Genomic DNA, 55,568 nt, shown 5'->3' with positions numbered 1-55,568 from the left:
CTGCACGCTGGTGTTCAGGCCCTGGCCGCCGGCCGGGGAGTGGAGGTGGGCGGCGTCGCCGGCGAGCAGGACCCGGCCCGCCCGGAAGCGGTCCGCGAGGGCGGCGCGGGGGCGGAAGCCGGAGGACCAGCGCAGCTCGGTGACGTCCCCGGCGTCCAAGTGGGTGCAGGCGGCGACCAGCTCGCGGATGCCGTCCAGGGTCAGGTCGGGTTCCGTGCCCTCCGCGAGGCGTGCCTGCAGCTGGAAGTCGTCCGTGCCGGCCAGCGGGCACAGGCCGACGGCGGTGCCGTCGTCCTTGGGGAAGACGTGCCAGGAGTCCCGGTCCAGGCCCGTCAGCCGTACGTCCGCCACCAGGAACGGCGCCGGGTCGACCGTCTCCCCGGCCATGCCCACGCCCACCGCGCGCCGGACCACCGAGCGTCCGCCGTCGGCCGCGACGACGTACGCCGAGCGCACGGCCCCACCGTCGGCGAACCGCACGGTCACGCCCTCGGCGTCCTGCTCCAGGTCCGTCACCTCGCGCCCGAAGTCCACCGCGCCGCCCAGCTCCAGCAGCCGCGCGTACAGGATCTCCTGCGTCCGCCACTGCGCGACCATCCACGGCTCGGTGTACGGCGTGCCCTCGTCCGCCTCGATCCTCTCGAACATCGCCTGCTCGCCGACCCGTTCGCCGTCCTTCCAGGTCAGGCGGTTCGGGTAGGGGCGGCCCGCCGCCCGGATGGCGTCCGCTACGCCCAGGTCGTCGAAGACCTCCAGGGTGCGCGGCTGGAGCCCCTTGCCGCGCGAGCCGGGGAACAGCCCCTCCGCCCGCTCCACCACCAGCGCGTCCACGCCCCGCCGGACCAGGTCGATGCCGAGGGTCAGGCCGGTGGGACCCGCGCCCACGATCAGGACATCCATCCCGAATCTCCTTAACGTCGTTAAGTGTCGTCGCCCCCGAGAGTGCCCTTAACGCTGTTAAGCTGTCAAGTGTGAGCCCCGAGAAACGCGCCCCCCTGGACCGCCGACGCGTCGCCGGCACCGCCCTGCGGCTGCTCAACGAGGTCGGCCTGGACGGCCTGACCCTGCGCGCCATCGCCAAGGAACTGGACGTCAAGGCGCCCGCGCTGTACTGGCACTTCAAGGACAAGCAGGCGCTGCTGGACGAGATGGCGACGGAGATGTACCGGCGGATGGCCGCCGGCACCACGCTCGATCCCGCCGACAGCTGGCAGGAGCGGCTGTGCAAGGCCGGCCGCGGACTGCGGACCGCCCTGCTCGGCTACCGCGACGGCGCCAAGGTCTTCAGCGGCTCACGCTTCACGGGCACGGAGCACGCCCCCCAGCAGGAGGCCCTTCTGCGGCTGCTGACGGAGGCCGGATTCAGCCTCGCCCAGGCCGTCCACGCGGGCCGCACGGTGAACGCCTACACCATCGGCTTCGTCACCGAGGAGCAGGGCGTACAGCCCCTCCCGGGCGAGCGCCGGGAGGGGTACGACATCGAGGAACGCGCCCGGCGGTTGGCCGGCCACCCGCTCGCCGCCGAGGCCGGCAAGCTGCTCTTCGACGGTTACGACGAGCAGTTCGAGGAGGGGCTGGCGATCGTGATCGCGGGGATCGGGGCGCGGTACGGGATCGGCTGAGCGGCGGTCAGCGCCGGGCGGCGCGTGCCCGGCGGATCGCCCGGGTGACCATCGGCGGGAGCAGGTCCACGGCGATCCGGCGGCCCCGGCCCGGGCCGCGCCGCGGCGTGCGCCCGACCGGCGTCTGCGCGGGAGAGGGAGAGGGCGCCGAGGCCTCCTGGGGCACCGGTGCCGGCTCCGGCTCCGCGTCCGCGTGCTTGGAGGGCGGGAACTCCGGCGCCCGCATCCCCTTCGACTTCAGCCGGACGATCCGGTGCCCGGCGGCCTCCTGGACGCTCAGGTGGCAGTCGGACCGCTCCCGCACCATGGCCAGCAGTTCCTCCTGGACCGGCTCCGGGTCGCCCCAGGTGCCGTAGAGCTTCTGGGTGCTCAGGCATATCGGGCGCAGGCCGCGGTTGAGCACGGCCTCCCAGGTGGCGATGGAGACTCCGGGGGTGTGCTCGGAGCGGAAGTCGTCCAGGACCACGATCCCGTCCGGGAGCAGCAGATCGCGGGCGGTTCCGATGTCGCCGTGCACATGCTCGTACAGGTGGGAGGCGTCGATGTGCACGAACCGGCAGGAGTCCGGCTCGACCTCGCCGGGCACCAGCGAGCTGGGGCCCTGCAGCACACGGGGCAGTTCGTCGTGGAAGGAGAGGTAGTTGTCCTCGAAGGCGCGGCGGGTCAGCGCGCTGTACGACTTCGACGACTCCGCCTGGTTGGCGTCGTCCGGCGCGTCGCCCTCGAAGAGGTCGCACACCGTGTACCGCTCGCCCGGCTGCTGGTGCCGGCCGGTGAAGATCGCGCTCTTGCCCATGTAGACCCCGACTTCGAGCAGATCACCCCGTATGTCGGTGGTCTCCTGCCGGTTCAGGAACCAGTCGAAGAGCAGCTGGTCGAGCACCGGGAACCAGCCGGGGACGTCGTCGAGACGGCGGGGCGGTCGGGTCGCTTCCTGGATGGTGGCCATGCGGGGTGGGCACTCCCTCGGTACGGCGGCTGTGGGTTCCCTGCGGGGGGCCTGTGCGGCAAGGGCTTTACGGTGCCTGCCCGAGGAGCAGGTTCAAAACCCAAGACCAGGTGAACGGCTGCCCAACTTCCGTTCCTTCAGCGCCCGCTTCAGCCGCGGCCCGAACGGCTTCTCCACGAACCGGTGGATCAGCCAGGCCAGCACCAGCATGCCGAACACGGTCACCGCGAGCGTCGGCCACGCGGGCAGGCCGAGCCCCCGGTGCAGCACCCTTATGACGAACCAGCCGAGGTGCTCGTGGACCAGGTAGAACGGGTACGTCAGCGCGCCCGCCGTGACCAGCCAGGACCAGGAGGCCCAGCGCGTCCAGCCCAGTGCCACGGCGGCGACGGCCGCGAAGGCGACGGTGACGATCAGGACGACGACGTAGGGGTCGCGGTGCGGGTGCGGACCCCACAGGCCACGGGTGGCCTCGCTCTGGGCGAGCAGCCAGGACATCGCGACTATGCCCCACGCGAGCAGGTCACTGCCGAAGCGGTGTATCAGGTACAGCGCCAGACCGCCTATGAAGAAGGGGGCGTACTCGGGCATGACGACCTGGTTCAGCAGCTCGTTGCCGGACGAGTGGCACAGCACGGCCGCCACGGTCCACACGCACGCGAACAGCACCACCCGGCGGTAGGTCACCCCGCGCAGGACGACGAGCAGCGCGAACAGCACGTAGAAGCGCACCTCGACCCAGAGCGTCCAGCACACGCCCAGCACCCGGGTCGCGCCCATCGGCTGCTGGAGCATCGTCAGGTTCACCAGGAACTCGTCGAGCCGGACCGGGTGGACGACGACGGGCAGGGCCAGGGACGCCCCCGTGACCAGGACCAGGGCCACCCAGTACGCGGGGTACAGGCGGGACACCCTGGAGCGGAAGAAGTCACCGAGGGTGCGGCCCCAGCTGCTCATGCAGATCACGAAACCGCTGATGACGAAGAAGAGCTCGACGCCGAAATTGCCGTAGACGGCGGCGCGGGACAGGCCCGGGAAGAGGTGGCCCGGGCTCCCGTGCCAGGAGGCGGAGACCGTGCCGCCGCGGCCGGTGTAGTGGTAGAGGCAGACCATCAGCGCGGCGACGAGCCGCAGACCGTCCAGGGCGAGCAGACGGCTCCTGGGCCTGGAGGCGGGGGCCGTTCCGGGGGCGGCGGGAACGGGAGCGGCGGTGAGGGCGGGGGATGAAGCAACCATGGTGTGGGGCGCCTTGCCAGGGTCTCGGCGCCTCACACCCACGACCGGGCCGTTCGGCACACTGTTCGTCAACTGGTCGGTGAACGTTCACTCGGTGCTGTCAGCGGCGCACCGAATTGCGCAGACTGCGCGCCTTCTTCGCCATCCGGCGGACCGTCGGGTTGCGCGGGATGAACGCCAGCTGGGCGGGCACCCCGCCGGGCAGGGCCAGCGAGGACAGGCGCCGGCGCTTGAAGTAGCGCATGGTGCGCTGGTTCAGGTTCCGCGCCAGCCAGGCCTCGGCCTCCGGGCGCAGGCTCGGGTAGATCTTCGGCTGCATCGCGAAGCCCACCGCGCGGATCAGCGCGCCGAGCGTGTCCACGTCCATGCCGGTGCGCTGCTCGGTCACCGCGCCGCGGTCGCCCAGGGCGGGCAGCAGCGCGTCGACGATGGTCACCGGGACGCGGTTGCTGTTCTCGTACGGCGTCAGCTGCTCCAGCAGCACCTCGGTGCCGATCCGGGCGACCGGCAGGCCGTACAGGGCCTTGGCCGTGAGCAGGGCGGTGGAGAAGCACCCGACGACCAGCGCCGGACGCATGCGCTGGTACAGCACCTCGGCCAGGACCGGGGTGTCGAGCACGGTCAGCTCCACCTTCAGCCGCTCCGCCTCCTGCTCCAGCAGGCGGGTGAAGCGGGCCGGGGCGGACGGGTGCGGCTTGAACACCACCTTGGTGTGACCGAGCGCGGCCGCGCCCTTCAGCATCCGCACATGCAGGTTCTCCTCCTGCTCGGCGGTGAGGATGTCCAGCGCGGACAGGTACTGGCCGAGCAGCAGCGCGGGCTCCTCGATGTCCGGCAGCTCGGCGCCGGCCGGCGCCAGTTCGGCGAGGACCTTGGTGAAGGCGGCCGTCTGCACGAGCTCGCCCTCGACACCGAACTCGGTCAGCAGCAGCGGCTTCAGGCCCGGCACGAGGTCCAGGTGCAGCACCCGGTCCACGCGGGTGCCGACCAGCGGGTCGATCTTGTTGCGGGTGGGGCCGTAGCTCATCAGGCCGTCGGCGTAGACCGTCACCGGCGCGCCGGTGAAGATCTGCGCGAGCGCCAGGGAGGGGTTGACCTGGATCGACTCGACGGCCAGCTCCACCTCCTCGTCGCCGAGTTGCCACTCGTGGCGCAGGAAGCGTTCCCACAGCGGCATGTCGTCCACACGGGGTGCCCAGCCGCCCGGGTGGAACGGGAAGATGGTCTCGTTGTACAGGATCACGTCGTCGAAGCGGTCGCGCAGCTTCTCGAAGCCCGGCGCCTCGTCCAGCGCGGGCGTCGTCTCGGGCGTGGCCGCGTTGTTGCAGACCAGCAGGATCCGCCGGTCGGCCGGGCGGAAGCAGCCGGAGTCCAGGGCGGCGGCGAGCGTGGCCGTGCCGTAGAGCGTCGACGCCTGGAAGATCTGGGTGGTCACGCGGCGGCCCCCGCGGAGGCGGGACGGCGGCGCATCCGGCGCAGCTTGGTGGCGCGCTGGAGGTCCATGGAGTTCAGTGCGTCGTCCAGCACGTCCTGCGGCATGCGCCGCAGGGCCGCGGCACTCATGGATTTCAGTTTCTTCGCCACCGCGGGCTCGAACCTTTCGATGGATCCCAGATGATGGGAAATGATGGCGCAATAGGTGCGGACCGCCTTCGGCAGCAGCTCATCGGCGTCCCGGTCCTGGGCGGTTTCCGAAATGACCTGATCGAACGCGCGAATGAAATCGAGCTGCCGGACATCGCCGATCTGGGTGAGCGACGAGGCCACTCCGCGCCGGTAGAACACGCCGAGCATGCTCACCGCTGCGAAGGATTCCGCCTCCCGGTGCAGCTTCCAGATCCACGGCCGGTCCTCGGCCGTGCGCAGACCGTCGGTGAAGTGCAGCAGCCCTTTGTCCACCAGCCGGCGGTGGTAGACGCCCGCCCACGCGTACGCGTAGTCGACGGAGGTGGACCGGTCGGCGGGCAGGATCGCCTCCCGCGGGCTGAGCACCACGTTCCGCCGGCCGACGGGCACCCGGTTCACCGTGCGCGACCGCGCGGTGCACTGCACATGGTCGGTGCGGATGAAGTCGCAGCCGAGTTCCTCCATGGCCGTGACCAGCTGCGGGTAGTAGCCGGGGGCGAGCCAGTCGTCGCCGTCCAGGAAGGTCAGGTACTCGCCGCGCGCCCGGTCGATACCGGTGTTGCGGGCGGTCGCCAGCCCTCCGTTCTGCTCGTGCCGGACGTAGACCGCTCCGGGCAGCTCGCGCTCCGCGCGCGCGAGAATCTCTGGTGTCCCGTCGCGCGAACAGTCGTCGACGAGAATGAATTCGAAGTCCTCACGCGCGTTCGCCTTCAGGCTCCTGAGCGTGTCGGGCGCGTATTGCTGCACGTTGTAGAACGGCACGATGACGGAGAGCTTGACCACGGCTTGAACGTTAGGACGAACCCCGTCATTCGTCTTGACCGCCCGCTTGATGCTGAGTGAACGGCATGTGGCGAAGCCGTGAACCAGGCTCTTTTCCCGTGCCCCGACGGCCCGATTCGCCATTCGGCGATGTGCTGTTAACCGTTTGTTGCATTCAGGTTGGGCGGAACCTCGGAATGGCTTCCTAGCGTCTTCGGCGTGCCAGCAAGTGCTACGAAGTCCCTGCGGGTCGCCGTCCTCGCCGATTCCGACACCCGGTGGAAGTGGGGTGCGCTCACCGCGCAGCGCCTCGCCCCCGCGGACGCCGAGATCCGGCTCGACGGCTACCTCCTGCGGGGGCGCGCCACCCCGACGGCCCGCCAGCTGAAGGAGGTCGGTGTCCGGGCGGACTCCCTCCGCGAGGTCACCGGCGTCGAGTTCCTGCGCGGAATGGGTGCAGCCGCCGAAGACCAGTACGACGTCCTCATCCTCGCGCTCGTCGGCGGCGGCGTCCAGGCCATGCTGCACGGACTGCGCGCCGCCTGGGTGGGCGCCGGCCGGCGCCCCGTCGTCGTCACCGGATACGTCGGTGTCGTCTACGAGAAGCTCGCCGACGGCCTGCTGCTGCGGCACGGCGCCGACCTGGTCCTCGCCAACTCCCGCCACGACGCGGACCGGTTCCGGGCCGTGTACGAGGGTGTGGGCGCCGACGCCTCCTCGGTCACCGAGGTCGCGCTGCCCTTCCTCGGCGGGGCGCCGTACTCCGGTGAACACGAGCCGTACACCGTGGTGTTCGCCGCCCAGCCGTCCGTCCCGGACAGCCGCAAGGACCGTACGTACCTGCTGAACCGGCTGATCGAGCACGCCCGGAAGCACCCCGAGCGCGAGGTGCTGCTGAAGCTGCGCTCCAGGCCGGGCGAACACACCACCCACATCGAGGAACTGCCCTACCAGAAGCTGGCGCAGGGCAACGACCTGCCCGCCAACTTCCGCCTGGTGTACGGCCACATGGGCGAGGTGCTGGACCGCACCGACCTGCTGGTCACGGTCAGCTCCACGGCCGCCCTGGAGGCCCTGCACCGCCGCATCCCCACGGTGATCCTGACCGACCTGGGCGTGCGCGAGGTGCTCGGCAACCACCACTTCACCGGCTCCGGGTGCCTCGCCTCCTGGGACCAGCTCGACGCCGGGCACCGTCCGGTGCCGGACGCGGAGTGGGTGGCCCGGCAGGGCGTGGCCGCCGACGGCTCGTACGGGACGGCCTTCGACATCGCCCGTGAACGCATCGCCAAGCTGCTCGACCGCCCCGGCGGCCTGCCGCCCCTGAACCCCTACTACACCCCCGAGACCGCGCCCGGCTATCTGCCCGGCATCCTCGCCCGCCACCACCTCGGCCCCGACGGCGTTCCGCTCCCCGGTGCGCCCGCCGCCGACAAGGAGCCCGGACCGGTCCGCCAGATCGTGCGCCGCGCCGCGCGTGGCGCCTACCGCCACGGCGTGCAGCGGGTCGCCCCGGTGATCCGCCGGATGGGGGAGCTGTGACCTCTCAAGGAGATCGGATGACCAACTCGGAAGCGGGACAGGGCGCGACCGTGCCCCGGGTGCTCGCGGTGATCCCCGCCCGCGGCGGCTCGAAAGGCGTGCCCGCGAAGAACCTCGCCCCCGTCGGCGGAGTCCCGCTGGTGGCGCGCGCGGTGCGCGAGTGCCGGGCGACCCGGCTGGTGACCGACGTCGTCGTCTCCACCGACGACCAGGCCATCGCCGCCGCCGCCCGTGAGGCCGGCGCCGAGGTCGTGCTGCGGCCCGCCGCCATCGCCGGGGACACGGCGACCTCCGAGGCCGCGGTCCTGCACGCCATGGACGCCCACGAGGCGCTGCACGGCGCGACGGTCGACGTGGTCCTGCTCGTGCAGTGCACCAGCCCGTTCATCGTCCGCGAGGACATAGACGGGGTGGCCGGCGCGGTCGTCGAGAACGGCGCCGATACGGCCGTCACCGTGGCCCCCTTCCACGGCTTCATCTGGCGCGAGGCCGACGCGGAGTCCGAGGGCGGCGTGGGCGTCAACCACGACAAGGCCTACCGCCCGCGCCGCCAGGACCGCCCCCAGGACTTCCTGGAGACCGGCGCCGCCTACGCGATGGACGCGGCCGGCTTCCGCAAGCACCAGCACCGCTTCTTCGGCCGTACGGAACTCGTCCGCACCGACCCCGCCCGGGTCCTGGAGATCGACGACCCGCACGACCTGGCCCGCGCCCGCGCGCTGGCCCCCCTGTTCGACGCGGACCGCCCCGGTTCGCTCCCCACCTACGACGACATCGACGCCGTAGTCCTCGACTTCGACGGCACCCAGACCGACGACCGGGTGCTGATCGACTCCGAGGGACGGGAGTTCGTCTCCGTGCACCGCGGCGACGGACTCGGCATCGCGGCCCTGCGCAGAAGCGGCCTGAAGATGCTGATCCTGTCCACGGAACAGAACCCTGTGGTCGCCGCCCGCGCCCGGAAGCTCAAGCTCCCGGTGCTGCACGGCATCGACCGCAAGGACCTCGCGCTGAAGCAGTGGTGCGAGGAGCAGGGCATCGCGCCGGAGCGCGTGCTCTACGTCGGCAACGACGTCAACGACCTGCCGTGCTTCGCCCTCGTCGGCTGGCCCGTGGCGGTCGCGAGCGCCCACGACGTCGTACGCGGCGCCGCACGCGCGGTCACCACCCTCCCCGGCGGTGACGGCGCGATCCGAGAGATCGCCAGCTGGATCCTCGGCCCCTCTCTCGATTCCCTCCCCAAGTAAGGACATCCCTCTGATGAGCACCAACTCCCGTCTGCGCACGTTCGGTTCGCGTGAGGTCGGCCCCGGCCGTCCCGTCTACATCTGCGGCGAGATCGGCATCAACCACAACGGTGAGCTGGAGAACGCCTTCAAGCTGATCGACGTGGCCGCCGAGGCCGGCTGCGACGCGGTCAAGTTCCAGAAGCGCACCCCGGAGATCTGCACCCCGCGCGACCAGTGGGACATCGAGCGCGACACCCCCTGGGGCCGGATGACCTACATCGACTACCGCCACCGCGTGGAGTTCGGTGAGGACGAGTACCGCCAGATCGACGAGTACTGCAAGGAGAAGGGGATCGACTGGTTCGCCTCCCCGTGGGACACCGAGGCCGTCGCCTTCCTGGAGAAGTTCGACGTCCCCGCCCACAAGGTGGCCTCCGCCTCCCTGACCGACGACGAGCTGCTGCGCGCCCTGCGCGCCACGGGCCGCTCGGTCATCCTCTCCACCGGCATGTCCACCCCGAAGCAGATCCGCCACGCGGTCGAGGTCCTCGGCTCGGACAACATCCTCATGTGCCACGCCACCTCCACCTACCCGGCGAAGGCCGAGGAGCTGAACCTCCGCGTGATCAACACGCTGGAGAAGGAGTACCCGAACGTCCCGATCGGCTACTCCGGCCACGAGACCGGCCTGCAGACCACCCTCGCCGCGGTCGCGCTCGGGGCGACCTTCGTCGAGCGTCACATCACCCTCGACCGCGCCATGTGGGGCTCCGACCAGGCCGCGTCGGTGGAGCCGCAGGGCCTGGAGCGCCTGGTCCGCGACATCCGTGTGATCGAGGCGTCCCTGGGTGACGGCGTCAAGAAGGTCTACGACTCCGAGCTCGGCCCGATGAAGAAGCTGCGCCGCGTCGCCGGTGTCGTCGCCGAGGCGGAGATCGCGGACGCGGCCGGCGAGCCGGTCACGGTCTGACCCTGACCTCTTGAGCCCCTTACGACGGGACGGTCGTACGCCGATGAGCCCCCGCGCCGGTCACGCCGGCCACCCTCCCCGCACGCTCGCCTTCGTGGAGAGCCCCGTCCAGCTGCTCAACGTACTGGAGTGGGCGCATCTGCACGGACTGCGCGGCGCGGACCCGGACCGGCTGCCGGGTGCGGAGCCGCTGCCGGGCACGGACCCGCTTCCGTCCGTGCCCGCGCAGGTGCGGCGGACGGTGGCCGGCGACCCGCCGCAGACCGGCGCGGACCTCACGGTCGTCGTCCTGTCCCCGACCGACCCCATGACCCGGGGCCAGCTGCGCCGCATGGCGGACCTGGCGCGGGACGAGGGGTACCGGGTGCGCTGGGAGGAGGCGCGGGGCGGCACGACCGCGCCCTTCTCGACCATCGGCGCCCTGGCCGGCTCGCTCCGCCGGGCCGACCGGGTCGTCATGGGCGACCCGTTCTCGCGGTATGTGCAGTTGCTGCTGACGATCACGCGGGCCAAGGACCTGGTCGTGGTCGACGACGGCACGGCGACGATGGAGTTCGTCGCCCAGCTGGCCCGGGGCGAGCGGCTGGTCCGCTGGCACCGCAAAGGCGGCCGCCCGGGGGCCAGGGACCTGCTGTTCGCCCCGGTGTCCTCCTCGGCCCGCCGCCGGCTGACGCCGAGCGCCCGCCGCAGGGTCGAGGTCTTCTCCTCCATGCCGGTGACGGAGACCCCGCAGGGCGTCACGGTCACCGCGAACGACTTCTCCTGGACCCGGGCCCGCTTCGGGCCGCCGCGCATCACCAAGGGCGCGGACATGGTGGGAACGTCCTTGGTGGAAACGGGAGTCGTGGACGGGGCGGCCTATCTGGAGGCGGTCCGCCACCTGGCCAAGACCCACGGCGCGACCCGCTACTTCGCGCACCGCCGCGAAAGCGCCGAGAAACTCCACCGCCTGGCCGCCGAGACCGGCCTGGAGATAGTCCGCCCGGACCTCCCCCTCGAGGTGATCGCCCGCCGGGGCCCGATCGGCCGTACGATCCTCAGCTTCCCCTCGACGGTCGTCCACACCCTGCCGCTGGCCCTCGTGGGCACCGGCGTGAGGGTGGCGGTCTTCGACATCGACCCGGCCTGGCTGACACAGACCGCGTCCCCGCGAGCACAGGGTTTCCTGTCGGGGGTCACCGGCACGGCCCGGGACGTGCACCGACTGGCGGCGGTGAGCCCGGCCTAGCCCTCGGAAGGCGGACCGGAAGGCGGACCAGGTTCGGGCCGGGCGCGAGGCCGGGTTCCGGGACGTGCCCCGCGCCCCACGACTGAACGCCGACCGGGTGTCACGTTCCGTCGTCCGGCCTGCGGGCCAGGACGAACGCCCGAGCCCGCTTCTCCTCCCCGGCCGGTTCCCGGCGTACCGTCGCCACCAGCTCCAGCCCGGCCTCCTCCAGCACCGCCGTGATCTGCTCCGGCGTGCGCCAGTAGTAGTCGAGATCGATCTCGTGGCCGAAGCGTTCCGGGAGGTGCATCTGGCCGGGCGCCTCGGAGGTCTGGAAGGCGAGGAGGGCGTGGCCGCCGGGCTGGAGGGTGCGCTGGAACTCCGCGCAGACCGTCGGCAGGTGGGCGTCGGGGACGTGGATGGTCGAGTACAGGGCGAGAATCCCGCCCAGGGTGGCGTCCGGCAGGTCCAGAGACGTCATCGAGCCGACATGGAAACGCAGTTGAGGATAGGTATCGCGGGCCAGAGCCACCATGGCGGGGGAGAGGTCGACACCGAAGGCCGGGACGCCCAGCCCGTCGAGGAGCCCGGTGACATGGCCGGGCCCGCTGCCCAGGTCGGCCACGGGGGCCTTGCCGCGCTCGGTGACCAGCTCGGCAAAGGCGCTGATCAGGGTGCGGTCCAGGGGATGCCAGCCGCCGGCCGGGAACTGGGCGGCGTAGTCCTTGGCGATCGCGTCGTAGGAGGTCCGGGTGGTCTGCAGGAAGGTCTCGGCACCGTCGGTGCGGGAGCTCTCGGTCGCGTCCGTCACGGGTGCGGACCCTACCCGCCGGAGGGGCGGGGCGTGGTCCGGTTCGTGGACATGGCGCGCGGGAGTGCCGGGAGCCGTGGTATGCGTGGAAGGAGAAAGAAGGGTTTTGTTTTACCCATCACAGTCCGCCGCCATGCGTCCGCCGGTCAGATTTTCTTCCCCTAACGGGCTGAAGTTTTGTTGATCGAGGGGTAGTTGACCAGCCGGGCGTCCTACCCTTCAGAGGGTGAAGCAATTGATGTCCCTAGAGTCCGAGGCCGGCCTCGCGGGGGATGTGCTCCCCGGCGTGCTGAGCGAAGCCCTGCACGCCGAACTCGTCGCCTTCCGTCGCGACTTGCACATGCACCCTGAGCTGGGCAATCAGGAGTTCCGTACGACCGCCGCGATCAAGGAGCGGCTGGAGCTGGCCGGGCTTCGGCCCCGGGTGCTCGCCAAGGGAACCGGACTCGTGTGTGACATCGGTGTGGCGGAGGGTGAGCGGCCGGCCGTACCGATGCTCGCGCTGCGCGCGGACATCGACGCCCTGCCCATCCCGGACACCAAGACCGACTGCCCGTACCGGTCCACCGTGCCCGATCGGGCGCACGCCTGCGGTCATGACGTGCACACGACCATCGTGCTCGGGACCGGGCTCGTGCTGGCCGACCTGCACGCCAAGGGCCTCCTGCCCCGTCCCGTGCGGCTGATCTTCCAGCCCGCCGAGGAGGTGCTGCCCGGCGGCGCGCTGGACGCCATCGAGGAGGGGGTGCTGAAGGGGGTCGAGCGGATCCTCGCCGTGCACTGCGACCCCCGCGTCGACGCCGGGAAGATCGGGCTGCGGCACGGCGCGATCACCAGCGCCTGCGACCGGCTGGAGATCGCGCTCGACGGCCCCGGCGGCCACACCGCCCGCCCGCACCTGACCACCGACCTGGTCACCGCCGCCGCCCGCGTCGCCGTCGACGTGCCCGCGCTGATCGCCCGCCGCGTCGACACCCGGGCCGGGCTGGCGCTGACCTGGGGGCGGATCGAGTCGGGACACGCCCCGAACGTCATCCCGCAGCACGCCGAGCTCTCCGGGACCGTGCGCTGCCTGGACCTGGACGCCTGGCGGCAGGCCCCCGACATCGTGCACGCGGCCATCGACGAGGTCGCCACCCTGCACCGCGCCAAGTCCGAGATCACCTACGTGCGCGGGGTGCCGCCCGTCGTCAACGACCGGGAGTCCACCGAACTGCTGCGCCGGGCGATGGCGGCGCGCCGCGGCCGGGACGCCGTCGAGAGCACCGAGCAGAGCCTCGGCGGCGAGGACTTCTCCTGGTACTTGGAGCACGTCCCCGGCGCCATGGCCCGGCTCGGCGTCCGGAGTCCCGGCGAGCGCACCGTGCGCGATCTCCACCAGGGCGACTTCGACGCCGACGAGCACGCGATCACGGTCGGCGTGGAGATGTTCACGGCAGCGGCCTTCCTGGAGCCGAACGAGGTACAGGGCTGAGCCTGCGGTCCCGGGGGAGGGAGCCTGGGGCCTCGGGGTTGTTCGCCTGACCGGCCCAACACACTCGGAAGCGATTCGTACACGCTGCGCAATGGCACCAATGAGAGGACCGGGAGGCTGAGTCTCGCATCCTCGTGGTGGCGCCGCGGTATCGCTGGCGCCTCCTTGGCCGCGAAGCGGCCGGATGCTCTCTCGTGCGGAGCCGGTGTCGCGTGGTGTTGTCACCCGGTCGGGTGATGGGAGTAGAACGTGCAACGCTGAGTCGCACGGATATGTACCTTCGGTGATCGTGAAACTGGTGGTGCAGGTCAAATTGCTGCCGACGCCCGAGCAGGCGACGGCACTTGAGGCGACCCTGCGCGCCTGTAACGAGGCCGCCGACTGGGTCAGCGAGGTCGCCTTCGAGAAGGACGTGAAGAGGAGCTTCGCGCTGCGCAAGCACACGTACGCCGAGATCAGGGCCCGGTGGAACCTGGGCGCGCAGGCCGCCCAGCATGTGATCAAGAAGACGTGTGACGCGTACGCTACGTTGAAGGCAAGCCTGAGGGCCGGAAACCTGGGCAAGGCCGGCTCGAAGCGGCACCGGAAGGCCACGGGGAAGCCGGTCTCTTTCCGGCCCGAGGCCGCCCAGCCGTACGACGACCGGATGCTGTCCTGGCAGATCGCCGAGCGGCGTCTCTCCGTCTGGACCGTGCAGGGGCGGGTGAAGGACGTGGCCTTCACCGGCTCACCGGAGCAGCTGGCCACCCTGGCCCTGTACCGCAAGGGCGAGTCGGACCTGGTCTGCCGGGACGGCATGTGGTTCCTGAATGCCACCTGTGAGATTCCCGAGGCACCGGCGAACACCGGTCCGGTGGACTTCCTCGGGGTCGACCTGGGCATCGCGAACATTGCCACTACCAGTGACGGCAGAATCATGGCCGGGCGGGAGCTCAACCGCATCCGAACCCGGGAACGCAAGCTGCGGGCCAAGCTGCAGAAGAAGAACACTCCGTCCGCCAAGCGTCGGCTGAAGCGGCGACGCCGCAAGGAGGCGCGGCGGGCGAAGGACATCAACCACAAGATCGCGAAGCATGTGGTGGCCGAGGCAGAACGCACCGGTCGCGGGATCGCCCTGGAAGACCTGACGGGCATCCGCGAGCGGGTACGGCTTCGCAAGCCCCAACGGGCCACCCACTCCAGCTGGGCCTTCGCCCAGCTGGGGGCGTTCATTGCGTACAAGGCCCGCAAGGCGGGGGTGCCAGTGGTGTACGTCGATCCGGCGTACACGTCGCGCACCTGCGCCGAGTGCGGGCACATCGACAGGGCGAACCGGGTCTCGCAGGCCTGGTTCGCGTGCCGGTCCTGCGGATTCGTTGATCACGCGGACCGGAACGGCTCCCGCAACATCCGCGCCCGTGCGTGGGAGTTGTGGCGACGCGGGGTCCAGTCAACGGCCCCTGCTCCACCCCTGAATCTCAAGGGTGGGCTGGACGCAAACGCAGCATCACCGCCAGTGATGCCCGTTGTGCAAGCACGAGAACTTTAAGTCTCGGGCAGTTGACACGCTGTTTGCCTCGAATCGATAACAGCCGGAGAAACCCCGTTCCTCTCCCCTTCTACGCGCGTTACTGTGCGCCAAATCGCCACCGGTGGCGGCACATTGGGGACAGCGGCCCGTGACGGCGCTGTGGGGATGAAGGAGTGCTTGCTGTGCGTCTGCTCTCTCGGAAGACCTCCCGGAGAACGAAGTTCTCCCAAGCTGCGGTGACTGTCGCGGTCGTCGCCCTCGCGGCCGCCGGCTGCGGCAAGTCCAGCACCGACTCCACCAGCACGTCCTCCAAGGACGGCAAGTACACCGCCAAGGGCATCGGCCTCGCCTACGACATCGGTGGCAAGGGCGACCAGTCGTTCAACGACGCCGCTTACTCCGGCTTCAAGAAGGCCCAGGGCGAGTTCAAAATCGGCGGTCGGGACATCGAGCCGCAGGACGGCGAGTCGGACGCGGACAAGATCCAGCGTCTGGAGACCCTGGCGAAGGCCGGCTATAACCCGATCATCGGCGTGGGCTTCTCCTATGCGCCGGCTGTGAAGCAGGTCGCCGTCAAGTATCAGAAGATCACCTTCGGTATCATCGACGACGACACCATTCAGGCAAAGAACGTCGCCGACATGGTGTTCCATGAGGAGCAGTCCTCGTACCTGGCGGGTGTCGCCGCGGCCAAGGCGACCAAGAAGAACCATATCGGCTTCATCGGCGGCGTGGACATCCCGCTGATCCACAAGTTCGAGGCGGGCTTCAAGCAGGGCGCGCAGTCGGTCAACCCGAAGATCAAGATCGAGTCGCAGTATCTGACTCAGACGCCGCAGGAGGGTGGTTTCTCCAGCCCCGACAAGGGCGAGAACGCGGCCAACGGCCAGATCGAGGCTGGCGCCGACGTGATCTACGCTGCCGCCGGCCTCTCCGGCCAGGGCGTGATCAAGTCTGCTGCCGCGCACAAGGTGTGGGTCATCGGTGTGGACTCCGACCAGTACAAGCAGGCCGCGCTGGCCAAATACAAGGCCTACATCCTCGGCTCGGCTCTGAAGAACGTCGGCGGCGCCGTGTACGAACTGGCCAATTCTGTCTACGAGGGCAAGCCGCTCAGCGGCGAGGTCCGCGGTGACCTGAAGTCCGGCGGCGTCGGCTTCGCCGACTCCAACCCCAAGTATCAGGCCATGAAGGACGTCGTTGCAGCCGTCGACAAGGCCAAGCAGGACATCGTGAATGGCAAGGTCACCGTGAACACCAAATGACGTGGCGGTCCTTGGTTGCGCCAACGGGGACGCCCCTGCCACCGGTGGCAGGGGCGTCCCCGTTGGCGTCCCAGGCTGTGGGCCCGTGGCCGGGCCCACAGCTAATGTTCTTCTGGTCAGACCGGCTCGTCCGTCTCGACCTGCATCGAGAGCACTCCGGAGCCGGAGGAGGCGTTACCGCACACCACTTTCGACGTCTCGCCGTTACGGGTGTTGGCCCAATTGCCTACCATGTTCCACTTCATGCCGCGGTAGTCGATGCACACGGCCTTCACCCGGTGGACGCTGAAGCGGGTGTCGCCGCCTGTGCACTTGGCGTAGCCAATCGTGGCGTCCTTGGATTTCCACGTGGAGCAGGTCTGCGAAGCCATGGCGGGCGACGCGAGGCCGACGACGGTGGCCGACAGCGCGACGCCGGCACCGGCGGTTGCGGCAGCGAGCTTCGAGAACTTCATGATCCTCCCCTGGATCACAGGACCCGTCAGGCTGGTCGGGCCTGCGGGAAACGTCTGTTTCGATCAAGAAGGACATTGTCATGTGATCGACGGATGAAGATCACCCTTGAGGAGGATTCAGTCGGATGTCCGGCATCGGTATAGGGCTAGTCCGGCGTGCGATGGAGGGAGTTCGCGAGTGGGGACCGGTCGGGTGGTCGGAGCGTCCCCCTCAGTGATACGAAACGGTCCCATAACACTCTGGCAAGTCGGGGTTCTCTGTTCTGTCTACGCGCGTTACGCTGCGGCGGAACCAGCGCCTGGTATGGGCGCTTGCACAAAGGAGTCACGTTCCATGCGCCGGGTGTCCCGTATCACGATTGCAGGCGTCGCGACCGCAGCGCTCGCCGTCACCGTTTCTGCTTGTGGCAGCTCGTCCACGTCCTCCTCCAGTGAGGGCAAGTCCAAGGGCATCGGCCTGGCGTATGACGTCGGCGGCAAGGGCGACCAGTCCTTCAACGACGCTGCCTACGCTGGCTTCGAGAAGGCTCAGAAGGACCTCGGTGTCGGTGGGCGGGACGTCGAGCCGCAGGACAACGAGTCGGACGCGGACAAGGTCCAGCGTCTGGAGACCCTGGCGAAGGCCGGCTACAACCCGATCATCGGTGTCGGCTACTCCTACGCCCCCGCCGTGAAGGAAGCCGCCGCCAAGTACCCGAAGATCACCTTCGGCATCATTGACGACAACACCATTCAGGCGAAGAACGTCGCCGACATGGTGTTCCACGAGGAGCAGTCCTCGTACCTCGCCGGTGTCGCCGCGGCCAAGGCGACCAAGAAGAACCACATCGGCTTCATCGGCGGCGTGGACATCCCGCTGATCCACAAGTTCGAGGCGGGCTTCAAGCAGGGCGCGCAGTCGGTCAACCCGAAGATCAAGATCGAGTCGCAGTATCTGACCCAGACGGCCCAGGAGGGTGGTTTCTCCAGCCCCGACAAGGGTGAGAACGCGGCCAACGGCCAGATCGAGGCAGGTGCCGACGTGGTCTACGCTGCCGCCGGCCTCTCCGGCCAGGGCGTGATCAAGGCCGCCGCCGACCACAAGGTGTGGGCCATCGGCGTGGACTCCGACCAGTACAAGCAGGACGCGCTGGCAAAGTACAAGTCTTACATCCTGACCTCGGCCCTCAAGAACGTCGAGGGCGCGGTCTACGACCTCTCCCAGTCCGTCATCAAGGACAAGAAGCCGCTGTCCGGCGAGATCCGCGGCGACCTGAAGTCGGGTGGCGTGGGCATCTCCGAGTCCAACCCCGCCTTCAAGAACAACGCCGACATCCAGGCCGTGATCAAGAAGGCCGAGGAAGGCATCAAGAACGGCACCATCACGGTGAAGACCTCCTGACGATCAGGTCAGAAGCCTTGGCTAACAGAACGCTGTAATGGCAGCGTTACGGCCACGGAACGGGGTGCGGAGAGGGTGACCTGCCCGCACCTCGTTCGCGCGGCAGAATGCTCGGAACGGATCGGGCTCTTGCTTGGACGCATGTCTGAACAAGGCCGGTCAGGTCCGGGCACTATTTAAAGCAGGGGCGCTACGCGCGTAGAGCGGCCCCTTTCCCGAGGAGAGTGCGCCATCGACGCGTCCAGCAGCCCTCCGCTCACCGCTCAGTCGACAGTCGCGGTAGAGCTCGCGGGCATCACCAAGCGATTCCCGGGTGTCGTCGCCAACCACGACATCCACCTGACGGTGCGCAAGGGCACCGTCCACGCCCTCGTCGGCGAGAACGGCGCCGGCAAGTCGACCCTTATGAAGATCCTCTACGGTATGCAGAAGCCGGACGAGGGCACCATCGAGGTCGATGGCGAGCTGGTGAGCTTCTCCAGCCCCGCCGACGCCATCGTCCGCGGCATCGGCATGGTCCACCAGCACTTCATGCTGGCCGACAACCTGACCGTGCTGGAGAACGTGGTGCTCGGCAGCGAGAAGCTGTATGGCATCGGTGGCAGCGCACGGAAGAAGATCAAGGAGATCTCCGACCGCTACGGCCTCGGCATCCGTCCGGACGTCCTCGTGGAGGACCTCGGCGTCGCCGACCGTCAGCGCGTGGAGATCCTCAAGGTCCTCTACCGCGGTGCGCGCACCCTGATCCTTGACGAGCCGACCGCGGTGCTCGTCCCGCAGGAGGTCGATGCGCTCTTCGACAACCTGCGCGAGCTGAAGTCCGAGGGCCTGTCCGTCATTTTCATCTCCCACAAGCTGGGCGAGGTGCTGTCCGTAGCCGACGACATCACCGTCATCCGGCGCGGTACGACCGTCGGCACCGCGATCCCGTCCCGGACCACCCCGCGCCAGCTGGCCGAGATGATGGTCGGCAGCGAGCTGCCCACCCCGGAGACCGCCGAGTCCACCGTCACCGACCGGCCGGTGCTGGAGGTCAGCAACCTCACCGTCCACGCCCGCGGCGCCGTCTCCCTCGGCACGGAGGATGAGCCCACAGGCGAGGGACTCACCGAGTTCGCGCCAGCGGGCGCGGTCAAGAAGGTCCTCGACGACGTCACCTTCACCATCCACGCCGGTGAGGTCATGGGCATCGCCGGTGTCGAGGGCAACGGCCAGACCGAGCTGATCGACGCGCTGATCGGCACCAAGCATGCCGACTCCGGCTCGATCAGCTTCCTGGGCGAGGACATCACCCCCTGGCCCACCCGCAAGCGCCGTGAGTCCGGCGTCGGCTACATCCCCGAGGACCGTCACCGCCAGGGCTTGCTCCTGGAGTCCCCGCTGTGGGAGAACCGCATCCTCGGCCACGTCACCGAGAAGCCCAACGCCAAGGGCTTCTGGCTCAACCCCAAGGGCGCCCAGGCCGACACCCGCCGCATCGTCGAGGAGTACGACGTCCGCACCCCCGGCATCGACGTCACCGCGGCCTCCCTGTCCGGCGGCAACCAGCAGAAGCTGATCGTCGGCCGCGAGATGAGCCACGACCCGAAGTTCCTGATCGCCGCCCACCCCACCCGTGGTGTGGACGTCGGCGCCCAGGCGCAGATCTGGGACCGCATCCGCGAGGCCCGCCGCGAGGGCCTGGCCGTGCTGCTGATCTCCGCCGACCTGGACGAGCTGATCGGCCTGTCGGACACCCTGCGCGTCATCTACGACGGCAAGCTGGTCGCCGACGCCGACCCGGCCACCATCACGCCGGAGGAGCTGGGCTCAGCCATGACGGGTGCCGCGACCGGTCACCTGGAGCACGAAGAGACCGCGCCCGAGGGCGACGACAACGCCGGTCCGGAGGACGAGGCCCGATGAAGAAGTTCGACAAGGAGCGGGTGCTCGTCGCGGTGGCCGGTCCGGTCATCGCGCTCGTCCTGGCGATCCTGCTGACCTCGGTGGTCCTGATCGCCTCGGGCAAGAACCCGATCGAGCCTTACCGCCTGATGCTGGAGCAGCTGCCCTACTCCGACATCCAGGTCCTGATCATCAACCAGGCGTCGCTGTACTACATCGCCGCCATCGCGGTCGCCCTCGGCTTCCGCATGAACCTGTTCAACATCGGCGTCGACGGCCAGTACCGCCTCGCCGCGGTGATGACCGCCGTCGTCGGCGCGAACGTCGCTCTGCCAGGCTTCCTGCAGATTCCGCTGCTACTGCTCGTGGCCATGTGTACGGGCGCCTTCTGGGCCGGTATCGCCGGCATCCTGAAGGTCACCCGCGGCGTCAGCGAGGTCGTCGCCACGATCATGCTGAACGCCATCGCCACCAGCATCATCGGCTACGTCACCCTCGCCAACGTGTGGGGCGTGCAGGTCGGCAACAACATGACAACCGGCATCATGAAGAAGTCCGGCTGGTTCCCGGGCATCAACCTGGGCTCGGACGTCGGCGAGATCTACGGCCTGGTTTTCCTCGCGGTCGTGCTCGGCATCGGCTACTGGCTGGTCCTCAACCGCACCCGCTTCGGCTTCGACCTGCGCGCCACCGGCGCCTCGGAGACCGCTGCCGCGGCCTCCGGCGTCGACGCCAAGCGCATGGTGCTGATCTCGATGCTGATCTCTGGCGCCATTGCGGGCCTCTCCGGTCTGCCGCTGCTGCTCGGCGACACCCATACCTATAGCCTGAGCTTCCCCGCGGGCCTCGGCTTCACCGCCATCGGCATCGCGCTGCTCGGCCGCAACAACCCGGGCGGCATCGCGCTCGCCGCCCTTCTATGGGCCTTTCTCGACAAGGCCTCGCCCGCCCTCGACTACGCGAGCCCGGTGGCGTACGACAAGGAGATCGCCACGATCATGCAGGGCCTGATCGTCTTCGCGGTCGTCATCTCGTACGAGGCCGTACGGCAGTGGGGTCTGCGCCGCCAGCAGCAGCAGGTCGGCGCCGAGCTGGCCGCCGCCGCTCAGAACACCAATAAGGAGGTGGCAGCCTGATGTCCACCGCGACCATCATCAAGCCGCAGGCGAAGCAGCCCGGCAAGGGCGGCCGCCGAATGTCGCTGCCGGTGCTTCTGCTCGTCATCGCGGGTGTGCTGGTGCTGACCTCGATCGTTCGCCTGATCACCGGCGCGGACGGCATCACCTCGGTCGGGCAGATGTCCACCGCGCTGCAGCTCGCAGTGCCGATCGGCCTCGCCGGCCTTGGCGGCCTGTGGGCCGAGCGCGCGGGCGTCGTCAACATCGGTCTCGAGGGCATGATGATCCTCGGCACCTGGTTCGGCGCCTGGGCCGGCTACCAGTGGGGCCCGTGGACCGGTGTCGTCTTCGGCATCATCGGCGGCGCGCTCGGCGCCGTCCTGCACGCCATCGCCACCGTCACCTTCAACGTCAACCACATCGTCTCCGGTGTGGCGCTGAACATCCTGGCCCTCGGCACCACCCGCTACCTGTCGAAGTTCACCTTCGCCAACGCGCCCCAGGGCTCCACCAAGCAGTCCCCGCCGATCGACTCCCTCGGCAGCTTCAGCATCCCGGGCCTGTCGGACTGGCTGGACACGCTCAACGGGAAGCACTGGTTCCTGGTCTCCGACATCGCCGGCCTGGTCGGCGGTCTGGTCACCGACCTTTCGCCGCTGACCGTGATCGCGGTCGCCCTGGTCCCTGGGACCTGGTGGGTGCTGTGGCGAACCTCCTTCGGTCTGCGCCTGCGCTCCTGCGGCGAGAACCCGGTGGCGGCCGAGTCCCTCGGCGTCAACGTGTACAAGTACAAGTACATCGCTGTGATCATCTCGGGTGCCTTCGCCGGCCTCGGCGGCGCGTTCCTGTCCATCGTCGCCTCGAACGTGTACCTCGACGGCCAGACGGCCGGCCGTGGCTACATCGGTCTCGCCGCGATGATCTTCGGCAACTGGATGCCAGGCGGCCTCGCTCTCGGCGCGGGCCTCTTCGGTTACACCGACAGCCTCAACCTGCGCGGCGGCACGGTGAACGTCCACGCGCTGATCCTGCTGCTGGCGATCCTGCTGGTGTTCGGCGCCGCTTATCTGGCGTGGAGGAAGAAGTACGTCTCCGCTGCGGTCACGGTCGTCGTCGCGGCCCTGATGCTCGTCTGGTACGCCTCTACGAACGAGGTTCCGCGTCAGTTGGTGACGGCCACCCCGTACATCGTCACGCTGCTCGTCCTGTCGCTGTCCGCGCAGAAGTTGCGTATGCCGAAGGCGGACGGTCTGCCGTACCGGAAGGGTCAGGGCAAGTGACCGAGGAAACCGCCGGGTTCGACTGGGAGGCGCTGCGAGAGGTGGCGCGTGAGGCGATGTCCCACGCGTACGCCCCCTACTCCGGCTTCCCGGTCGGCGTGGCGGCCCGGGTCGACGACGGCCGCACGGTCACCGGCTGCAACGTGGAGAACGCCTCCTACGGCCTCGGCCTGTGCGCCGAGTGCGGCCTGGTCTCGGACCTGCAGCGCACGGGCGGCGGCCGCCTCACGCACTTCTCCTGCGTGGACGGCAAGGGCGGCCTGCTCGTGCCGTGCGGCCGCTGCCGACAGCTGCTGTACGAGTTCGGCGGCCCGGACCTCCTCCTGGACACCCCGGCGGGCGTCCTCCCGCTCTCCGAGATGCTGCCCCAGGCCTTCGGGCCCGGGCACCTCTCCTCGTAAGTCCCGTACGGCCCCCCTGCCCCGCTCGCAGGGGGGCCGCACACTTCGCACCTCCCGGAAGGAACCACACCCGCCATGGCCATGGACGCCATCTCCGTGATCCGCACCAAGCGGGACCGCGGCGAGCTGACCGACGAGCAGATCGACTGGGTCATCGACGCGTACACCCGCGGCGAGGTCGCCGACGAGCAGATGTCCGCGCTCGCCATGGCGATCCTGCTCAACGGCATGCACCGCCGCGAGATCGCCCGCTGGACGGCCGCCATGATCGCCTCCGGCGAGCGCATGGACTTCTCCGCCCTGTCCCGCCCGACGGCCGACAAGCACTCGACGGGCGGCGTCGGCGACAAGATCACCCTCCCCCTGGCCCCGCTCGTGGCCGCGTGCGGAGCCGCCGTCCCGCAGCTCTCGGGCCGGGGTCTGGGCCACACCGGCGGCACCCTGGACAAGCTGGAGTCCATCCCGGGTTGGCGCGCGCTGCTCTCGAACGAGGAGATGCTGTCCGTGCTGGAGGGGACCGGCGCGGTGATCTGCGCGGCGGGCGACGGCCTGGCCCCGGCGGACAAGAAGCTGTACGCGCTGCGGGACGTGACGGGCACGGTGGAGGCGATCCCGCTCATCGCCTCCTCGATCATGTCGAAGAAGATCGCCGAGGGCACGGGCTCCCTGGTCCTGGACGTGAAGGTGGGCAGCGGCGCCTTCATGAAGACGCTGGACGACGCCCGCGAACTGGCGACCACGATGGTGGGCCTCGGCACCGACCACGGCGTGAAGACGGTCGCCCTCCTGACCGACATGTCCACCCCGCTGGGCCTGACGGCGGGCAACGCGCTGGAGGTCCGCGAGTCGGTGGAGGTCCTGGCGGGCGGCGGCCCGGCGGACGTGGTCGAGCTGACGCTGGCGCTGGCGCGGGAGATGCTGGACGCGGCGGGCATCAAGGACGCCGACCCGGCGAAGGCTCTGGCCGACGGGTCGGCGATGGACGTCTGGCGCCGCATGATCGCGGCGCAGGGCGGCGACCCGGACGCCGTGCTGCCCACGTCGAAGGAACAGCATGTGATCAAGGCGCCGTCCTCGGGTGTCCTGACCCGCCTGGACGCCTACGGCATCGGCATCGCGGCCTGGCGCCTGGGCGCCGGCCGCGCCCGCAAGGAGGACCCGGTGCAGGCGGCGGCGGGCGTCGAGATGCACGCCAAGCCGGGCGACGCGGTCACGGAGGGCCAGCCCCTGCTGACCCTGCACACGGACACCCCGGAGCGCTTCGAGTACGCGCTGCAGGCGGTCGAGGGCTCCTACGACATCGCGGCACCGGGTACGGACTTCACGCCGTCGCCGGTGGTGCTGGAACGTATCGCCTGACCAGGGGATTTCCCTTTCGGGTGAACGGGATCGGTGGACCTCCGCCGGTCCCGTTCGGCATGTTGGATGAGCCCATGGACGAGTTCGAGGGCGACTACCTGCTGACCGGCAATGAGTGGGACGAACTCGTCTGGGTCTGGAAGCGGACCGAGGCTCCCAAGGGCTGCAAGGTGGAGATCATCGCGGCTGGAGCTGTATGTGCCCGATCTCGCCGTGGTGCCGGAGGAGACATTGCGAGACGGGGACGAGTACATCGCTTCCGCTGACGTGGCTGAACTCGTCATGGAGATCACTTCGGCCACCACCGCGCGGACCGATCGCATCACCAAAGCCGCGGGTTATGCAGAGGCAGGCGTTCCGCTCTACCTTCTCGCAGACCGGCTGGCACCGTCAGGCCCCACGGTCACCCTGTACGGCGAACCGGAAGACGGCACCTACCGGGTCCTGGCCCCGGCACAGTTCGGCTCGCCCGTCGAGTTGCCCGCACCCTTCCGCCTTACGCTCACCGTCGACTGACCCGGCGTCACCCCAGCACCGCCGCCACCCCCACCAGTACCGGCACCGACACCACCGTCGACAGCAGGATCGACTCACGGGCCAGGGACTCGGCCACCCGGTAGCGGCTGGCGTACGTGAAGAGGTTCTGCGCGGCCGGGAGGGCCGAGGTCACCACCGCGTCCAGCAGCGGAGCGCCGTGCAGGCCGAAGACGTACCTCGCCAGTGCCCACGCCACCGCAGGCTGCCCCAGCGACTTCAACGCCACGGACAGCAGCACCGGTTGACGGTCCCGGCCCCGGCCGGGGGCCGAACTGCCGTGCAGCGACATGCCGAAAACCAGCAGCGCCGCCGGGACGGACATGTTGCCGATCAGGGTGAGGGGATTCATCAGCGGGCCGGGGACCGTCCAGCCCGCCGCCGACACCACCACCCCCGACAGCGAGCCCACCGCTATTGGATTGCGCAGCGGTGTCAGCAGGCGCCGCCACAGCGTGCCCTTCTCGCCCATGCCCGACAGATCCAGGATCGTCAGCGCGATGGGCGTCACCAGGACCACCTGGAAGAGCAGCACCGGCGCCACCAGGGACGCATCGCCCAGGACGTACGCCGCGATCGGGATGCCGAGGTTGCCCGAGTTCACATAACCGGAGCACAGGGCGCCGATGGTCGTACGGCCCACACCCCACCGGCACGCCGCACCGACCAGGGCGAACACCCCCGCGACCACGGCCGTGCTCAGCGCCGTCACCAGCAGTCGGGCCGAGAACAGCACCGACAGGTCGGCGCGCGCGAGGGTCGTGAAGAGGAGCGCGGGGCCCGCCACCGTGAAGGCCAGCCGGGTCAGCACCTCGCCGCCCTGCGCCCCGAGCGTCCCGCGCCGCCCGAGCACATAGCCCACCGCGATGACGACCGCGATCACCGCGAACCCGCTCAGCACCCCCGTCACACGGCCAACCCTCCGAGGAGAAGGGGCAACTGGTCAATGTGATCCGTGCCGAGGATGATCCGTGGCGATGAGTTCGGCCCGGCCCGCCGGTCTACCGCACGTGAAGGCCAAGGAACCCGCCGTGCTCGTGCTGCCCGGCCCCGTCACCCGGGACGAGGTGGCGGGGCTGTGTGCCCAGGTGCGGACGCTGCTGGCGGGCAGCGGCGCCCGCGTCGTCGTCTGCGACGTGGGCGGGCTCGGGCCTCCGGGCCTGGCCGCCGTGGACCTGCTGGCACGGCTGGAGCTGGCCGCCCGCCGGGCCGGCGGGCGGATCCGGCTGCGGGACCCCGATCCCGCGCTACACGCCCTTCTCGACCTCGTCGGGCTCCGCTTCCAGGTGGAGGGGGAGGCCGAAGAGCGGGAACCAGCGCTTGGTGTCGAGGAAGCAGTGGAAACCGGTGATCCGGCCCCCTGACAGCTCCAGCACCTGCACGGCCCAGGGACCGAAACCGCCCTTCTCCTCGTCCGGCTTGTAGTGCGCGAACCCCGGCAGGCCGTTGACCTGCACCGGCAGCAGGCGCGACCCGGCGCAGGAGGCGCCGAGCGTCGACATGAAGCCGGTGATGTCGGCCGGGCCGCGCAGCCACAGGTCGAACGGCGGCATCGTCATGACGGCGTCCTCGTGCAGCAACGCCGTCAGTGCCGTCATGTCATAGCCCTCGAAGGCTTTGACATAGCGCTCCAGGAGTTTCTGCTGCTCCTCGTCCAGAGGATCGGACACCGCGCCCTCGGGGCCTGCGTCCGCGCGTTCCGCGAGCGTGGCCCGCGCCCGCTGCAGGGCGCTGTTGACCGAGGCGACCGAGGTGTCCAGCAGCTCGGCGACCTCGCTCGCCCTCCAGGCCAGCACCTCGCGCAGGATCAGCACCGCCCGCTGCTTGGGCGGCAGCTGCTGGAGGGCCGCCATGAAGGCCAGCCGGATCGACTCCTTCGCGACCGCGGCCTCCGCCGGGTCGTCGACCGTCGGCAGCACGCGCGCGTCCGGCATCGGCTCCAGCCAGGTGTGGTCCGGGCGGGGGGAGAGGGCCGCCTGCGCGAGCGGCGTCGATTCGGTCAGGTCCATCGGTCTCGCCCGCTTGTTGCCGGCCGTCAGCATGTCCAGGCACACGTTCGTCGCGATCCGGTACAGCCACGAGCGCAGACTGGAGCGGCCCTCGAACTTGTCGTAGCTCCGCCAGGCCCGCACCAGGGTGTCCTGCACCGCGTCCTCCGCCTCGAAGGAGGAGCCGAGCATGCGGTAGCAGTACCCGGTCAGCTCGGTCCGGTGCTTCTCCAGTGCGACGTCGAGGTCCGCCGTCGCCGTGCTGTCGCCCATCGTCCACCCACCCCTGTGGCCGTATCTGCAGCGCTCCTTCGCGCCCCAGCACCTTGGAAGCTACCGCAGGGCACTGACAATGGCGCCCAGAGTGGGAAATGCGCAGTTCGGAGGCGCGCCTGAGAACCATGGTGGTTCGGCTCGGGGCGTCTTCAGGCCGCGATCGCGGCAGGCGAGCGGCGGGCCGCCACGGAGCCGAGGACCGTGATCGTCACCACGCCCAGCACCGCCAGGAGACCCACGCCGACCGTCCCCTCCCAGCCGTCCGCGTGGAAGGCCGTCGCGCCGACGGTGCTGCCGACGCTGGAGCCGATGTAGTACGTGGACTGGTACAGCGCCGAGGCCTGGGCGCGGCCTCGCGTGGCCGTCTTGCTGACCGCCGAGGAGGCGACCGCGTGGCCCGCGAAGAAGCCCGCCGTGATCAGCACCAGGCCCAGCAGGACCAGCGGCAGCGAGGGGACCAGCGAGAGCAGCAGGCCCGCCGCCGTCGTACCGCCCGCCAGGTACAGCGCGCCCCGGCGGCCGAGCCGGCCCACCAGCCGGCCCGCCGTGGACGCCGACACCGTGCCCACCAGGTAGACCAGGAAGATCGAGCCGATGATGCCCTGCGGCAGCCCGAACGGTGCGCCCGTCAGCCGGTAGCCGATCACCGTGTACACACCGCCGAACACCGTCATGAACAGCGCGCCGATCGCGTACAGCCGCCGCAGCAACGGGTTCGCGAGGTGGTCGCGGACCGTGCCGAGCAGGACGCGGGGCCGCAGCGAGCCCGCCGTGAAGTGCCTCGGCGCCGGCAGCAGCAGCCGGAAGGCGATCGCGCAGCCCACGGCGATCAGGCCGATCGCGCCGACGGCGACCCGCCAGCCCCACTCCTGGGCCACCCAGCCGGTGATCACCCGGCCGCTCATGCCGCCCACGCTGTTGCCCGCGACGAACAGGCCGATCGCCGTGACCAGCGCCTTCGGCCGGACCTCCTCGGCCAGATAGGCCTGTGCCGAGGCCGGCAGACCGGCCAGCGCCGCGCCCTGCACCGCCCGCAGCACCACCAGCGCGCCGAGCGACGGCGCGAACGGCACCAGCAGCCCCACGGTCACCGCGACGGCCAGCGAGGCCGTCATCACCGTACGGCGGCCGAAGCGCTCGGACAGGGCGCTCATCGGCAGGACGAAGAGCGCCAGTCCGCCGGTCGCGGCCGCCACGGTCCAGCTCGCCTCGCTCGCCGCGACCCCGAACTCACCGGAGATCAGCGGCAGCAGGGCCTGCGTGGAGTACAGAAGGGCGAAGGTAGCGACTCCGGCGAGGAAGAGGGCGAGGCTCATCCGGCGGTAGCCGGGGCCGCCCGGAGTCATACGGGAGTCGGAGGCGGAGGTGTCGGAGACGGGGACGGTCGTTGCGGCGTCCACGGTGATGGACGCCCCGGTACTGGCGGGAGACATGCCACGACCGTAGGTACGGCCCGTCTCATCCGTCCAATGCATGGAATCGCCATAATCGTTCCCATGCAGCATCAGCAGAGCTCACAGCCTCGCCTGTCACCGAACAGTGACACAGAAGACATGTCGGTGATGTCGCGGGTACTGGCTCCCCGCCTCGCGTACTTCGCCGGCGTGGCCCGCACCGAGCACGTCACCCGCGCCGCCCACGAGATGAACGTCCCGCAGTCCACCCTCTCCCGTGCGATGGCCCGCCTGGAGCAGGACCTGGGCGTCGACCTGTTCGCCCGGCACGGCCGTACGGTCTCCCTGACCCCCGCCGGCCGGACCTTCCTCACCTCCGTCGAACGCGCCCTCGCCGAGATCGAGCGGGCCGCGGAGGAGGTGCGCGCCGACGCCGACCCCGCCACCGGCAAGGTCGCCTTCGGCTTCCTGCACACCATGGGCGCCGAGACCGTGCCCGGCCTCCTGCATGCCTTCCGCGAGGACCACCCGCGCGTCCGCTTCAGCCTGGTGCAGAACTACGGCGAGGCGATGCTGGAGGGCCTGCGCGCCGGCGAACTGGACCTCTGCCTCACCTCGCCCGTCCCCGACGCCCCCGACCTGGTCGCCCGCCGCCTGGACGAGCAGAAACTCCGCCTGGTGGTCCCCGCCGACCACCGGCTGGCCGCCCGCCGCCGCATCCGCCTCGCCGAGGCGGCCGAGGAAACCTTCGTCACCCTGGAACCCGGCTACGGCCTGCGCCGCATCTTCGACGCCCTGTGCCGCGAGGCCGGCTTCCGCCCGAGGGTCGCCTTCGAGGGCGAGGAGGCGGAGACCCTGCGGGGCCTGGTGGCGGCGGGCCTGGGCGTCGCCCTTCTGCCACCGCCCACAGTCCCCAGGCCGGGGGTGGTGGAACTGACGGTCACGGCCCCGAGGGCGGTACGGGAGATCGGCGTGGCGTGGCTGGCGGACCGCCCCGACACCCCACCGGTGGCCGCCTTCAAGAAGTTCCTGCTCTCGAGAAAGGGCAACCTGCTCCCCTCCTGAGGGACGCCTACCGCCTCAGCGACCGCCCGAACCCCGCAGCCAGCGGCATCCGAAGCCCGATCGGCGGCGGAGCGGCAAGCGCATCCTCGACAGGGCGGGACACGGGGTGCCCGAACAGTGCCCCCATCATGAAGTCGACGGCCAGGGAGGCGACTTCGTCCCGGTGCCCGTGCAACCCGTGTCCGTCGGAGTGCACTTCGAACCGGCACACCTCCCGGTTGACCTTCTTCGCCCGCGCCGCGAACCGGAACGACAGCTCGGGATCGGTCCGCTCGTCATTCGTGCCGTGCACGATCAGCACCCGCCGCCCCACGAGCTGCTTCACCGGCTCGGCGGGCGCGGCGACGTCGTCCTCCGGCAGCCAAGGGGCGAGCGCGACAACGGAGTTGACTGCCTCGTGGCCGCCCGCCCGCAGCGCCGCCCGTCCGCCCATGTCCACCCCGACCAGGCACACGGAAACGTCGCCGTACCGTCGTACGACCTCGTCGGCGGCCCACTCGGCATCCGCGGCCAGATGCGCCTCGCTCCCGTTCCAGCCCCGGCAGCGGTAGTGGACGGCATGGACAGCCAACCCCTCCTCCCGCCCCGCGCGGGCGAGCCGTCGGCCCAGCGAGCGCAGCGCGATCGTCGCCCGCACGGGGGACGGCCTGCGGGTGGAGGCCTCCTCCCCGCCGGGGAGCAGCAGCACCGCTCCGCTCACCGCCGTCGGCACCGGGCCGACCGCCTTTCCCAGCCCGGCCGTTCGGACCGGTGTCGCTTGCTGTCCCATGACAGAACAGTGTCAGAAGGGGCGGTGTACCAAACCCGTACGTGCGGTCACCGTTGGGTATCGGCGGAAAACCGTCGCCGAAGAACTGTCGCGTTCGCGGGGATCTCTACGCGCGTAGGCGTTACAGTGCGGAAATGACGAGCCAGACTGCACCAAGTGGGGCCGTTCCGACGCCGGACCAGATCCGCCGGGCACCCAAGGTTCTGCTGCACGATCATCTCGACGGCGGTCTCCGCCCCGGAACCGTCGTCGAACTCGCCCACGCGAGCGGCTATTCGGAGCTTCCCGAGACCGATCCGGACAAGCTGGGCATCTGGTTCCGCGAGGCCGCCGACTCCGGCTCGCTGGAACGGTATCTGGAGACCTTCAGGCACACCGTCGGGGTGATGCAGACGCGGGACGCGCTCGTCCGGGTCGCCCGCGAGTGCGCCGAGGACCTGGCGGAGGACGGCGTCGTCTACGCCGAGGTGCGCTACGCCCCCGAACAGCATCTCGAAGGGGGGCTCACCCTCGAAGAGGTCGTCGAGGCCGTCAACGAGGGGTTCCGGCAGGGCGAGCGGCTCGCCCGGGACAACGGCCGCCGCATCCGCGTCGGCGCCCTGCTGACCGCCATGCGGCACGCCGCCCGCTCCCTGGAGATCGCCGAACTCGCCAACCGCTACCGGGACTCCGGGGTCGTCGGCTTCGACATCGCGGGCGCCGAGGCCGGCTACCCGCCCACCCGGCACCTGGACGCGTTCGAGTACCTCAAGCGCGAGAACAACCATTTCACCATCCACGCGGGTGAGGCCTTCGGGCTGCCGTCCATCTGGCAGGCGCTGCAGTGGTGCGGCGCCGACCGGCTCGGGCACGGCGTGCGGATCATCGACGACATCGAGGTCCACGAGGACGGCTCCGTCACGCTCGGCCGGCTGGCGTCGTACGTCCGGGACAAGCGGATCCCGCTGGAGCTGTGCCCCAGTTCCAACCTGCAGACCGGGGCCGCGCCCTCCTACGCCGAGCATCCGATCGGGCTGCTGCGCCGGCTGCATTTCCGGGCCACCGTGAACACCGACAACCGGCTGATGTCGCACACCAGTATGAGCCAGGAATTCGAGCATCTCGTCGAGGTGTTCGGTTACACGCTCGACGACCTTCAGTGGTTCTCTGTCAATGCAATGAAATCTGCGTTCATTCCTTTCGATGAACGGCTCGCTATGATCAATGACGTCGTCAAGCCGGGATATGCGGAGCTGAAATCCGAATGGCTGTTCCGGCAGACGGCCTCCACCAGCGGTTCTGCCGGTTCGGCGGGATAGCGGCGACTCGGCGGGCTGACGGGTTGTGAAAGACGGTTCACAACCCGTCCGCATTTCGGTGTTTGCGGCGGGTGATCGGGCGTGTTTACGGTCGAGGACCGTTCATCGTTTTTGTTCTCCGTCCCCTATTTCAAGGACGCACTCACCATGAAGCACTCTGCCGTCAGGACTCTCGGTGTCGCCGCTCTCGGTGCCGCTTTCGCCGCCGTCGGCGCCGGCGCGGCCAACGCGGCGGCCCCGGCCGTACCGGACGCGACCCCGGCGCTCGACACCGTCTCCAGGACGCTGCCGGCCGGGGACGCCGGCATCGCCCAGCCGGGCACCACCGACGCCCTCACCCGGGGACAGGACGCCCTGGGCGCCGGCATGGCCGCCGCGCAGCCGGCCGTCGAGAACGCGCTGCACGGCGGGCCGACCGGGCCGGTCCACAGCCGCCTCGGCGGACTGCCCGTGCAGGGCGCGCCCGTGCACGGCCTGCCGGTCAACGGCCTCTCGCTCGGCTGACGCCGGCTGACGTACGACGCCGTCGGGGCGCCTCGGTCAGGACCGGGGGCGCCCTGTCGGCGTTTCGCGTACGGCCGTCACCAGGCGGTAGGCGGTAGGCGGCCGGCGGTCACCAGGCGGTACTCGTCCGGTCCTCGGCCGGCAGCAGGATCCACAGCGCTATGTAGAGCAGGAACTGGGGTCCGGGCAGCAGGCAGGACAGCAGGAAGATCACCCGCATGGTTGTCGCGGAGGTGCCGAAGCGCCGTGCGAGTGCTGCGCACACTCCGCCGATCATGCGGCCGTGGGTCGGGCGGGCAAGGGTGGACATGTCGGCTCCTCCGTGTTCGTCGGTTCCTGTCGACGGCTGTGTTCCATTCAGCTGTCTTCGACGGTACGGACACGAAGCGGACGAAGCGTCACTCTATGGAGCCATCCCGACCCTGGGAATCGTCGGGGTACGCCCCTGAGACAGCTCCTCCTGGACGGTGAGGGGCTCGGCCCCGGCCTGGTCCTGCAACTGCCGCCGCCGTACATGGGCGCGGCCCGCCGGTACGACCACCAGGTGGGCGAGCGCGACACCGGCGGTGTTCAGCAGCAGCGAGTCCACGTCCACGACCCGGCCCGGCACGCCGGTCTGCAGCAGGGCGATGCCGAGGGAGACCAGGGCGCCGGCGGCGGTCGTACGGATCAGGGAGGAGACCGGGGAGACGGCGAGCCTGCCGTGCGCCATCGGCAGCAGCACGCCCAGCGGGGCGAGCAGGGCCAGCCCCTCGCCGATGGGTCTGGCGGCCTCCGGCCAGCCCAGGGCCAGGTCGGCCCGGATGCCGGCGAGGGGGTGCAGGTTGGGGGGTGTCACCCAGGGGACGTCCAGGGGTCGCAGCATCAGCCAGGCGACGAGGGCGAGGTGGGCGACGAGGAGGACACCTCCTGCCACCCGGATACGGATCGCGGCGCTGTCGCCGCCGATGGAGCCTTGACGCTGCACGCCCCCCAAGACGCACTCCCGTACCCGATCGGTTCCGCCCCGCAACTTCCCGGTCGCCCTGCGCTCCGGAAAGGGGTTTCGCACACGGAGGGCAACCCGGCGACCCCTCCGGGTCGCTACCTCCCCGCGACCTCGCTGGACGGCGGCTCGACGCTGCCCGGGCGGTCGCGGACGTCGTCGGTGCACGCGTAGCGGCGCAGCGGTCCCTGGTCCGGGCCGCCGAGGACGACCGTGCCGTCGCCCTCCGTCGCCGCGGAGTCGGAGAGCGTGCACACCACCTGGGCCAGGGCGTAGGAGGTGAGCCGGGACGGCGCCGTGCCCAGGCGGAGCGTCTCCTCGGGGTCCCCGCGGCCGGGACCGCGCACGGTGAGACCGCCCGGCACGTACGTCGTGTAGCCCGCGGAGCGCTCCGCGGCGGACGGGGACGCGGCGAGCTGGTCCAGGAGCCCCTGGGCCACGATCACGCGGCGCCGCGCGTCCGGGGTGCCCTCGGGGACGCGTACCGTCCGGTCGACGGTCACCAGGGACGCGCCGCAGAGCAGGAAGACCTGCACGGGCACGCCCTGCGCGGACTGCGTGGCCCGGTCCGGCCCCGGCAGCGAGCACGGCACCCGGGACGGCGCCGCCCCGAAGTCGGTCGGCACCTGGGTGGCCCGGATGCCGCAGCCGGAGAGCAGCAGGCCGAGGAGGGGCAGCGCCAGCAGGCGTCGCACGGTCAGGCGTCGTACGGACATCACCCCTCCTTTCCTGAACTTCCCGGGCTCCCGGAGTTCCCGGAAGCGTCCTTGTCGGTCTTTGTGCCCTCGTCGGGTTCCTCCGTCAGCCGGGAGGCGTCCCGCGGCAGCCGCAGTGTGAACACCGCGCCGCCTTCCGGGGAGTTGGCGGCGGTGATCTCACCGCCGTGGATGTGGGCGTTCTCCATGGCGATGGACAGGCCCAGCCCGCTGCCCTCGGAGCGCGGCCGGGAGGCGCTCGCCTTGAAGAAGCGGTCGAAGACGTGGGGGAGCACGTCCTCGGGGATCCCCGGGCCGTGGTCACGCACCGCGATGACCAGGTCGTCGCCGTCTATGCGCACCGACACCCGCACCGGCGACCCGCCGTGCTTGAGCGCGTTGCCGATCAGGTTGGCGAGGATGACGTCCAGCCGGCGCGGGTCGAGGCGGGCGTGGATGCCACGCTCGGCGTCCAACTCGACCGCGTCCAGCCAGGCCCGGGCGTCGATGCAGGCGGTGATCTGGTCGGCGAGGTCGACGTCGTCCAGGACCAGCCGGGCGGTGCCCGCGTCGAAGCGGGTGACCTCCATCAGGTTCTCGACCAGGTCGTTCAGGCGCCGGGTCTCGCTGACCACCAGCCGGACCGCGGGCTCGATCATCGGGTCGATCCCGCCCGCCTCGGACTCCAGCTCCTCCTCCAGCACCTCCGTCACGGCGGTGATGGCGGTCAGCGGCGTCCGCAGTTCGTGGCTCATGTCGGCGACGAAGCGACGCGAGGCGTCGTCCCGCGCCGCCATCTCCGCGACCCGCTGCTCCAGCGCCTCGGCGGCGTTGTTGAACGTCCGGGAGAGATCGGCGAGTTCGTCGGTCCCCGACACCCGCAGCCGCGTGTCCAGCCTGCCCTCGCCGAGCCGCCGGGCGGCGACCCCCAGCCGGTGCACCGGTTTCAGCACGGTCGTGGCGGCGGCCTGTGCGAGCAGCGCGGCGCCGATCAGCGCGAGCCCGGTGGCGATGCCCAGCGACCAGGCCAGCGAGTTGAGGTCCTTCGCCTCCGGCTCCAGCGACTTGGCCATGTAGCCCGTGGGCCCGCCGCCGATCACCCGCGAACCGGCCACCAGGTACGGCGTGCCGTGGTCCACGACCCGCTGCCAGTACAGGTGGTACGGCTCCTTGTTGGTGTCGGTCACCTGCTGCTGCTTGTCCACGGCCGCACGCAGCGACCCCGGCACGTCCTCCAGCGAGAAGCCGTTGATGCCGCCCGAGTTGCCGTACACCGTCTTGCCGTCGGCGTCCTGGGCGACCAGCAGCACGCTGAAGTGCTGGCTGCTCGCCGCCATCTGGCCGGCCGCGCGCTGGAGTTGGTCCTGTGTGGGGTGCGCCGGCAGCGCGCCCGCGCGGTTCTGCATCTCCTGCCGGAAGTCGCGCAGCACCGCGTCCTGGGCCCGGGTGAGCACCGCCTCCCGGTTCAGCCAGTAGGCGATGCCGGACGCCGAGACGGCGGCCGTCAGCGCCACCAGCGCGAAGACGACGACCAGGCGCAGCCTGAGGCTGGTGAACCTGAGCCGCGACAGATTTCCCTTGCGCCCCGCGGCCCAGCCGCGCAAGCCCCGTTGCTTGTCGGTCACTGAGGAGTGTCCAGGCGGTAGCCGACACCACGGACGGTACGGATCAGCGTCGGGGACGACGGCACGTCCTCGACCTTCGCGCGCAGCCGCTGCACACAGGCGTCCACGAGCCGCGAGTCACCGAGATAGTCGTGCTCCCACACCAGCCGCAGCAGCTGCTGCCGGGACAGCGCCTGACCGGGCCGCCGGCTCAGCTCCAGCAGCAGCCTCAGCTCGGTCGGGGTCAGCTGCAGATCCTCGCCGTTCTTCGTCACGGTCATCGCCGACCGGTCGATGACCAGGCTGCCGAACGTCGCCGAGTCGCTGGACTCGCGCTCCCCGCGCCGCAGCACCGCCCGGATCCGGGCGTCCAGCACCCGGCCCTGCACCGGCTTGACCACATAGTCGTCGGCGCCGGACTCCAGCCCGACCACCACGTCGATGTCGTCGCTCCGCGCGGTCAGCAGGATGATCGGCAACTGGTCGGTGCGCCGGATGCGACGGCACACCTCGAAGCCGTCGATGCCGGGCAGCATCACGTCCAGCACGATCAGGTCGGGCCGCTGCTCGCGCAGCAGCTTCAGACCGTCCTCACCGCTGGCAGCGGTCGCCACCCGGTGACCCTGGCGCGTCAGGGAGAGCTCCAGGGCCGTGCGGATGGCGTCGTCGTCCTCGATCAGCAACAGGGAAGGCACGGGCTCATTCTGGCCCATGGACGGGCTGTCGTACGACCCGCCGACACCGGGCCTTCCCTACCGCCACCATCTGTGCACTTCCTGTGACGATGCTGGGCCGGACCCCTGTGACAGGTCTGTGACAGTCGGCGGACACGTCCATGAAGTGGCCCCGGCAGTCTTTTGGGCACGGGCAGGGCGGCCAGCCGAGCCGGCCCGGGCAGGACCGAACGACCGGAAGTCCACCACGGGGAGCGCGAGATGAACACGCTGCACAGCATCAGCACCAGCGCCGTAATCACGCGACTGCACGATGTGCACCGGGGTGCCGAGAAGTCCGGTGCCGTGAGCGGGCGGGGGTGCGCTCGCGGCACCGGGCGTCAGCACACCGCCTACATGACGGTGGTTGACGCGCACACGGGGGAGGCGCACGGGGGATCCGCGTACAGGGAGGACTCGGGGGAGCAGCGCCGTTCCCTGACGGAGGCGGAGTTCACCGCCTACGTCCAGGAGCGCCGCGCCTCCCTGTACGCCACCGCCTACCACCTGACCGGCGACCGCTTCGAGGCCGAGGACCTGCTGCAGAGCGCACTGTTCTCGACGTACAAGGCGTGGGACCGGATCAGCGACAAGGCCGCGGTCGGCGGATACCTCCGCCGCACCATGACCAACCTGCACATCAGCGCCTGGCGGCGCCGCAAGCTCAACGAGTACCCGACCGAGGAACTGCCGGAGACGCCCTCCGACACGGACGCGATGCGCGGCACCGAGCTGCGCGCGGTCCTGTGGCAGGCGCTTTCCCGGCTGCCCGAGCTCCAGCGCACCATGCTGGTCCTGCGCTACTACGAGGGCCGCACGGACCCGGAGATCGCGGAGATCCTCGACATCAGTGTCGGCACGGTGAAGTCCAGCATCTGGCGCTCGCTGCGCCGGCTGCGCGAGGACGAGGTCCTCAGCTTCGGCCGTGACGAGGAGGACGCCTTCGGCGAGCTGGTCGCCTGAAGGTCAGGGGTCACCGTGAGGTGATCCGACGGGGGAACACGGGGGACACGGGGGAAGAGCGGAGGGGGACACGGGGGAAGCGGGGGAGCACGAGAAGCGGGACTGGAGGGTCGGGGGGCCCTGTCCAGTCCCGTTTCCGTTTGCGCCGTTCCTGTACGGCTCCGCGGCGGCTACGCCACCGTCTGCCGACGCGCGTGCCGCCCCGCCGCCGCTGCCGCGAGCCGCCCCAGCGCCTCGTCGCGGTCGCACGGATGCGCACCCAGCGCCACCTGGCGGGAGACGATCGAGCGTTCCGCGCGCATCAGCCGCCAGCCGCGGCGCAGCAGGAACGGCACCGACTTGCGGCCCTCCTTCAGGTCCCGCAGGAACCGCCGCCGGAACGTGGTGACCGGCCCGCGGCTCAGGCACAGCGCGTCCGCGAGCACGCCCAGTTCCCGGCAGCGCGCGACGATCTCCGCGGCGAACACGCCCTCCGCTATGAACAGCGGGGTACGGCCGATGTGCAGCGTCTCCTCGCCGGTACGGGCGCTCAGCGCGATGTCGTACACCGGCACCGGCGCCGAACCCGTCGCGCACAGCCGGGTGATGGCCTCCACCGCGACCTGGGTGTCCCAGGAGTCCGGGTGGTCCCAGTCGATGTCCGAACTCCCCTCCACCAGGGGCAGAGTGGGGTCGTCGCCCTCCTTGTAGAAGTCGTCCAGACGCAGGACGGGAAGCCCGGAGCGGGCGGCGACAAGGGACTTGCCCGAGCCCGAGGGGCCGCAGAGCAGCACGACACGGGCGGGGGACGGGGGATGAATGCTCACGGAACACCAGTTTGACGTATGGCGGCGTGCCTGCCGACCCCGCGGGTCGGCTTTTGAGCGTGACTCCCGCCTCAACTACCCTGCGTGTCGACAGCTTCACCCTGAGTATCAGAAGGTGGCCCGGCAATGACACGACTGACGTCCCCCCGCAACCACACCGCGCGGCGCGCCCTGATCGTCCTCGCGACCGCCTCTGCGGCGCTGGGTGCGGGCGCTGCGACGGCGTCCGCGGACGCCGCTCGCGTCCCGGACGTGCCCCTGCGGCCGGCCTCGCTCGGGGCGATGGCCCCGCAGGAAGGAGCCCGGGTGCCGGGATTGACCGACTACGCCGCCATCCCCGTCCAGGCCCTGCAGTACACCCCCGTCGCCCACACCCGTGTCCTGCCGGCGGACGACGGCGACCTCGGCGGCCTGACGGGACCGCTCGCCCGGATGGGCCCGATCGGCGCCGTCCCGGCGGCGGAGGGACTCGGGGGAGTGCTGGGCGGCCTGACCGGGGCCGGGGGCTGACCGCAGAAGGAGGGAGCCGCGCCGCCCCTGGACGGAGGGGCGGCGCGGCTCCCGGCTGTCGTGGCCGTCAGGCCGTCGTGGCCGTCAGTACGACGAGCCGGACGCGCCCAGTGACCCCGTCGGATGCCACACCGTCTTCGTCTCCAGGAACGCCGTCATCCGGTCGGTGCCCGGCGCCTCGAAGTAATCCACAGCCTGTGGACGAAGAACCCGCTTCAGATTGTCGGCCGCCGCGATCTCCAGCTCCTTCGCCAGCTCCTCGTCCGCACCCGCGAGGTCGATCGCGTTGACGTCCTGGTGCGCGGCCAGCGGCGCCGCGAGCTCGGCCGTACGGCCGGAGAGGATGTTCACCACACCGCCCGGCACGTCGGAGGTGGCCAGCACCTCGGCCAGGGACAGGGCGGGAAGCGGGGACTTCTCGCTCGCGATCACGACCGCCGTGTTGCCGGTGGCGATCACGGGCGCGAGCACCGAGACCAGGCCCAGGAACGACGACTCCTGCGGGGCCAGTACGGCGACCACGCCCGTCGGCTCGGGGGAGGAGAGGTTGAAGAAGGGGCCCGCGACCGGGTTGGCGCCGCCGATCACCTGGGCGATCTTGTCGGTCCAGCCGGCGTACCAGACCCAGCGGTCGACGGTCGCGTCCACGACCGCGGCGGCCTTCGACTTCGACAGGCCCTCGGCGTCGGCCACTTCCCGGACGAACTGGTCCCTGCGGCCCTCCAGCATCTCCGCGACGCGGTAGAGGACCTGGCCGCGGTTGTACGCCGTCGCGCCGGACCAGCCGCCGAACGCCTTGCGCGCGGCCACGACCGCGTCCCGGGCGTCCTTGCGGCTCGACCGGGGAGCGTTGGCCAGCCAGTTGCCCTTGGAGTCGGTCACCTCGTACACCCGGCCGCTCTCGGAACGCGGGAACTTCCCGCCGACGTACAGCTTGTAGGTCTTGAACACCGACAGTCGTGCATCAGACATCGAGGTACGCCTCCAGGCCGTGGCGGCCGCCCTCGCGGCCGAAGCCCGACTCCTTGTAGCCGCCGAACGGCGAGGTCGGGTCGAACTTGTTGAACGTGTTGGACCAGATCACGCCCGCGCGGAGCTTGTTCGCGACCGCCAGGATGCGCGAGCCCTTCTCGGTCCAGATGCCCGCCGACAGGCCGTACTGCGTGTTGTTCGCCTTCGCGACCGCCTCGTCCGGGGTGCGGAAGGTGAGGACCGACAGCACCGGGCCGAAGATCTCGTCCCGGGCGATGGTGTGCGCCTGGGTGACGTTCGTGAACAGCGTCGGGGCGAACCAGTACCCGGAGGCGGGCAGTTCGCAGGCCGGGGACCAGCGCTCGGCGCCCTCCGCCTCGCCCTGCTCGGCCAGCGCGGTGATCCGGGCCAGCTGCTCGGCGGAGTTGATCGCGCCGATGTCGGTGTTCTTGTCCAGCGGGTCGCCGAGGCGGAGCGTGGACAGGCGGCGCTTGAGGGAGTCCAGCAGCTCGTCCTGGATCGACTCCTGCACCAGCAGACGGCTGCCCGCGCAGCAGACCTGGCCCTGGTTGAAGAAGATGCCGGTGACGATGCCCTCGACGGCCTGGTCGATCGGCGCGTCGTCGAAGACGATGTTGGCGCCCTTGCCGCCCAGTTCGAGGGTGAGCTTCTTCCTCGTGCCCGCGACCGTGCGGGCGATCTCCTTGCCGACGGCCGTGGAGCCGGTGAAGGCCACCTTGTTCACGTCCGGGTGCGCGACGAGCGCCGCGCCCGTGTCGCCGTAGCCCGGCAGGATGTTGACGACACCCTTGGGCAGGCCGGCCTGGCGGCAGATGTCCGCGAAGAACAGGGCGGAGAGAGGGGTCGTCTCGGCGGGCTTCAGGACGACCGTGTTGCCGGTCGCCAGCGCCGGGGCGATCTTCCACGCCAGCATCAGCAGCGGGAAGTTCCAGGGGATGACCTGGCCGGCGACGCCCAGCGGCCGCGGGTTCGCACCGAAGCCCGCGTGGTCGAGCTTGTCCGCCCAGCCCGCGTAGTAGAAGAAGTGGGCCGCCACCAGGGGCAGGTCGGCGTCCCTCGTCTCCTTGATCGGCTTGCCGTTGTCCAGCGTCTCCAGGACGGCCAGCTCACGGCTGCGCTCCTGGATGATCCGGGCGATGCGGAACAGGTACTTCGCGCGCTCGGAGCCGGGCAGCGCCGACCACTTCTCGAAGGCCCTGCGGGCGGCCTTGACCGCGCGGTCGACGTCCTCGGCGCCGGCCTGGGCGACCTCGGACAGCACCTCTTCCGTGCTGGGGCTGACCGTCTTGAAGACCTTGCCGTCGGCCGCGTCCGTGAACTCGCCGTCGATGAACAGGCCGTAGGAGGGGGCGATGTCGACGACCGAGCGGGACTCGGGCGCCGGTGCGTACTCGAAAACCATGATCGATCAGTCCACCGTCACGTAGTCGGGGCCGGAGTAGCGGCCGGTGGCCAGCTTCTGACGCTGCATCAGCAGGTCGTTCAGCAGCGAGGAGGCGCCGAAGCGGAACCAGTGGTTGTCCAGCCAGTCCTCGCCCGCGGTCTCGTTGACCAGGACCAGGAACTTGACGGCGTCCTTGGAGGTGCGGATGCCGCCGGCCGGCTTCACGCCGACCTGGACGCCGGTCTGGGCGCGGAAGTCCCGTACGGCCTCCAGCATGAGGAGGGTGTTGGCCGGGGTCGCGTTCACCGCCACCTTGCCGGTCGAGGTCTTGATGAAGTCGGCGCCGGCCAGCATGCCGAGCCAGGAGGCGCGGCGGATGTTGTCGTACGTCGACAGCTCGCCGGTCTCGAAGATGACCTTCAGCCGGGCGGACTGGCCGCAGGCCTCCTTCACGGCGACGATCTCGTCGTACACCTTCAGGTACTTGCCGCCGAGGAACGCACCCCGGTCGATGACCATGTCGATCTCGTCGGCGCCGGCGGCGACGGCGTCACGGACGTCGGCCAGCTTCACGTCGAGGGCGGCACGGCCGGCCGGGAAGGCGGTGGCGACCGAGGCGACCTTCACGCCGGAGCCGGCGACGGCCTCCTTGGCGACGGCCACCATGTCGGGGTAGACGCAGACCGCGGCGGTCGCCGGGGTCGTACGGTCCGTGGGGTCGGGGTGGACCGCCTTGGCGCCGAGCGCCCGGACCTTGCCCGGGGTGTCCGCGCCTTCCAGCGTCGTCAGGTCGACCATCGAGATGGCGAGGTCGATGGCGTACGCCTTCGCGGTGGTCTTGATGGAACGGGTGCCGAGAGACGCGGCGCGCGCCTCCAGGCCGACCGCGTCGACGCCGGGCAGCCCGTGCAGGAAGCGGCGCAGCGTACTGTCGGACGCGGTGACGTCCGAGAGAGCGTGAGCTGTGGGTGCGGTAGTGGGCATGGTCACCAGACGAGCATATCTACGCGCGTAGCAGCTGTACAGCCCCGTGCTCGTCCCCGGTCCCGAGATCACGGATGAGCGCCGGTTCCGGGGCGTGTGGCGGCACCGCCGCCGGTGTCATGCAGACTGGGCCCATGACCACCCCCGACCACCAGTCACCCGCGTCACAGCCCACCGCCAAGGACCGGATCTACCGCTCGCCCATGGCGCTCGTGGGCGGCGTGCTGCTGCTCGCCGTCATCGGCTGGCTCGGCTTCGACGCGCTGTTCCAGGGCCATGGCCGCGCACCGTGGCTGGCACTCGCCGGGATGATCCTGATCGTGCCGCTGGTGATCGCCTTCACACTGCGCCCGGCGGTCTTCGCGGGCGAGGACCGGCTGCGGGTGCGCAACCCGTTCCGGGTGATCGGCCTGCCCTGGGGCGAGGTCGCCTCGCTGCGCTCCGGCTACTCCAACGAGGTCGTCGCGAAGTCCGGCCGCAAGTACCAACTGTGGTCGGTCCCCGTGTCGCTGCGGGGCCGCAAGAAGGCGGAGATGCGCAAGTCGCGGGCGGCGGCGGACGCGGGGCGCGGCGGGGTGCAGGCGCGCCGCAGCCTCGGCTTCGGCGGCATGGGCGGCATGGGTGGCTTCGGCGGCACCGGTGCCGCGGGCCTGCAGACCGGCCCGACCCGCGCGGAGTCCGACCAGGTCATGGACGACCTGCGGGAGCTGCTGGACCGGCGTGGCGAGGCGGAGTCGGCGCAGGGGGAGGTCACCGTGCGCTGGGCGTACGAGGTGATCGCGCCCACGCTGGCGGGCGCGGTGCTGCTGCTGATCCTGCTGGTCACCGGGTGAAGGTCCCGGTCACCGGGTGAGGTTCGCCGGGCGCCCGGTGCGGGCGGCCGGCCGGACACGGTCCCCGGCCGCGGGGGCGGGCGGGGGTCACAGCGAGCGGCAGCGCGGGCTGTGGATCACGCGTGAGCCTCCGCCGCCGTACGTCCTGGACGGATGGAACCTGCGGCTGAAGTCCATGGGGATGTCCAGCGCGAAGAAGTTCTTCCCGTTCCCCGTCCGCGCGCGCAGGCGGATCCGGTGCTCGGCCACCGGCACCGCCTCGGGCAGCCGCAGGATCCACGTCTGCCTCCACCGCCCGGCGGGGGGCCTGGGGTCAACCGGGAGGCGCGCGCCCATCTGCGCCAGCAGCTCGGGCAGCCGGTACCACCTGTCCAGCAGCTTCACCGGACCGAACTTCATGATCACGTTGCAGGTGACCCGGGTCAGGTCGACGGCCTCCTTGAGGTGGCCCTCGATCTCGCAGCGGACCTGGTGCCCGAGCCACGGCAGTGCGGGTGTCAGCGTGATGGTGAGGATGTCCAGCACGTAGGTGTCGTCGCTGACGTCTTCCACCAGACCCACAGTCATCTCACTCACCCCGCGGTGTCTCGAGTACGGGACGCCCTCGGGCCGCGCCCCGTTCATCCCCGGGAGAAGGGGGCAGCGGCCCGTGGCGTGCGTCTTGCGCCACTTCCCCACCCGTTCGGGGGCGGGGATCGATGGGACGGAAGCCGACGGCGCTCGCGTCGGGACAGGCACCGACGGCAAGGCGCGCTCCGGCGGACGTCACCGGACGGTCGGGCCGGTGAGCGAAAGGACGGCCGCCCGGACACCCGGCGTGCGGCGTCTCGTGTCCGGTTCCGGTGGGACGCGCACGGCACGCGGGCCGGCGGACCATGGTCGGGACTGGGGCTCCGGCCCGATTCCGGCGGGCCGGAGCCCCGTTTCGTGCGGCGGGTCGTGGGCTACTTCCCGCCGTTCCCGCCGTCGCCGCCCCAGCCGTCCCAGCCGTCCCAGCCGTCCCAGCCGTCGAAGTGGTGGATCACGCGGAAGCTGGCCACCACGCCGTCCTTGATGTGGATGCCGTCGACGTGCCGCACGTGCACGCCGTCCGAGGAGCTGTGGGGTCCGACGGTGGCGATGGGGGCACCGTTGTCGCAGACCACCCCCCGGAAGACCTCGACGGTGTTGTGGCTGTCGTTGCGGATGTTCAGGCTCCGGGCACCCAGACCGCTGACCACGGTGACGCAGTCGCCCGGCTCGGCGGAGTACGACCGCTCGTTGATCTGGATCCGGCCCCAATCCCAGCCCCGGCGGCCGCCCTCGCGGCCGTCGTTGCCCTTGCCCGGCCCGGCTTCGCCGCCGAGGGGTGCCGCGGCGGCGAGGGCCGGGGCCGACTGGGATGCCGGGGCGGAGGCCGCCGAGGCGTAGGTGATGCCGCTCGCGGCCAGGGCGGCGGCGGACGCGACACCAGCAGTGACCACGGTGGAACGGGGGAGCTTCATATCGCTTCTCCTGTCTCCGGTTTCCGGGATACCGGCCCTTCAGCCGGCTCGTGAGTAAAAGTACCCAGACCAGTCATATAGGTCATATAGGAAGACAGGCTTTGGGGGCTGATAGAGGTATTTTTCGTGCCATGCGCAGCCCCTCAAGGGCGCCGACGACCCATCAAATAGCCATGAATAAAAGAAGATTGACCGACTATTAGCCCTTTCGGCTTATCTTCTGACGCCTGCTCACTTCCGTCGTGTCGCGGCGTGGCGCACCGCGTCACAGCGTGTCGCCGCGGCGGCGGGGGCGGGTCGTGTTAGAGGGGGCGTCGCCCTCGACCGCTGCCGGCTGCCGAGCGTGCGAGCACGCCGCGAAGGGTGAAGGGCCGTTCGCTTCCGAAGAGTTGAGGAATTCCGCCCGGAACGACGAGACGGGGTGCCCCGGGCCGGGGCACCCCATCGATATGGGCGTCGTACGGGTCAGATGCCGGCGGCCGCCGACAGGTCCCGCTTGATCGAGGTGAGAAGTTCCGTCGCGCGGGCGCGGGCGGCCGGAAGGGCCGCGTGGTCCGCGACCGGCACGACGACCTCCAGGTAGCACTTCAGCTTCGGCTCGGTGCCGCTCGGGCGGACGATCACACGGGCGCCGTCGAGGGTGTAGCGCAGGCCGTCCGTGGGCGGCAGCTTCTCCGTGCCCCGGGTGAGGTCCTCGGCGCGGACGACGGCCAGGCCCGCCAGTCCGGTCGGCGGCTGTTCGCGCAGGCGGCGCATCGCGTCCGCGATGAGCGAGAGGTCCTGCACCCGGACCGACAGCTGGTCGGTGGCGTGCAGGCCGTGCTCCACGGCCAGGTCGTCCAGCAGGTCGAGGAGGGTCCGGCCCTCCTCCTTGAGCTGCGAGGCCAGCTCGGTGACGAGCAGGGCCGCCGTGATGCCGTCCTTGTCGCGCACGCCCTCCGGGTCGACGCAGTAGCCGAGGGCCTCCTCGTAGCCGTAGCGCAGGCCGTCCACGCGGGCGATCCACTTGAAGCCGGTCAGCGTCTCCTCGTGGGGCAGGCCCGCCTTCTCGGCGATCCGGCCGAGGAGGGAGGAGGAGACGATCGACTCGGCGAAGGTGCCCCTCGCGCCGCGCCGGACCAGGTGGGCGGCGAGCAGGGCGCCGACCTCGTCGCCCCGCAGCATGCGCCAGTCGGCGCCGTCCCTGACGGCCACGGCGCAGCGGTCGGCGTCGGGGTCGTTGGCGATGACCAGGTCCGGGTCGGTGGCGCGGGCCCGGGCGAAGGCCAGGTCCATCGCGCCCGGCTCCTCCGGGTTCGGGAAGGCGACCGTCGGGAAGTCCGGGTCGGGCTCGGCCTGTTCGGCGACCAGCACCGGCTCCGGGAAGCCGGCCCGGGCGAAGGCGGCCAGCAGGACGTCCTTGCCGACGCCGTGCATCGCCGTGTAGACCGTGCGGGCCGTGCGGGGGGAGCCCTCGGCCAGTACGGCGTCCGTACGGGCCAGATAGGCCTCCAGGACCGCGTCGTCCAGGATCTCCCAGCCGGCGTCCGGGCGGGATACGTCGTGCAGGGAGGCGATCGCGTCGATCTCGGCGGCGATGCCCGCGTCGGCGGGCGGCACGATCTGGGAGCCGTCGCCGAGGTAGACCTTGTAGCCGTTGTCCCGGGGCGGGTTGTGGCTGGCGGTGACCTCGACGCCCGCGACCGCGCCGAGATGCCGTATGGCGTACGCCAGGACCGGGGTGGGCAGCGGGCGGGGGAGCACGGCGGCGCGCAGGCCTGCGCCGGTCATCACGGCGGCGGTGTCGCGCGCGAAGTCGGCGGACTTGTGGCGGGCGTCGTAGCCGATGACCACGAGTCCACCGGCGTGGCCGTCCTTCTTGAGGTACGCGGCGAGGCCGGCGGCTGCCCTGATGACGACGCTGCGGTTCATGCGCATGGGGCCCGCGCCGAGTTCGCCCCGCAGGCCGGCGGTACCGAACTGGAGCGTGCCGCTGAAGCGGGCGGACAGCTCCGCTGTGTCACCGGCGTCGATCAGCTCGGCCAGCTCTTCGCGAGTCTCCGTGTCCGGGTCCTCGGCGAGCCAGGCCTTGGCCTTGCTGATGAGATCGTCGTGCACCTTGGGATCAACCTCTCCGTGTTTGCCTGGTCCACCGGGGGCTCCGCCCCCGGACCCCCGTTTCCCACCCGTCCACCCGCAGCCGTCGGCCCGGAAGCAGGCGGACGGGCTCGGCGGCGTCTACAGCTTGCCCAGCAGCCGGCCCAGCAGTTCGCCCATGCGTGCCGCCGAGTCGCGGCCCGCCTGGAGGACCTCCTCGTGGTTGAGGGGCTCGCCCGTCATGCCGGCCGCCAGGTTGGTGACCAGGGAGATGCCCAGCACCTCGGCGCCCGCCTCACGGGCGGCGATGGCCTCCAGGACCGTGGACATGCCGACCAGGTCCGCGCCGATGACGCGGGCCATGCGGATCTCGGCCGGGGTCTCGTAGTGCGGGCCGGGGAACTGCGCGTAGACGCCCTCCTCCAGGGAGGGGTCGATCTCCTTGCACAGGGCGCGCAGGCGGGGGGAGTACAGGTCGGTCAGGTCGACGAAGTTGGCGCCGACGATGGGGGACGTCGCCGTCAGGTTGATGTGGTCGCTGATCAGGACCGGCTGGCCGGGGCGCATGCCCTCGCGCAGGCCGCCGCAGCCGTTGGTGAGGACCACCGTCTTGCAGCCGGCGGCCACGGCCGTGCGGACGCCGTGGGCGACGGCGGCGACGCCGCGGCCCTCGTAGTAGTGGGTGCGGCCCAGGAAGACCAGGGCGCGCTTGTCACCGATGGAGTACGAGCGGATCTTGCCGCCGTGCCCCTCGACGGCCGGCGGCGGGAAGCCGGGCAGCTCGGTGACCTGGAACTCGGCGTCGGGTGCGCCCAGGGCGTCGACGGCCGGAGCCCAGCCGGAGCCCATCACGAGGGCGACGTCGTGGGTCTCGGCGCCGGTCAGTTCGCGCAGGCGTGCGGCGGCGGCGTCGGCGGCGGCGTACGGGTCGCCCTGGATGTCGTCCGGAAGAAGAGATGCGTTCACGTGGACGAGGGTAGCCGCTTCTCGCCTACGCGCGTAGATGACAGACGTCACGGGATGGCGATCGTTGTCTTGTCGTTTCCGACGAAAGCTGCGGCAGAACGGACAGCAGGGGCAGAAGGGTCAGCAGGGACGCTTGCGGAGTTCCATCACATAGTCGTGGGGCGCCCCGGCGGACTCCGCCGCGTCGGCGATCTCGCCCAGGTAGCGGGCGGAGGGCAGGCCGCCCTCGTAGGCGTTGAGGACGTACGTCCACGCCGCCTCCTCGCCGTCCAGGGTGTGCACGCGCACCCGTACCCGGCGGTAGACGTCGTCGCCGACGCCCTCCCACCGGTCGAGGGACTCCTCGTCCGGGGGTGCGATGTCGTACAGCCCGACGAAGACCTGCGCGAGCGGGTCCTCGACGATCGTCGCGAGCGCGCCCTCCCAGCCCAGGTGCTCGCCGCCGAACGTCAGCCGCCAGCCGTTCAGCCAGCCCGTGGCGCGCAGCGGGGAGTGCGGGGCGCGGAAGGACATCAGGCGCGCGTCGAGGTTGCCGGCGTACGCGGCATAGAGCGACATGGGGAGAGGGTACGGCAGGGAAAGACGCGTCACTCGCGCCCCGTACGACACTCGTGTGCGCCCCCGGGCAGTAGCACCTTGAAGCGTGCGGGACAATGGAGTACGTGACTCGGATCGTGATCATCGGTGGCGGACCCGGCGGATACGAGGCGGCCCTGGTAGCCGCCCAGCTCGGTGCGGAGGTGACCGTCGCCGACTGCGACGGTCTGGGCGGAGCGTCGGTGCTGACCGACTGCGTGCCGTCGAAGACGCTCATCGCTACGGCCGAGGTGATGACCACCTTCGACTCGTCGTACGAGGAGCTCGGGATCATCGTCGCCGACGACACCCCGCCGCTGGAGCAGGCGGCCCGGGTGGTCGGCGTGGACCTGGGGAAGGTCAACCGCCGGGTGAAGCGGCTGGCGCTCGCCCAGTCCCACGACATCACCGCCTCCGTCACCCGCGCCGGCGCCCGGGTCATGCGCGGGCGCGGCCGGCTGGAGGGCATGCAGGCCCTCGACGGGTCCCGGAAGGTCGTCGTCACCGCCGCCGACGGCACCGAGGAGACCCTCACCGCCGACGCCGTCCTCATCGCCACCGGCGGTCACCCGCGCGAGCTGCCCGACGCCCAGCCCGACGGCGAGCGCATCCTGAACTGGACCCAGGTCTACGACCTCACCGAGCTGCCGGAAGAGCTGATCGTGGTCGGCTCCGGTGTGACCGGCGCCGAGTTCGCCGGTGCCTATCAGGCGCTGGGGTCCAAGGTCACCCTGGTCTCCTCCCGGGACCGCGTGCTGCCGGGCGAGGACCCGGACGCCGCCGCCGTGCTGGAGGACGTCTTCCGGCGCCGTGGCATGAACGTCATGGCCCGCTCCCGTGCCGCCTCCGCCAAGCGGGTCGGGGACCGGGTGGAGGTCACGCTGGCCGACGGGCGCGTCATCGGCGGCACGCACTGCCTGATGGCCGTCGGCGCCATCCCGAACAGCGCGGGGCTCGGTCTGGAGGGGGCGGGCGTCAAGCTCCGCGACTCCGGTCACATCTGGACCGACAAGGTGTCGCGGACGACCGCTCCCGGCGTGTACGCGGCCGGTGACGTGACCGGAGTGTTCGCGCTCGCCTCCGTCGCCGCCATGCAGGGACGTATCGCCATGTACCACTTCCTCGGCGACGCGGTGGCCCCGCTGAACCTGAAGACTGTGTCGTCCAACGTCTTCACCGACCCCGAGATCGCGACCGTCGGCTACACGCAGGCGGACGTGGACGCGGGCAAGATCGACGCCCGGGTGGTGAAGCTGCCGCTGCTGCGCAACCCGCGCGCGAAGATGCAGGGCATCCGGGACGGCTTCGTGAAGATCTTCTGCCGGCCGGGTACGGGCATCGTCGTCGGCGGTGTGGTCGTGGCACCGCGCGCCTCGGAACTGATCCACCCCATCTCGATCGCCGTCGACAACAATCTGACGGTCGAACAGATCGCGAACGCGTTCACGGTGTATCCCTCCCTTTCGGGGTCGATCGCGGAGGTGGCCCGCCAGCTCCACACCCGCAAGGCCGGCGTGGAGGCCTGACGGCCGGTTCCGGCTTCCCGCTGGTCACGGGGAGTTGCCGCGTTTGCGTACGGCATAGTCGGGGCGGATAGGTCCTATACCACTTCCCGCCCTGCCATGCGAACAACTTCTGTTATTCGGCGCAAACTGCTGAAACCAGACGGTCGCTGGGGTTACTGTCAGTTTCGTGTTCGCTGCTGAACGTCGCCAATTGATCCTCGAAATGGTGCGAGCGAACGGTGCCGTGTCGCTCCGTGAGCTCGCCCGCGTCGTCCAGACCTCCGAAGTGACCGTACGGCGGGACGTGCGGGCACTGGAGGCAGAAGGACTCCTCGACCGCCGGCACGGCGGTGCGGTACTACCGGGCGGGTTTACGCGAGAGTCCGGCTTTCCGCAGAAGTCCCATCTCGCGACCGCCGAGAAGACGGCCATCGCCGACCTCGCGGCGGGCCTCGTCGAAGAGGGCGAGGCCATCGTGGTCGGTGCCGGTACGACCACGCAGGAGCTGGCCCGCCGGCTCGCGCGGGTGCCCGGGCTGACCGTCGTCACCAACTCGTTGCTGGTCGCCCAGGCGTTGGCCCACGCCAACCGGGTGGAGGTCGTGATGACCGGCGGCACCCTGCGCGGCTCCAACTACGCCCTCGTCGGCTCCGGCGCCGAACAGTCCCTGCAGGGGCTGAGAGTGTCCAAGGCCTTCCTCTCCGGGAGCGGGCTCACCGCCGAACGCGGGCTGTCCACCTCCAACATGCTCTCGGCGTCCGTCGACCGGGCCCTCGTCCAGGCAGCCGCGGAGGTCGTGGTCCTCGCCGACCACACCAAGCTCGGCACGGACACGATGTTCCAGACCGTGCCGACCGACCTCATCACCCGCCTGGTCACCGACGAGCCTCCCGTCCACGACGACCGCGCCGCCACCGAGTTGCAGGCCCTTGCCGACCAGGGGGTGCAGATCGCCGTGGCGGGGGCGAACGGAGCACCTCCGGGGGGTGAGCAGGCCCCGGCGCGGCGCGCATCCCTGCCGGGGCCTAGGCGGGGGGTCCCTGGAGGTGGGTTGCGTGGAATGCTGGGCGACCAGCCGGCAGGGGCCGAGCGGGGGCGCGTCGCCGATCTGCGGCGGCGGTGACGGTGCCCGTTCGCCGTAGGGGCTTGAGTAGCCGGGCGGGTGCGGATGTGTCGTGGCCTGTCGCGCCCACGCGGCGGAGCCGCATGTCGACACAGCCCCGCGCCCCTTGGGCCGGCTGCCCTTCGGTCGGCTACCTGGCTCAGGTCTGTGTGGGAGGCTCGGGTGGCCGGGCTCGATAGGAGGCGAAGGCCGCTCTGGCCGCCGGGGCGTAGCGGCGGCGGGACATTCGGGTCACCAGTTGCCACATGGTGCGCTCGTCCTCCAGGTCGGCCGGCAGGACCAGGCCGAACGCCTCGGCCAGGGGCTTGCGGCCCAGGTTGACCAGGGCGCGCACCGCCGCCGCCCACTCGTCGGTGGCGGCCACCGCCGCCCGGTACCAGACGGGGATCAGGGCGGTCAGTACGACGGCCGTGACGACCAGCACCGGGCGGTCGGCCCGGCCGGACGCCAGCGCGGCGCACGCCGAACCGGCCACCGCCGCATGGCCGTACAGCAGGGCCACGAAGAAGTCGACGTTGGTGCGGGCCGTGTCGTTCTGTCTGCGGGTCCACTCGGGGGCGGCACTGGTGAGCTCGTTCCACAGGACCTGGGTGTCGAGCCGGTAGCGGTCGTGGCCGTACTCCTCGAAGCGGCGGACGGCGTTGCCGAGCCGGGTCGGGGCGATCTGCTCGTCGCCCACCGGATACCGGCTCAGCTTCTCGGTGAGCAGGGCCCGCCGGATGGGTGAGGTGCCGGAGGTGGCCGTCAGCCGGTCGGCGATGCGCCGGCGCCGGGCCCGCTGCACCCGGCAGCCACGCTCGTACGCCACGGCCGGCCACAGCGCGTACCCCTCCAGGAAGCGGTAGAGGGGCGTCTGGAGCGCGTTGAGGACCAGGCCGAGCAGGACGGCCGCGATCAGGAGCAGCAGGGCGGTATGGCCTCCCGTCGCCGGCCAGTGCCCGGCCAGGAGCGCGGGGCGGCGCAGGCTGGGCGCGACCGCGAACAGGAACACGGCCAGATTCAGCGCGGTCGGCAGGATCCAGCCGACGAGCAGCGTCCAGCCGCCGCCGAGGGCGCCCTTGGCGATGTCTCCCACGGGCTACGACTCCTCCCCCTCCCGCGCCCAGTCGTCGTCGGGGTCGAGGACGGGGCCGGGGGAGGTGTGGCCCACGACCGTGCCCTCGACGGCGTCCTCCCGCCCGGCCAACTGACTGATCCTGTCCACGAGTTCGTGCAGATCGGTCTGGCGGGAGGTGAGGACGACGCTCGTGCGCCCGGAGGGTGCGTCGACTGTGACGGTGATGGTGGCGGCGGTCCGGCCGGACAGGTTCAGCCAGTCGATCAGGGACCGTGCGAACCGGGCCGCCGCGAGGGCGTCGCCCCTGACCCGGACGTCCACGCTGTCCGGGGCGTTCGCCGGCAGTTCGGACCACGCCCCTGCCGGCGCGTCCTGCCGCAACCACCGGAGCAGCCCGTCGACGCGGTCGGTACCGGTGCTGGTGACGGTGAAGACGTAGTCCACGCGGCCAGCTTAGGGCCCGGGAAAGCAGTTGGCCCCCGGCAGGCGCCGGAGGCCAACTCACTGACGTGGTGCCGGACTTCAGTCCTTGATCTCGCAGATCGCCGCGCCCGAGGTGACGGACGCGCCGACCTCCGCGCTCAGGCCCTTGATGGTGCCCGCCTTGTGCGCGTTCAGCGGCTGTTCCATCTTCATGGCCTCCAGGACGACGACCAGGTCGCCTTCCTTGACCTCCTGGCCCTCCTCGACCGCGACCTTGACGATCGTGCCCTGCATCGGGGAGGCGAGGGTGTCTCCGGAGGCGACGGGGCCGGACTTCTTGGCCGCGCGGCGCTTGGGCTTGGCGCCGGCCGCGAGGCCGGTGCGGGCCAGGGACATGCCGAGGGAGGCCGGGAGGGAGACCTCCAGGCGCTTGCCGCCGACCTCGACGACGACCGTCTCGCGGCCCGTCTCCTCCTCCGCCTCGACGTCGGCGGGGGCGGCGAACGGCTTGATCTCGTTGACGAACTCGGTCTCGATCCAGCGGGTGTGGACCGTGAACGGTGCGTCCGAGCCGGTCAGTTCGGGGGCGAACGCCGGGTCCCTGACCACCGTGCGGTGGAAGGGGATCGCGGTGGCCATGCCCTCGACCTGGAACTCGTCCAGGGCGCGGGCGGCGCGCTCCAGGGCCTCCTTGCGGGTACGGCCCGTGACGATCAGCTTGGCGAGCAGGGAGTCCCAGGCCGGGCCGATCACGCTGCCCGACTCCACGCCGGCGTCCAGGCGGACACCGGGGCCCGACGGCGCGTCGAACCTCGTCACCGTGCCGGGGGCGGGCAGGAAGTTGCGGCCGGGGTCCTCGCCGTTGATGCGGAACTCGAAGGAGTGGCCGCGCAGCGCCGGGTCGTCGTAGCCGAGTTCCTCGCCGTCGGCGATGCGGAACATCTCGCGCACCAGGTCGATGCCGGCGACCTCCTCGGTCACCGGGTGCTCGACCTGCAGGCGGGTGTTGACCTCCAGGAAGGAGATCGTGCCGTCCTGGCCGACCAGGAACTCACAGGTGCCGGCGCCGACGTAGCCGGCCTCCTTCAGGATGGCCTTGGAGGCGCGGTACAGCTCGGCGACCTGCTCCTCGGACAGGAACGGCGCCGGGGCCTCCTCGACCAGCTTCTGGTGACGGCGCTGCAGCGAGCAGTCACGCGTCGATACGACGACCACGTTGCCGTGCTTGTCCGCCAGGCACTGCGTCTCCACGTGCCGCGGGCGGTCCAGGTAGCGCTCCACGAAGCACTCGCCGCGACCGAAGGCGGCGACCGCCTCGCGCACGGCCGACTCGTACAGCTCGGGGACCTCTTCGAGGGTGCGGGCGACCTTCAGGCCGCGGCCGCCACCGCCGAAGGCGGCCTTGATCGCGATGGGCAGGCCGTGCTGCTCGGCGAAGGCCACGACCTCCTCGGCACCGGAGACCGGGTCGGGGGTGCCGGCCACCAGCGGGGCGCCGGCGCGCTGGGCGATGTGGCGGGCGGCCACCTTGTCGCCGAGGTCGCGGATGGCCTGCGGCGGCGGGCCGATCCAGATCAGTCCCGCGTCCAGCACCGCCTGGGCGAATTCGGCGTTCTCCGAGAGGAAGCCGTAACCCGGATGGACGGCATCCGCGCCGGACTCCCGCGCGGCGTTCAGGACCTTCTGGATGTCCAGGTAGCTGCCGGCCGGGGTGTCACCGCCCAGGGCGAACGCCTCATCCGCGGCGCGGACATGCAGAGCGTCCCGGTCCGGGTCGGCGTAGACGGCCACGCTCGCGATCCCGGCGTCCCGGCAGGCCCGGGCCACGCGGACAGCGATTTCGCCACGGTTGGCGATGAGCACCTTGCGCACGATTGAGGCTCCCTCCTTGAAACAAGCCGAGTTTAGGGACTGCCGACACGGCACTTCGACCCATCCCCGATGGTGAGCTTGCCCACACGGAGCGTGATTCGAGGCGCGCTCGACCCGCGAAAAGCCTTGTCGCACCTCGGTACGCAGGGCTCCTCCCGGAAACCCTAGCCCCGTCGTGTGGTCAAGGTCTCTGTGAGGGCGTGCTGCGGCCCACTCTGTTTCTTTGTCGAGTCCCTACGAATGGCCCAATGATTCTTTGCTGCTGCGCGAACCCTTGTCCCGGGGTTTACCCGTTAGTAGCGTTCATGACGACTCGAACGTACCTGGGGTAACAGCGGCATGGCTTGAGAGTGGGTGGGGACCGGTGGTGCGCAGACCGGTGGCATGGGTCGTGGCGGTCGTCCTTCTGGCGGAGGCGTTCTTCGTCGCGGCGCTGAACTGGTTCCTCGGCGTGGTCGTCGACCGGCAGCAGATGTCCCTGGCCGGCCTCGATCCGAACGTGATGTCGACGTCCTCGAAGATCGGCGGCCTCGTCTTCGGCCTCTACTTCGCGCTGTGCGCGCTGGTGGCCGTCCTGGTCGCGATACGCGACCGGGCCCCCGCGGGCTTCGGCCGCGTCCTGCTGATCAGCGCGGCGGTCGTGCACGGCCTGCTGGGCGCCTTCGCCTGGGGCCTGGTCGGCTGGACGGCGTTCCTGTTCATGGTGGTGGTGCTCGGCCTCGTCGTCCTGCTCCTGATGACGTACGACCGCGAGGGCGGCCCGCAGCCGGCCGCCCCGGGCGACGGGGCGGGGGCGGACGGGGGCCCGGAAGCCGCGACCGAGCCGGCCGGGATCCCGGCCGGAGCGGCCGTACCCGCCCCCCGTACGGACGAGCCGCAGGACGGGGACGGCGGGGACGACGAGCCGCAGGACGCCGTGCCCGCCCAGGTCACTCGGCCGGCGACCACAACTCCGTGATGCCGACGCCCAGTTCCGCCAGCAGCTTGCGCACCAGGGGCAGGCTGATGCCGATCACGTTGCCGTGGTCGCCGTCGATGCCCTCGATGAACGGCGCCGAACGGCCGTCCAGGGTGAAGGCCCCGGCGACGTAGAGGGGTTCGCCGGAGGCCACGTACGCCGCGATCTCCTCGTCGCTCGGTTCGCCGAAGCGGACCACGGTGGAGGCGGTGCCGGAGACGTACCGCTTGGCGGTCGTGTCCCAGATGCAGTGGCCCGTCTGGAGGGTCCCGGCGCGCCCGCGCATCGCCTTCCAGCGGGCGGTCGCCTCTTCGGCGTCGGCGGGCTTGCCGAGGGCGTGCCCGTCCAGCTCCAGCACCGAGTCGCAGCCGATCACCAGGGCGCCCTGCACCTCCGGCTTCGCCGCCACGACCGAGGCCTTCGCCTCGGCCAGGGCGAGCGCCAGCTCCGCCGGGGTGGGGGCGGTGAGGGCGTCTTCGTCGACGCCGCTCACGATCACCTCGGGATCGAGGCCGGCCTGCCGCAGGAGGCCCAGGCGGGCGGGGGACCGGGAGGCGAGGATCAGGCGGCGGCGTGGCTTGGCAGTCATGCCGTCAGGTTAGCCCCGTCGCCGCGCTAGCTCAGGCCGATCACGACCATGGCCAGGATCATGGCCAGGGCCATGAGGAAGCCGAGCCGCCGAAGCATGTCCTGCGCGTCGCGCAGCTCCTTCGGCGGCTCGTTCTCGGGGTCTGACCACAGCACTCGTCCAGCGTGCGGCCGGGTGGCGGCCGGACGCCTGAGTACTGCTACTCAAGTTGGGGCGTCGCGCCTCAGCCCGGCCAGTACGTGCGGGTCCAGGACGCCGGGCCCGGCTTGGGCAGGTGGGCGCCCGCGATCCTGCCCGGGTCGGACCACGCGTCCCTCGGGCCCTTCGCGCCGGGCGGCGTTGCCGCTGCCGCCGCGGCGCGGGCGCGGACCACCGCCAGGGCGGCGGCCAGCTCCTCCGGGGTCGGGTTGCCCCGTACGACTCTGATCGTCACAGCGGCTCCTTACAGGGGGATGTTGCCGTGCTTCTTCGGAGGCAGGGATTCCCGCTTCGTGCGCAGCTGACGCAGGCCGCGGACGATGTGGGCGCGGGTGTCGGACGGCATGATCACCGCGTCGACG

The 55,568-nt window shown here is 70.7% G+C and carries 57 protein-coding genes (2 of these 57 cut by a window edge); 25 read left to right on the top strand and 32 right to left on the bottom strand.

The features are described from left to right. Positions 1–900, bottom strand: partial view of an FAD-dependent monooxygenase gene (locus LMU33_RS16155; RefSeq protein WP_228621083.1) — the 5' portion only. It extends 471 nt beyond the left edge of the window; only the first 900 of its 1,371 coding nucleotides appear in the window; the start codon lies at positions 898–900; its stop codon lies beyond the left edge, outside the window. A gap of 71 nt (positions 901–971) precedes the next feature. Between LMU33_RS16155 and LMU33_RS16150 the strand changes: the two genes are divergently transcribed. Further along, positions 972–1,622 (top strand): TetR/AcrR family transcriptional regulator C-terminal domain-containing protein, encoded by a 651-nt coding sequence (locus LMU33_RS16150; protein ID WP_228621082.1) that lies wholly within the window; start codon positions 972–974, stop codon positions 1,620–1,622. A 7-nt stretch (positions 1,623–1,629) separates the two neighbouring features. On the opposite strand, the gene LMU33_RS16145 is transcribed toward LMU33_RS16150, so the two are convergent. From LMU33_RS16145 to LMU33_RS16130, 4 genes are all read right to left on the bottom strand, one after another. Beyond that, positions 1,630–2,571: a class I SAM-dependent methyltransferase gene (locus LMU33_RS16145; RefSeq protein ID WP_228621081.1), complete on the bottom strand. Its 942-nt coding sequence runs from the start codon at positions 2,569–2,571 to the stop codon at positions 1,630–1,632. Positions 2,572–2,664: 93 nt separating this feature from the next. Next, a complete protein-coding gene (locus LMU33_RS16140) occupies positions 2,665–3,807 on the bottom strand; it encodes an acyltransferase family protein (RefSeq protein WP_228621080.1) in 1,143 nt (380 codons plus the stop codon). A gap of 100 nt (positions 3,808–3,907) precedes the next feature. Continuing rightward, on the bottom strand, positions 3,908–5,242 hold the full coding sequence (locus tag LMU33_RS16135) for an alpha-2,8-polysialyltransferase family protein (protein ID WP_228621079.1): 1,335 nt from the start codon (positions 5,240–5,242) through the stop codon (positions 3,908–3,910). Beyond that, positions 5,239–6,216: a glycosyltransferase family 2 protein gene (locus LMU33_RS16130; RefSeq protein WP_228621302.1), complete on the bottom strand. Its 978-nt coding sequence runs from the start codon at positions 6,214–6,216 to the stop codon at positions 5,239–5,241. Before LMU33_RS16130 ends, LMU33_RS16135 begins: the two co-directional genes overlap by 4 nt. 198 nt (positions 6,217–6,414) lie before the next feature. Here LMU33_RS16130 and LMU33_RS16125 point away from each other — a divergent pair, with 198 nt between their 5' ends. Genes LMU33_RS16125 through LMU33_RS16110 form a run of 4 tightly spaced genes read left to right on the top strand, consistent with a single transcriptional unit; the run spans position 6,415 to position 11,164 of the window. Next, positions 6,415–7,737 (top strand): DUF6716 putative glycosyltransferase, encoded by a 1,323-nt coding sequence (locus LMU33_RS16125; RefSeq protein ID WP_228621078.1) that lies wholly within the window; start codon positions 6,415–6,417, stop codon positions 7,735–7,737. 17 nt (positions 7,738–7,754) lie between these two features. Beyond that, complete coding sequence (locus LMU33_RS16120; protein ID WP_228621077.1) at positions 7,755–8,984, top strand: N-acylneuraminate cytidylyltransferase; 1,230 nt, start codon at positions 7,755–7,757, stop codon at positions 8,982–8,984. A gap of 13 nt (positions 8,985–8,997) precedes the next feature. Continuing rightward, positions 8,998–9,936, top strand: coding sequence for an N-acetylneuraminate synthase family protein (locus LMU33_RS16115; RefSeq protein WP_228621076.1), 939 nt, complete (start codon positions 8,998–9,000; stop codon positions 9,934–9,936). Between the two features lie 43 nt (positions 9,937–9,979). Then, positions 9,980–11,164: a hypothetical protein gene (locus LMU33_RS16110; RefSeq protein WP_228621075.1), complete on the top strand. Its 1,185-nt coding sequence runs from the start codon at positions 9,980–9,982 to the stop codon at positions 11,162–11,164. A gap of 100 nt (positions 11,165–11,264) precedes the next feature. On the opposite strand, the gene LMU33_RS16105 is transcribed toward LMU33_RS16110, so the two are convergent. After that, positions 11,265–11,954 carry a class I SAM-dependent DNA methyltransferase gene (locus tag LMU33_RS16105; protein ID WP_228621074.1) on the bottom strand — a complete coding sequence of 230 codons (690 nt, stop codon included), beginning with the start codon at positions 11,952–11,954 and terminating at the stop codon, positions 11,265–11,267. A 238-nt stretch (positions 11,955–12,192) separates the two neighbouring features. On the opposite strand from LMU33_RS16105, the gene LMU33_RS16100 reads away from it, so the two are divergent. The 3 genes from LMU33_RS16100 to LMU33_RS16090 all read left to right on the top strand — a co-directional run bounded on the left by LMU33_RS16100 (position 12,193) and on the right by LMU33_RS16090 (position 16,203). Then, complete coding sequence (locus tag LMU33_RS16100; protein WP_228621073.1) at positions 12,193–13,428, top strand: amidohydrolase; 1,236 nt, start codon at positions 12,193–12,195, stop codon at positions 13,426–13,428. Between the two features lie 184 nt (positions 13,429–13,612). Continuing rightward, positions 13,613–14,956 (top strand): RNA-guided endonuclease InsQ/TnpB family protein, encoded by a 1,344-nt coding sequence (locus LMU33_RS16095; RefSeq protein ID WP_249813849.1) that lies wholly within the window; start codon positions 13,613–13,615, stop codon positions 14,954–14,956. A gap of 218 nt (positions 14,957–15,174) precedes the next feature. Next, positions 15,175–16,203 carry a BMP family lipoprotein gene (locus tag LMU33_RS16090; protein ID WP_228621300.1) on the top strand — a complete coding sequence of 343 codons (1,029 nt, stop codon included), beginning with the start codon at positions 15,175–15,177 and terminating at the stop codon, positions 16,201–16,203. Between the two features lie 116 nt (positions 16,204–16,319). Here the strand turns inward: LMU33_RS16090 and LMU33_RS16085 are convergent, their stop codons facing one another. After that, positions 16,320–16,658 (bottom strand): hypothetical protein, encoded by a 339-nt coding sequence (locus tag LMU33_RS16085; RefSeq protein ID WP_228621072.1) that lies wholly within the window; start codon positions 16,656–16,658, stop codon positions 16,320–16,322. A 334-nt stretch (positions 16,659–16,992) separates the two neighbouring features. On the opposite strand from LMU33_RS16085, the gene LMU33_RS16080 reads away from it, so the two are divergent. From LMU33_RS16080 to LMU33_RS16050, 7 genes are all read left to right on the top strand, one after another. Beyond that, entirely contained in the window at positions 16,993–18,039 is a 1,047-nt protein-coding gene (locus tag LMU33_RS16080; RefSeq protein ID WP_228621071.1) for a BMP family lipoprotein, read from the top strand. A 231-nt stretch (positions 18,040–18,270) separates the two neighbouring features. Beyond that, positions 18,271–19,944 (top strand): ABC transporter ATP-binding protein, encoded by a 1,674-nt coding sequence (locus LMU33_RS16075; RefSeq protein ID WP_228621299.1) that lies wholly within the window; start codon positions 18,271–18,273, stop codon positions 19,942–19,944. Beyond that, on the top strand, positions 19,941–21,059 hold the full coding sequence (locus LMU33_RS16070) for an ABC transporter permease (protein WP_228621070.1): 1,119 nt from the start codon (positions 19,941–19,943) through the stop codon (positions 21,057–21,059). Before LMU33_RS16075 ends, LMU33_RS16070 begins: the two co-directional genes overlap by 4 nt. Then, a complete protein-coding gene (locus LMU33_RS16065; protein ID WP_228621069.1) occupies positions 21,059–22,321 on the top strand; it encodes an ABC transporter permease in 1,263 nt (420 codons plus the stop codon). The genes LMU33_RS16070 and LMU33_RS16065 overlap by 1 nt, the downstream gene beginning before the upstream one ends. Then, positions 22,318–22,722 (top strand): cytidine deaminase, encoded by a 405-nt coding sequence (locus LMU33_RS16060; RefSeq protein WP_228621068.1) that lies wholly within the window; start codon positions 22,318–22,320, stop codon positions 22,720–22,722. The genes LMU33_RS16065 and LMU33_RS16060 overlap by 4 nt, the downstream gene beginning before the upstream one ends. A gap of 75 nt (positions 22,723–22,797) precedes the next feature. Beyond that, positions 22,798–24,081, top strand: a complete 1,284-nt coding sequence (locus tag LMU33_RS16055; protein ID WP_228621067.1) for a thymidine phosphorylase — start codon at positions 22,798–22,800, stop codon at positions 24,079–24,081. A 198-nt stretch (positions 24,082–24,279) separates the two neighbouring features. After that, entirely contained in the window at positions 24,280–24,597 is a 318-nt protein-coding gene (locus tag LMU33_RS16050) for a Uma2 family endonuclease (RefSeq protein ID WP_308280785.1), read from the top strand. Positions 24,598–24,604: 7 nt separating this feature from the next. On the opposite strand, the gene LMU33_RS16045 is transcribed toward LMU33_RS16050, so the two are convergent. Further along, positions 24,605–25,525 carry an AEC family transporter gene (locus tag LMU33_RS16045; protein ID WP_228621066.1) on the bottom strand — a complete coding sequence of 307 codons (921 nt, stop codon included), beginning with the start codon at positions 25,523–25,525 and terminating at the stop codon, positions 24,605–24,607. Between the two features lie 67 nt (positions 25,526–25,592). Here LMU33_RS16045 and LMU33_RS16040 point away from each other — a divergent pair, with 67 nt between their 5' ends. Next, on the top strand, positions 25,593–25,979 hold the full coding sequence (locus LMU33_RS16040; RefSeq protein WP_228621298.1) for an STAS domain-containing protein: 387 nt from the start codon (positions 25,593–25,595) through the stop codon (positions 25,977–25,979). Here LMU33_RS16040 and LMU33_RS16035 read toward each other — a convergent pair. Both LMU33_RS16035 and LMU33_RS16030 read right to left on the bottom strand, forming a co-directional pair. Then, positions 25,863–26,876 (bottom strand): sigma-70 family RNA polymerase sigma factor, encoded by a 1,014-nt coding sequence (locus LMU33_RS16035; protein ID WP_228621065.1) that lies wholly within the window; start codon positions 26,874–26,876, stop codon positions 25,863–25,865. The two genes, LMU33_RS16040 and LMU33_RS16035, sit on opposite strands and share 117 nt — an antisense overlap. Positions 26,877–27,028: 152 nt before the next feature. Then, positions 27,029–28,312 carry an MFS transporter gene (locus tag LMU33_RS16030; protein ID WP_228621064.1) on the bottom strand — a complete coding sequence of 428 codons (1,284 nt, stop codon included), beginning with the start codon at positions 28,310–28,312 and terminating at the stop codon, positions 27,029–27,031. Positions 28,313–28,375: 63 nt separating this feature from the next. On the opposite strand from LMU33_RS16030, the gene LMU33_RS16025 reads away from it, so the two are divergent. After that, a complete protein-coding gene (locus LMU33_RS16025) occupies positions 28,376–29,338 on the top strand; it encodes a LysR family transcriptional regulator (RefSeq protein ID WP_228621063.1) in 963 nt (320 codons plus the stop codon). A 7-nt stretch (positions 29,339–29,345) separates the two neighbouring features. Here the strand turns inward: LMU33_RS16025 and LMU33_RS16020 are convergent, their stop codons facing one another. After that, entirely contained in the window at positions 29,346–30,107 is a 762-nt protein-coding gene (locus LMU33_RS16020; protein ID WP_228621062.1) for a prolyl oligopeptidase family serine peptidase, read from the bottom strand. Between the two features lie 134 nt (positions 30,108–30,241). Here LMU33_RS16020 and LMU33_RS16015 point away from each other — a divergent pair, with 134 nt between their 5' ends. Further along, positions 30,242–31,405 carry an adenosine deaminase gene (locus LMU33_RS16015; RefSeq protein WP_228621061.1) on the top strand — a complete coding sequence of 388 codons (1,164 nt, stop codon included), beginning with the start codon at positions 30,242–30,244 and terminating at the stop codon, positions 31,403–31,405. A 147-nt stretch (positions 31,406–31,552) separates the two neighbouring features. Continuing rightward, the gene (locus LMU33_RS16010; protein WP_228621060.1) at positions 31,553–31,909 is read left to right on the top strand and encodes an ATP-binding protein; all 357 of its coding nucleotides are present in this window, start codon (positions 31,553–31,555) and stop codon (positions 31,907–31,909) included. Between the two features lie 109 nt (positions 31,910–32,018). On the opposite strand, the gene LMU33_RS16005 is transcribed toward LMU33_RS16010, so the two are convergent. The 5 genes from LMU33_RS16005 to afsQ1 all read right to left on the bottom strand — a co-directional run bounded on the left by LMU33_RS16005 (position 32,019) and on the right by afsQ1 (position 35,888). Next, a complete protein-coding gene (locus tag LMU33_RS16005) occupies positions 32,019–32,219 on the bottom strand; it encodes a PspC domain-containing protein (RefSeq protein ID WP_228621059.1) in 201 nt (66 codons plus the stop codon). Between the two features lie 93 nt (positions 32,220–32,312). Beyond that, the gene (locus LMU33_RS16000) at positions 32,313–32,876 is read right to left on the bottom strand and encodes a VanZ family protein (protein WP_228621058.1); all 564 of its coding nucleotides are present in this window, start codon (positions 32,874–32,876) and stop codon (positions 32,313–32,315) included. A gap of 116 nt (positions 32,877–32,992) precedes the next feature. Beyond that, positions 32,993–33,610 (bottom strand): hypothetical protein, encoded by a 618-nt coding sequence (locus LMU33_RS15995; protein ID WP_228621057.1) that lies wholly within the window; start codon positions 33,608–33,610, stop codon positions 32,993–32,995. Then, a complete protein-coding gene (locus tag LMU33_RS15990) occupies positions 33,610–35,214 on the bottom strand; it encodes an ATP-binding protein (protein WP_228621056.1) in 1,605 nt (534 codons plus the stop codon). Before LMU33_RS15990 ends, LMU33_RS15995 begins: the two co-directional genes overlap by 1 nt. Next, positions 35,211–35,888: a two-component system response regulator AfsQ1 gene (afsQ1, locus tag LMU33_RS15985; RefSeq protein ID WP_190012869.1), complete on the bottom strand. Its 678-nt coding sequence runs from the start codon at positions 35,886–35,888 to the stop codon at positions 35,211–35,213. Before afsQ1 ends, LMU33_RS15990 begins: the two co-directional genes overlap by 4 nt. A 240-nt stretch (positions 35,889–36,128) precedes the next feature. Here afsQ1 and LMU33_RS15980 point away from each other — a divergent pair, with 240 nt between their 5' ends. Continuing rightward, on the top strand, positions 36,129–36,869 hold the full coding sequence (locus LMU33_RS15980; RefSeq protein WP_228621055.1) for a SigE family RNA polymerase sigma factor: 741 nt from the start codon (positions 36,129–36,131) through the stop codon (positions 36,867–36,869). A 170-nt stretch (positions 36,870–37,039) separates the two neighbouring features. On the opposite strand, the gene LMU33_RS15975 is transcribed toward LMU33_RS15980, so the two are convergent. Beyond that, the gene (locus LMU33_RS15975) at positions 37,040–37,675 is read right to left on the bottom strand and encodes a uridine kinase family protein (protein ID WP_228621054.1); all 636 of its coding nucleotides are present in this window, start codon (positions 37,673–37,675) and stop codon (positions 37,040–37,042) included. Between the two features lie 126 nt (positions 37,676–37,801). Between LMU33_RS15975 and LMU33_RS15970 the strand changes: the two genes are divergently transcribed. Further along, a complete protein-coding gene (locus LMU33_RS15970) occupies positions 37,802–38,185 on the top strand; it encodes a hypothetical protein (RefSeq protein ID WP_228621053.1) in 384 nt (127 codons plus the stop codon). 84 nt (positions 38,186–38,269) lie between these two features. Here the strand turns inward: LMU33_RS15970 and LMU33_RS15965 are convergent, their stop codons facing one another. From LMU33_RS15965 to deoC, 3 genes are read right to left on the bottom strand one after another with little or no spacing between them, the layout of a single operon-like run. Continuing rightward, complete coding sequence (locus LMU33_RS15965) at positions 38,270–39,157, bottom strand: aldehyde dehydrogenase family protein (RefSeq protein WP_228621052.1); 888 nt, start codon at positions 39,155–39,157, stop codon at positions 38,270–38,272. Beyond that, entirely contained in the window at positions 39,150–40,580 is a 1,431-nt protein-coding gene (locus tag LMU33_RS15960; protein ID WP_228621051.1) for an aldehyde dehydrogenase family protein, read from the bottom strand. The genes LMU33_RS15965 and LMU33_RS15960 overlap by 8 nt, the downstream gene beginning before the upstream one ends. Before the next feature lie 6 nt (positions 40,581–40,586). Continuing rightward, entirely contained in the window at positions 40,587–41,546 is a 960-nt protein-coding gene (gene deoC / locus LMU33_RS15955) for a deoxyribose-phosphate aldolase (protein ID WP_228621297.1), read from the bottom strand. A gap of 134 nt (positions 41,547–41,680) precedes the next feature. Here deoC and LMU33_RS15950 point away from each other — a divergent pair, with 134 nt between their 5' ends. Further along, complete coding sequence (locus LMU33_RS15950) at positions 41,681–42,379, top strand: PH domain-containing protein (RefSeq protein ID WP_228621050.1); 699 nt, start codon at positions 41,681–41,683, stop codon at positions 42,377–42,379. A gap of 87 nt (positions 42,380–42,466) precedes the next feature. Here LMU33_RS15950 and LMU33_RS15945 read toward each other — a convergent pair whose 3' ends face one another. From LMU33_RS15945 to LMU33_RS15925, 5 genes are all read right to left on the bottom strand, one after another. Beyond that, positions 42,467–42,946, bottom strand: a complete 480-nt coding sequence (locus LMU33_RS15945; RefSeq protein WP_228621049.1) for a hypothetical protein — start codon at positions 42,944–42,946, stop codon at positions 42,467–42,469. A 377-nt stretch (positions 42,947–43,323) separates the two neighbouring features. Continuing rightward, complete coding sequence (locus tag LMU33_RS15940; RefSeq protein ID WP_228621048.1) at positions 43,324–43,863, bottom strand: hypothetical protein; 540 nt, start codon at positions 43,861–43,863, stop codon at positions 43,324–43,326. A 465-nt stretch (positions 43,864–44,328) separates the two neighbouring features. Next, on the bottom strand, positions 44,329–45,960 hold the full coding sequence (locus LMU33_RS15935) for a phospho-sugar mutase (protein WP_228621047.1): 1,632 nt from the start codon (positions 45,958–45,960) through the stop codon (positions 44,329–44,331). A gap of 120 nt (positions 45,961–46,080) precedes the next feature. Further along, on the bottom strand, positions 46,081–46,905 hold the full coding sequence (locus tag LMU33_RS15930; RefSeq protein ID WP_228621046.1) for a purine-nucleoside phosphorylase: 825 nt from the start codon (positions 46,903–46,905) through the stop codon (positions 46,081–46,083). Positions 46,906–47,025: 120 nt separating this feature from the next. Next, on the bottom strand, positions 47,026–47,463 hold the full coding sequence (locus tag LMU33_RS15925; RefSeq protein WP_228621045.1) for a gamma-glutamylcyclotransferase family protein: 438 nt from the start codon (positions 47,461–47,463) through the stop codon (positions 47,026–47,028). 95 nt (positions 47,464–47,558) lie between these two features. Between LMU33_RS15925 and LMU33_RS15920 the strand changes: the two genes are divergently transcribed. Both LMU33_RS15920 and LMU33_RS15915 read left to right on the top strand, forming a co-directional pair. Further along, entirely contained in the window at positions 47,559–49,007 is a 1,449-nt protein-coding gene (locus LMU33_RS15920) for an NAD(P)H-quinone dehydrogenase (protein ID WP_228621044.1), read from the top strand. 166 nt (positions 49,008–49,173) lie between these two features. Next, positions 49,174–50,109 carry a DeoR/GlpR family DNA-binding transcription regulator gene (locus tag LMU33_RS15915; RefSeq protein WP_228621043.1) on the top strand — a complete coding sequence of 312 codons (936 nt, stop codon included), beginning with the start codon at positions 49,174–49,176 and terminating at the stop codon, positions 50,107–50,109. 139 nt (positions 50,110–50,248) lie between these two features. Here LMU33_RS15915 and LMU33_RS15910 read toward each other — a convergent pair whose 3' ends face one another. The 3 genes from LMU33_RS15910 to LMU33_RS15900 all read right to left on the bottom strand — a co-directional run bounded on the left by LMU33_RS15910 (position 50,249) and on the right by LMU33_RS15900 (position 53,461). After that, positions 50,249–51,184: a hypothetical protein gene (locus LMU33_RS15910; protein ID WP_228621042.1), complete on the bottom strand. Its 936-nt coding sequence runs from the start codon at positions 51,182–51,184 to the stop codon at positions 50,249–50,251. Positions 51,185–51,187: 3 nt separating this feature from the next. Beyond that, entirely contained in the window at positions 51,188–51,610 is a 423-nt protein-coding gene (locus tag LMU33_RS15905) for a hypothetical protein (RefSeq protein ID WP_228621041.1), read from the bottom strand. A 78-nt stretch (positions 51,611–51,688) separates the two neighbouring features. Beyond that, complete coding sequence (locus LMU33_RS15900; protein ID WP_228621040.1) at positions 51,689–53,461, bottom strand: acetyl/propionyl/methylcrotonyl-CoA carboxylase subunit alpha; 1,773 nt, start codon at positions 53,459–53,461, stop codon at positions 51,689–51,691. A gap of 379 nt (positions 53,462–53,840) precedes the next feature. On the opposite strand from LMU33_RS15900, the gene LMU33_RS15895 reads away from it, so the two are divergent. Next, a complete protein-coding gene (locus LMU33_RS15895; RefSeq protein WP_372477971.1) occupies positions 53,841–54,419 on the top strand; it encodes a hypothetical protein in 579 nt (192 codons plus the stop codon). On the opposite strand, the gene LMU33_RS15890 is transcribed toward LMU33_RS15895, so the two are convergent. The 4 genes from LMU33_RS15890 to LMU33_RS15880 form a co-directional block, all read right to left on the bottom strand. Then, positions 54,391–55,008: a Maf family protein gene (locus LMU33_RS15890; protein WP_228621038.1), complete on the bottom strand. Its 618-nt coding sequence runs from the start codon at positions 55,006–55,008 to the stop codon at positions 54,391–54,393. The two genes, LMU33_RS15895 and LMU33_RS15890, sit on opposite strands and share 29 nt — an antisense overlap. 26 nt (positions 55,009–55,034) lie before the next feature. After that, complete coding sequence (mmpB, locus tag LMU33_RS41400; RefSeq protein ID WP_283844159.1) at positions 55,035–55,163, bottom strand: morphogenic membrane protein MmpB; 129 nt, start codon at positions 55,161–55,163, stop codon at positions 55,035–55,037. Between the two features lie 68 nt (positions 55,164–55,231). Further along, positions 55,232–55,441, bottom strand: a complete 210-nt coding sequence (locus tag LMU33_RS15885) for an acyl-CoA carboxylase epsilon subunit (protein ID WP_228621037.1) — start codon at positions 55,439–55,441, stop codon at positions 55,232–55,234. A gap of 9 nt (positions 55,442–55,450) precedes the next feature. After that, positions 55,451–55,568, bottom strand: partial view of an acyl-CoA carboxylase subunit beta gene (locus tag LMU33_RS15880; protein ID WP_228621036.1) — the 3' portion only. Its footprint extends 1,502 nt past the window's final position; the window shows 118 of its 1,620 coding nt (coding positions 1,503–1,620); the start codon falls outside the window, past its right edge — the gene reads right to left on this strand; it ends in the stop codon at positions 55,451–55,453.

It is taken from the genome of Streptomyces barringtoniae (assembly GCF_020819595.1).
In the GTDB taxonomy this organism is placed as follows: Bacteria; Actinomycetota; Actinomycetes; order Streptomycetales; family Streptomycetaceae; genus Streptomyces; species Streptomyces barringtoniae.
This window is presented reverse-complemented; position numbering and strand designations above follow the sequence as displayed.

Excerpts from the sequence above, each read along its gene's own strand:
- LMU33_RS16145 (WP_228621081.1), bottom strand. The coding sequence starts at position 2,571 with ATGGCCACCATCCAGGAAGCGACCCGACCGCCCCGCCGTCTCGACGAC.
- LMU33_RS16140 (WP_228621080.1), bottom strand. The coding sequence starts at position 3,807 with ATGGTTGCTTCATCCCCCGCCCTCACCGCCGCTCCCGTTCCCGCCGCC.
- LMU33_RS16120 (WP_228621077.1), top strand. The coding sequence starts at position 7,755 with ATGACCAACTCGGAAGCGGGACAGGGCGCGACCGTGCCCCGGGTGCTC.
- LMU33_RS16115 (WP_228621076.1), top strand. The coding sequence starts at position 8,998 with ATGAGCACCAACTCCCGTCTGCGCACGTTCGGTTCGCGTGAGGTCGGC.
- LMU33_RS16110 (WP_228621075.1), top strand. The coding sequence starts at position 9,980 with ATGAGCCCCCGCGCCGGTCACGCCGGCCACCCTCCCCGCACGCTCGCC.
- LMU33_RS16100 (WP_228621073.1), top strand. The coding sequence starts at position 12,193 with ATGTCCCTAGAGTCCGAGGCCGGCCTCGCGGGGGATGTGCTCCCCGGC.
- LMU33_RS16095 (WP_249813849.1), top strand. The coding sequence starts at position 13,613 with ATGCTCTCTCGTGCGGAGCCGGTGTCGCGTGGTGTTGTCACCCGGTCG.
- LMU33_RS16085 (WP_228621072.1), bottom strand. The coding sequence starts at position 16,658 with ATGAAGTTCTCGAAGCTCGCTGCCGCAACCGCCGGTGCCGGCGTCGCG.
- LMU33_RS16080 (WP_228621071.1), top strand. The coding sequence starts at position 16,993 with ATGCGCCGGGTGTCCCGTATCACGATTGCAGGCGTCGCGACCGCAGCG.
- LMU33_RS16070 (WP_228621070.1), top strand. The coding sequence starts at position 19,941 with ATGAAGAAGTTCGACAAGGAGCGGGTGCTCGTCGCGGTGGCCGGTCCG.
- LMU33_RS16065 (WP_228621069.1), top strand. The coding sequence starts at position 21,059 with ATGTCCACCGCGACCATCATCAAGCCGCAGGCGAAGCAGCCCGGCAAG.
- LMU33_RS16055 (WP_228621067.1), top strand. The coding sequence starts at position 22,798 with ATGGCCATGGACGCCATCTCCGTGATCCGCACCAAGCGGGACCGCGGC.
- LMU33_RS16040 (WP_228621298.1), top strand. The coding sequence starts at position 25,593 with ATGAGTTCGGCCCGGCCCGCCGGTCTACCGCACGTGAAGGCCAAGGAA.
- LMU33_RS16035 (WP_228621065.1), bottom strand. The coding sequence starts at position 26,876 with ATGGGCGACAGCACGGCGACGGCGGACCTCGACGTCGCACTGGAGAAG.
- LMU33_RS16030 (WP_228621064.1), bottom strand. The coding sequence starts at position 28,312 with ATGTCTCCCGCCAGTACCGGGGCGTCCATCACCGTGGACGCCGCAACG.
- LMU33_RS16025 (WP_228621063.1), top strand. The coding sequence starts at position 28,376 with ATGCAGCATCAGCAGAGCTCACAGCCTCGCCTGTCACCGAACAGTGAC.
- LMU33_RS16020 (WP_228621062.1), bottom strand. The coding sequence starts at position 30,107 with ATGGGACAGCAAGCGACACCGGTCCGAACGGCCGGGCTGGGAAAGGCG.
- LMU33_RS16015 (WP_228621061.1), top strand. The coding sequence starts at position 30,242 with ATGACGAGCCAGACTGCACCAAGTGGGGCCGTTCCGACGCCGGACCAG.
- LMU33_RS16010 (WP_228621060.1), top strand. The coding sequence starts at position 31,553 with ATGAAGCACTCTGCCGTCAGGACTCTCGGTGTCGCCGCTCTCGGTGCC.
- LMU33_RS16005 (WP_228621059.1), bottom strand. The coding sequence starts at position 32,219 with ATGTCCACCCTTGCCCGCCCGACCCACGGCCGCATGATCGGCGGAGTG.
- LMU33_RS15995 (WP_228621057.1), bottom strand. The coding sequence starts at position 33,610 with ATGTCCGTACGACGCCTGACCGTGCGACGCCTGCTGGCGCTGCCCCTC.
- LMU33_RS15980 (WP_228621055.1), top strand. The coding sequence starts at position 36,129 with ATGAACACGCTGCACAGCATCAGCACCAGCGCCGTAATCACGCGACTG.
- LMU33_RS15970 (WP_228621053.1), top strand. The coding sequence starts at position 37,802 with ATGACACGACTGACGTCCCCCCGCAACCACACCGCGCGGCGCGCCCTG.
- LMU33_RS15965 (WP_228621052.1), bottom strand. The coding sequence starts at position 39,157 with ATGTCTGATGCACGACTGTCGGTGTTCAAGACCTACAAGCTGTACGTC.
- LMU33_RS15960 (WP_228621051.1), bottom strand. The coding sequence starts at position 40,580 with ATGGTTTTCGAGTACGCACCGGCGCCCGAGTCCCGCTCGGTCGTCGAC.
- deoC (WP_228621297.1), bottom strand. The coding sequence starts at position 41,546 with ATGCCCACTACCGCACCCACAGCTCACGCTCTCTCGGACGTCACCGCG.
- LMU33_RS15950 (WP_228621050.1), top strand. The coding sequence starts at position 41,681 with ATGACCACCCCCGACCACCAGTCACCCGCGTCACAGCCCACCGCCAAG.
- LMU33_RS15945 (WP_228621049.1), bottom strand. The coding sequence starts at position 42,946 with ATGACTGTGGGTCTGGTGGAAGACGTCAGCGACGACACCTACGTGCTG.
- LMU33_RS15940 (WP_228621048.1), bottom strand. The coding sequence starts at position 43,863 with ATGAAGCTCCCCCGTTCCACCGTGGTCACTGCTGGTGTCGCGTCCGCC.
- LMU33_RS15925 (WP_228621045.1), bottom strand. The coding sequence starts at position 47,463 with ATGTCGCTCTATGCCGCGTACGCCGGCAACCTCGACGCGCGCCTGATG.
- LMU33_RS15920 (WP_228621044.1), top strand. The coding sequence starts at position 47,559 with ATGGAGTACGTGACTCGGATCGTGATCATCGGTGGCGGACCCGGCGGA.
- LMU33_RS15890 (WP_228621038.1), bottom strand. The coding sequence starts at position 55,008 with ATGACTGCCAAGCCACGCCGCCGCCTGATCCTCGCCTCCCGGTCCCCC.